The organism is Hahella sp. HN01 (assembly GCF_018986435.1).
GTDB lineage: Bacteria > Pseudomonadota > Gammaproteobacteria > Pseudomonadales > Oleiphilaceae > Hahella.
Genome location: NZ_JAHMIN010000011.1, coordinates 115,343 through 173,013, shown reverse-complemented (window position 1 = coordinate 173,013; position 57,671 = coordinate 115,343). Strand labels below are relative to the sequence as shown.

48 protein-coding genes (2 of these 48 running past the window's edge) are annotated in these 57,671 nt (G+C 51.7%); 16 read left to right on the top strand and 32 right to left on the bottom strand.

Translation table 11 applies throughout. The features are described 5' to 3' along the window. On the bottom strand, positions 1-154 hold the start of the coding sequence (locus KP814_RS13035) for a transposase (protein WP_216737180.1). Its footprint begins 302 nt before the window's first position; only the first 154 of its 456 coding nucleotides appear in the window; its start codon is at positions 152-154; its stop codon lies off the left edge, out of view. Between the two features lie 122 nt (positions 155-276). On the opposite strand from KP814_RS13035, the gene KP814_RS13030 reads away from it, so the two are divergent. Both KP814_RS13030 and KP814_RS13025 read left to right on the top strand, forming a co-directional pair. Further along, positions 277-987: an ABC transporter substrate-binding protein gene (locus KP814_RS13030; RefSeq protein ID WP_216737179.1), complete on the top strand. Its 711-nt coding sequence runs from the start codon at positions 277-279 to the stop codon at positions 985-987. 271 nt (positions 988-1,258) lie between these two features. Then, a complete protein-coding gene (locus KP814_RS13025) occupies positions 1,259-6,433 on the top strand; it encodes a hypothetical protein (RefSeq protein ID WP_216737186.1) in 5,175 nt (1,724 codons plus the stop codon). Between the two features lie 443 nt (positions 6,434-6,876). Here KP814_RS13025 and KP814_RS13020 read toward each other — a convergent pair whose 3' ends face one another. The 6 genes from KP814_RS13020 to KP814_RS12995 form a co-directional block, all read right to left on the bottom strand. Then, positions 6,877-8,124 (bottom strand): HEAT repeat domain-containing protein, encoded by a 1,248-nt coding sequence (locus tag KP814_RS13020; protein WP_216737178.1) that lies wholly within the window; start codon positions 8,122-8,124, stop codon positions 6,877-6,879. 12 nt (positions 8,125-8,136) lie between these two features. Beyond that, entirely contained in the window at positions 8,137-8,913 is a 777-nt protein-coding gene (locus KP814_RS13015) for a hypothetical protein (protein ID WP_216737177.1), read from the bottom strand. Beyond that, on the bottom strand, positions 8,891-9,892 hold the full coding sequence (locus KP814_RS13010; protein ID WP_216737176.1) for a DUF4123 domain-containing protein: 1,002 nt from the start codon (positions 9,890-9,892) through the stop codon (positions 8,891-8,893). The genes KP814_RS13015 and KP814_RS13010 overlap by 23 nt, the downstream gene beginning before the upstream one ends. Before the next feature lie 13 nt (positions 9,893-9,905). Then, positions 9,906-10,349, bottom strand: a complete 444-nt coding sequence (locus KP814_RS13005) for a hypothetical protein (RefSeq protein WP_216737175.1) — start codon at positions 10,347-10,349, stop codon at positions 9,906-9,908. 48 nt (positions 10,350-10,397) lie between these two features. Next, positions 10,398-11,699, bottom strand: a complete 1,302-nt coding sequence (locus tag KP814_RS13000; protein ID WP_216737174.1) for a hypothetical protein — start codon at positions 11,697-11,699, stop codon at positions 10,398-10,400. A gap of 176 nt (positions 11,700-11,875) precedes the next feature. Then, on the bottom strand, positions 11,876-12,052 hold the full coding sequence (locus tag KP814_RS12995) for a hypothetical protein (protein WP_216737173.1): 177 nt from the start codon (positions 12,050-12,052) through the stop codon (positions 11,876-11,878). Positions 12,053-12,321: 269 nt separating this feature from the next. On the opposite strand from KP814_RS12995, the gene KP814_RS12990 reads away from it, so the two are divergent. Further along, positions 12,322-13,014 carry a hypothetical protein gene (locus KP814_RS12990; protein WP_216737172.1) on the top strand — a complete coding sequence of 231 codons (693 nt, stop codon included), beginning with the start codon at positions 12,322-12,324 and terminating at the stop codon, positions 13,012-13,014. Between the two features lie 317 nt (positions 13,015-13,331). Next, a complete protein-coding gene (locus tag KP814_RS12985) occupies positions 13,332-13,682 on the top strand; it encodes a hypothetical protein (RefSeq protein ID WP_216737171.1) in 351 nt (116 codons plus the stop codon). A gap of 55 nt (positions 13,683-13,737) precedes the next feature. On the opposite strand, the gene KP814_RS12980 is transcribed toward KP814_RS12985, so the two are convergent. The 5 genes from KP814_RS12980 to KP814_RS12960 all read right to left on the bottom strand — a co-directional run bounded on the left by KP814_RS12980 (position 13,738) and on the right by KP814_RS12960 (position 17,706). Continuing rightward, a complete protein-coding gene (locus tag KP814_RS12980) occupies positions 13,738-14,487 on the bottom strand; it encodes a protein-tyrosine phosphatase family protein (RefSeq protein WP_216737170.1) in 750 nt (249 codons plus the stop codon). A 270-nt stretch (positions 14,488-14,757) separates the two neighbouring features. Then, positions 14,758-15,639 carry a suppressor of fused domain protein gene (locus KP814_RS12975; protein WP_216737169.1) on the bottom strand — a complete coding sequence of 294 codons (882 nt, stop codon included), beginning with the start codon at positions 15,637-15,639 and terminating at the stop codon, positions 14,758-14,760. Between the two features lie 88 nt (positions 15,640-15,727). Then, positions 15,728-15,952, bottom strand: coding sequence for an Imm5 family immunity protein (locus KP814_RS12970; protein ID WP_371824058.1), 225 nt, complete (start codon positions 15,950-15,952; stop codon positions 15,728-15,730). 57 nt (positions 15,953-16,009) lie between these two features. Then, complete coding sequence (locus tag KP814_RS12965) at positions 16,010-16,441, bottom strand: hypothetical protein (protein WP_216737167.1); 432 nt, start codon at positions 16,439-16,441, stop codon at positions 16,010-16,012. A 281-nt stretch (positions 16,442-16,722) separates the two neighbouring features. After that, positions 16,723-17,706, bottom strand: a complete 984-nt coding sequence (locus tag KP814_RS12960; protein ID WP_216737166.1) for a YeiH family protein — start codon at positions 17,704-17,706, stop codon at positions 16,723-16,725. A 96-nt stretch (positions 17,707-17,802) separates the two neighbouring features. Between KP814_RS12960 and KP814_RS12955 the strand changes: the two genes are divergently transcribed. The 7 genes from KP814_RS12955 (at position 17,803) to dbpA (ending at position 23,792) form a co-directional block, all read left to right on the top strand. Next, positions 17,803-18,720 (top strand): LysR family transcriptional regulator, encoded by a 918-nt coding sequence (locus KP814_RS12955; RefSeq protein WP_216737165.1) that lies wholly within the window; start codon positions 17,803-17,805, stop codon positions 18,718-18,720. Beyond that, positions 18,717-19,640, top strand: coding sequence for a metallophosphoesterase (locus tag KP814_RS12950; protein WP_216737164.1), 924 nt, complete (start codon positions 18,717-18,719; stop codon positions 19,638-19,640). Before KP814_RS12955 ends, KP814_RS12950 begins: the two co-directional genes overlap by 4 nt. 112 nt (positions 19,641-19,752) lie before the next feature. Further along, the gene (locus tag KP814_RS12945) at positions 19,753-20,253 is read left to right on the top strand and encodes a tetratricopeptide repeat protein (RefSeq protein WP_216737163.1); all 501 of its coding nucleotides are present in this window, start codon (positions 19,753-19,755) and stop codon (positions 20,251-20,253) included. A gap of 37 nt (positions 20,254-20,290) precedes the next feature. After that, entirely contained in the window at positions 20,291-21,019 is a 729-nt protein-coding gene (locus KP814_RS12940) for a DUF5818 domain-containing protein (protein ID WP_216737162.1), read from the top strand. Between the two features lie 17 nt (positions 21,020-21,036). Beyond that, entirely contained in the window at positions 21,037-21,504 is a 468-nt protein-coding gene (locus tag KP814_RS12935; protein WP_216737161.1) for a hypothetical protein, read from the top strand. Positions 21,505-22,011: 507 nt separating this feature from the next. Beyond that, entirely contained in the window at positions 22,012-22,221 is a 210-nt protein-coding gene (locus KP814_RS12930) for a cold-shock protein (protein ID WP_011398470.1), read from the top strand. A gap of 182 nt (positions 22,222-22,403) precedes the next feature. Further along, on the top strand, positions 22,404-23,792 hold the full coding sequence (gene dbpA / locus KP814_RS12925; RefSeq protein WP_216737160.1) for an ATP-dependent RNA helicase DbpA: 1,389 nt from the start codon (positions 22,404-22,406) through the stop codon (positions 23,790-23,792). A gap of 58 nt (positions 23,793-23,850) precedes the next feature. Here the strand turns inward: dbpA and KP814_RS12920 are convergent, their stop codons facing one another. Beyond that, positions 23,851-25,215, bottom strand: coding sequence for a DEAD/DEAH box helicase (locus KP814_RS12920; protein WP_216737159.1), 1,365 nt, complete (start codon positions 25,213-25,215; stop codon positions 23,851-23,853). Positions 25,216-25,557: 342 nt separating this feature from the next. Here KP814_RS12920 and KP814_RS12915 point away from each other — a divergent pair, with 342 nt between their 5' ends. Continuing rightward, positions 25,558-26,124, top strand: coding sequence for an outer membrane beta-barrel protein (locus KP814_RS12915; RefSeq protein WP_216737158.1), 567 nt, complete (start codon positions 25,558-25,560; stop codon positions 26,122-26,124). A 307-nt stretch (positions 26,125-26,431) separates the two neighbouring features. On the opposite strand, the gene KP814_RS12910 is transcribed toward KP814_RS12915, so the two are convergent. The 6 genes from KP814_RS12910 to KP814_RS12885 all read right to left on the bottom strand — a co-directional run bounded on the left by KP814_RS12910 (position 26,432) and on the right by KP814_RS12885 (position 34,119). Continuing rightward, positions 26,432-26,824: a hypothetical protein gene (locus KP814_RS12910; RefSeq protein WP_216737157.1), complete on the bottom strand. Its 393-nt coding sequence runs from the start codon at positions 26,822-26,824 to the stop codon at positions 26,432-26,434. Between the two features lie 178 nt (positions 26,825-27,002). Continuing rightward, a complete protein-coding gene (locus KP814_RS12905; RefSeq protein WP_216737156.1) occupies positions 27,003-28,385 on the bottom strand; it encodes a cytochrome B6 in 1,383 nt (460 codons plus the stop codon). A 73-nt stretch (positions 28,386-28,458) separates the two neighbouring features. Beyond that, positions 28,459-28,728 carry a LysR family transcriptional regulator gene (locus KP814_RS12900; RefSeq protein ID WP_127969502.1) on the bottom strand — a complete coding sequence of 90 codons (270 nt, stop codon included), beginning with the start codon at positions 28,726-28,728 and terminating at the stop codon, positions 28,459-28,461. 353 nt (positions 28,729-29,081) lie between these two features. Continuing rightward, complete coding sequence (locus KP814_RS12895) at positions 29,082-30,104, bottom strand: hypothetical protein (protein WP_216737155.1); 1,023 nt, start codon at positions 30,102-30,104, stop codon at positions 29,082-29,084. 36 nt (positions 30,105-30,140) lie between these two features. Continuing rightward, the gene (locus tag KP814_RS12890) at positions 30,141-31,697 is read right to left on the bottom strand and encodes an MBOAT family protein (protein WP_216737154.1); all 1,557 of its coding nucleotides are present in this window, start codon (positions 31,695-31,697) and stop codon (positions 30,141-30,143) included. Positions 31,698-32,103: 406 nt separating this feature from the next. After that, positions 32,104-34,119, bottom strand: coding sequence for a hypothetical protein (locus tag KP814_RS12885; protein ID WP_216737153.1), 2,016 nt, complete (start codon positions 34,117-34,119; stop codon positions 32,104-32,106). A gap of 700 nt (positions 34,120-34,819) precedes the next feature. Here KP814_RS12885 and KP814_RS12880 point away from each other — a divergent pair. Then, complete coding sequence (locus KP814_RS12880) at positions 34,820-35,752, top strand: glycosyltransferase family 2 protein (RefSeq protein WP_216737152.1); 933 nt, start codon at positions 34,820-34,822, stop codon at positions 35,750-35,752. Positions 35,753-35,847: 95 nt separating this feature from the next. Here KP814_RS12880 and KP814_RS12875 read toward each other — a convergent pair whose 3' ends face one another. The 9 genes from KP814_RS12875 to KP814_RS12835 all read right to left on the bottom strand — a co-directional run bounded on the left by KP814_RS12875 (position 35,848) and on the right by KP814_RS12835 (position 46,970). Beyond that, positions 35,848-37,269, bottom strand: a complete 1,422-nt coding sequence (locus KP814_RS12875; RefSeq protein WP_216737151.1) for an oligosaccharide flippase family protein — start codon at positions 37,267-37,269, stop codon at positions 35,848-35,850. Between the two features lie 37 nt (positions 37,270-37,306). Beyond that, complete coding sequence (locus KP814_RS12870; RefSeq protein ID WP_216737150.1) at positions 37,307-38,251, bottom strand: polysaccharide pyruvyl transferase family protein; 945 nt, start codon at positions 38,249-38,251, stop codon at positions 37,307-37,309. Beyond that, positions 38,251-39,237 (bottom strand): glycosyltransferase family 2 protein, encoded by a 987-nt coding sequence (locus KP814_RS12865; protein WP_216737149.1) that lies wholly within the window; start codon positions 39,235-39,237, stop codon positions 38,251-38,253. Before KP814_RS12865 ends, KP814_RS12870 begins: the two co-directional genes overlap by 1 nt. 130 nt (positions 39,238-39,367) lie before the next feature. Beyond that, complete coding sequence (locus KP814_RS12860; RefSeq protein ID WP_216737148.1) at positions 39,368-40,399, bottom strand: glycosyltransferase family A protein; 1,032 nt, start codon at positions 40,397-40,399, stop codon at positions 39,368-39,370. A gap of 30 nt (positions 40,400-40,429) precedes the next feature. Beyond that, the gene (locus tag KP814_RS12855) at positions 40,430-41,104 is read right to left on the bottom strand and encodes a sulfotransferase family protein (RefSeq protein WP_216737147.1); all 675 of its coding nucleotides are present in this window, start codon (positions 41,102-41,104) and stop codon (positions 40,430-40,432) included. A gap of 70 nt (positions 41,105-41,174) precedes the next feature. After that, a complete protein-coding gene (locus KP814_RS33410) occupies positions 41,175-42,485 on the bottom strand; it encodes an O-antigen ligase (RefSeq protein ID WP_216737146.1) in 1,311 nt (436 codons plus the stop codon). Positions 42,486-42,526: 41 nt separating this feature from the next. After that, the gene (locus tag KP814_RS12845) at positions 42,527-43,651 is read right to left on the bottom strand and encodes a glycosyltransferase (protein ID WP_216737145.1); all 1,125 of its coding nucleotides are present in this window, start codon (positions 43,649-43,651) and stop codon (positions 42,527-42,529) included. After that, a complete protein-coding gene (locus KP814_RS12840; protein ID WP_216737144.1) occupies positions 43,648-45,510 on the bottom strand; it encodes a WecB/TagA/CpsF family glycosyltransferase in 1,863 nt (620 codons plus the stop codon). Before KP814_RS12840 ends, KP814_RS12845 begins: the two co-directional genes overlap by 4 nt. Positions 45,511-45,632: 122 nt before the next feature. Continuing rightward, positions 45,633-46,970, bottom strand: a complete 1,338-nt coding sequence (locus KP814_RS12835; protein ID WP_216737143.1) for a UDP-glucose/GDP-mannose dehydrogenase family protein — start codon at positions 46,968-46,970, stop codon at positions 45,633-45,635. Between the two features lie 866 nt (positions 46,971-47,836). On the opposite strand from KP814_RS12835, the gene KP814_RS12830 reads away from it, so the two are divergent. Genes KP814_RS12830 through KP814_RS12820 form a run of 3 tightly spaced genes read left to right on the top strand, consistent with a single transcriptional unit; the run spans position 47,837 to position 51,951 of the window. Continuing rightward, complete coding sequence (locus KP814_RS12830) at positions 47,837-49,027, top strand: outer membrane beta-barrel protein (RefSeq protein ID WP_216737142.1); 1,191 nt, start codon at positions 47,837-47,839, stop codon at positions 49,025-49,027. Between the two features lie 59 nt (positions 49,028-49,086). After that, complete coding sequence (locus KP814_RS12825; protein WP_216737141.1) at positions 49,087-49,662, top strand: polysaccharide biosynthesis/export family protein; 576 nt, start codon at positions 49,087-49,089, stop codon at positions 49,660-49,662. Further along, complete coding sequence (locus KP814_RS12820) at positions 49,663-51,951, top strand: polysaccharide biosynthesis tyrosine autokinase (RefSeq protein ID WP_216737140.1); 2,289 nt, start codon at positions 49,663-49,665, stop codon at positions 51,949-51,951. 601 nt (positions 51,952-52,552) lie between these two features. Here the strand turns inward: KP814_RS12820 and KP814_RS12815 are convergent. The 4 genes from KP814_RS12815 to KP814_RS12800 form a co-directional block, all read right to left on the bottom strand. Next, positions 52,553-54,007 (bottom strand): undecaprenyl-phosphate glucose phosphotransferase, encoded by a 1,455-nt coding sequence (locus KP814_RS12815; RefSeq protein ID WP_253938341.1) that lies wholly within the window; start codon positions 54,005-54,007, stop codon positions 52,553-52,555. 316 nt (positions 54,008-54,323) lie between these two features. Continuing rightward, entirely contained in the window at positions 54,324-55,358 is a 1,035-nt protein-coding gene (locus KP814_RS12810; RefSeq protein ID WP_216737139.1) for a hypothetical protein, read from the bottom strand. A gap of 150 nt (positions 55,359-55,508) precedes the next feature. Further along, the gene (locus KP814_RS12805; RefSeq protein WP_216737138.1) at positions 55,509-57,122 is read right to left on the bottom strand and encodes a D-arabinono-1,4-lactone oxidase; all 1,614 of its coding nucleotides are present in this window, start codon (positions 57,120-57,122) and stop codon (positions 55,509-55,511) included. 73 nt (positions 57,123-57,195) lie between these two features. Beyond that, positions 57,196-57,671, bottom strand: the final stretch of a protein-coding gene (locus tag KP814_RS12800; protein WP_216737137.1) for a carotenoid oxygenase family protein. The gene runs 1,369 nt beyond the window's last position; 476 of the gene's 1,845 nt are visible here — the last part of the coding sequence; the start codon falls outside the window, past its right edge — the gene reads right to left on this strand; the stop codon is at positions 57,196-57,198.

Sequence of the window (57,671 nt, the reverse complement as noted above, 5' to 3'; positions counted from 1 at the left end):
TACTGCGCCAATTGTAAAGTTGTGACTCGTGCAGACCCAATTGCCTTGCGGCGGCGCTCACGCCGATACGTTGAGCTAACGCCAGGGCTTCCGCCTTGTACTCGTCGGAATAACGTTGGCGAGATTTGGAGTTTGATGTTTTCTGTTTGGTCATAGTTCACCTCTGTAGCGTAGTGTACTCGCTTAACAGGGTGTCTATCATTGGGGGGTAGGATCAAATATCTTAGACTTATAGGCATGTAGAAAGTCTCAGAAGCAAACACGGTAAAAAAACTGATGAGATTAACAATACTGTTGCTTGTTATAGGGTTAAGCGGGTATTCGCATTCACAAGAGGTGACTTTTTCTACCTTCCAGGGCAATGATCCTATAACAAAAATATCTGTCGACATTATGGCAAATGCCTACCAACGCTTGGGATTAACTCTGAAGGTCCTTCCCCAGCCGGGACAGCGCTCTCTTCTTACCGCAGATAGCGGCCTGATAGATGGTGAGCTATTCAGAATCAAGGGTATGGACGAAATTTATAAAAACCTGATCAGAGTGCCCATTGCCATAGTTGAGATAGATATCGTCGCTTTTTCAAGGAAGGAAAACAGTATTGTCATTACTGGTTGGGAGAGCCTGACGCCTTATAAAGTTGGGTATAATCGTGGCGTTAAGGTCATTGAGGAAAATTTATTACCTCCGACTCGTGTAGAGCCCTCCAATACAGTCGAAAACGCCTTGAAAATGTTGGATGCCGGCAGAACGGATATCGCAATTGATGGGCTATTAAATGGTTTGATGATCATTAACGATTTAGGCTTGGACAATATCGTTTCTATAGAACCGCCGTTGGAAGTTATCCATGGCTACCATTACCTCCACAAAAAGAACCTTCACTTGCTTAAACCACTCACAGAAGTATTAAGGGAGATGGAAGAAGCGGGAGTAATTAGAAGCTATCGAGACAAGATATTAAGTGAGATCAGAAAGAAGCAGTGATTCTAAAGGTCATCGGAGCTTTCAGACATGGCAAATGTGATGCCTGATCTGCAAACTTCTCCTGATCTACGCGGAGAGTAAAGATCCGCTTAAGAATGCCGTCGTGCTCCTGGACAACGCGCCCATGCACCGTTTTCTTGTGGGCTAGAAATCAGTAGCGCTACTGAAATTTTCTCTTCAATCATTCTTATCCCCCCTTGTGCTCTGCCCTGAGCACTTGTTGGATATCTATTGAATCCCACCCCAATTTTTACCCTAGGCATCTAACCCAATGAGAGTGAGCAATAGCGAATTCGTCTCCGCCTGGAGCGGCGAGAGCGTGTCGCCCGTCTATGCCGTTGAGCTGTCGTTCGACCGCGCCAACGAGGACGTGGTGTATCTGACCAGCGGTCCCGTATCCGGTCTGTCTGGCGTAGTGTATGACGGCGTGTTGAACGCCCGCACTTTGTCCGGTACATCGCAAAAAATCCAACCCGACAAAGGCTTGGCGTCCATCGGTAGCCTGGAATTTGAGGCGCTGGACCACAACCTGACCGCGCTGCAAAAATCCAAGCTGGGCGACCGCAAGGGTCTACGCGGCAAACGCGTGCGCGTCTGGGTCGGCGAGCGTGGTTTGCAGTGGCAAGACTTTGTCCTGGTGGCCACGCAGATCATCGAGGACGCCGAGATCCTGAACGGGGTTTATTCGTTTAGTTGCGCCGATGTGCAACGTACGCTGCGGAAGGATATTTTCGACGTTAAAAAAGTCGGCTTGGCGGCGTCCGCCGTGGGCAATAACGATGTGATTCAAGTGTATTCCACGGAAGGGTTTGCGCCTGTCTATCAACCGCGAGGCAGCGGCATTACCGATGCGCCCAACCGGACCGTCGGTTATCTCAAGATGCCCAACGGTTGCATCGTGCGTTACAAATACACCACCGCCACCGCCTTTTGGGGCTGCGAGTGGGGCGCGCTGGGAACCAAGCATCTGGTCGCAACCGTCAACAAGTCCGAGGGCACCAACGCCGACAACGCGCCGCAGGTGGAGGAATACGTCTACATCGAGCAGCCCGCGCCCATGCTGCTGTATGGTTTGTTGACCGGCTTTGTCTACGGCTATCCCGGTAAGCGTTACCCAGACCACTGGCACCTGGGAGTTGATCCGCAATATGTGCGCACGTCCGACTTTATCCATATCGGCGCAGACCTCTGGGATGTGACCGACGCGGATAAGGGCTTGCCGGCGGTGGTGCGCGGACAAACCAAGATTGACGGCAAGAAGTTCATCGAGGAGCAGCTGCTGTTGATGATGGGCGCGTTTTCGCCCATCTACGCCAATGGGGAAATGGGCCTGCGTCGCCGCACGGCGATTATGTCCAGCGGGGCTTACGTGCGCGAGCTGAACGCCAGCAACCTGCTGAAGGTGGGGGCGCTACGTCACGACATGGGCGCGATCATCAATCAGATCGCCATTCACTGGCATTATGACCCGGACAAAAAAGAGTATCGCCGCGCCAACGTGCTGGTGGACCCGGACTCCATCGCCACCCATGGCGCGTCGGATTTGAAGGAGCTGAAGTTTAAAACCCTGCATAGCTCACGCCACGCTTATTCCGCCATCAAGCATCAGTTCGATGCACTCCGCGACGCCTACGCCGGGCCGCCTTTGCTCCTGGATGTCGTGGCCGATATGGACAATCACGACCTGGAAGTGGGCGACATTGTCCGCGTTAACCTGGAGCATGTGCAGGATTACACCGGCTCAATGGCGGACGGACGCCTGGACCGTAACTTCGAAATCCAGCAGATCACCACGGATTGGGTGACGGGGCGAGTTAAGCTGGCCTTGCTGGGTTCATCGCAACCGGCGGGCGCTTTGCCGCCGGATCAGAATGGCGCGGCGCTGCCGGATGCGTGGTACAACTCCGCCGGCGTCGCGATCAATGCGACTAATTATCCTGGCAAAGTGCTGGTTACCGATACGCAGGTGCGCATCGTGGGCGACATTCATCTGACTGGCGGGGCCGACCTGACTCAGTCCGTTTACTACTGTGACCGCGATTTAACCGTGGACGCGGGTGTGACAGTGCTTCTGTCCGGCAACGTGCAACTGCGGGTCAAAGGCTTTCTGCAGATCAACGGAACGGTGGACGGCAAGGGGAGAGGGATAGCAGGAGCCGCCGGCGGACAGTCTGTGGCGCTCACCGGTATCGGCTCCACCGTGGCGGGGGACGGGATTGTCTTCGGCCTGGGGACGGGAGACCGTCGCCGCTTCGAGTCGGCCAACAACCGAGGCGGGATCAACGCCCGCGCCGCACGGGATAACGTCGCCTACCTCAATTTAAACGTGAATGCGCAAGGCCAACTGCAGGGCTTGCCGTTTGATATTCGCGGCAACGGCGGACATGGCGGCGGCGCAGCCATCAACAGCTACGGCGGCAATACCGGCGAAACATCCGGCGGACGCGGTGGCGCAGGCGGCGCCGGATTGCTGGTGGTGGCGCGAGGGATCGACCTGGGCGCCAATGGACGGGTGGACACCAGCGGCGTGGATGGCGAACTGGGCAGCCCGCGCCAGATCGGCGGCGCTTTCGATCCGCAAGCTTATCTCAAATCCGGCAGCGGGGCCGGCGGCGCGCCCGGTGCGGTGTATTACCTCGTTGACGGCAAGTACAACCCGCCCAACGTCACGGTGGGCAACAGCGCGGCGCGCTATGGCGTCAGCCCGGTGCAGGACGGCGTCTACTTTATCCAGGGCCGCAAGCATCAAAATGATACGGTCGGCGCAAGTTGGGACCCCTCTTTCGAAGGGATCACTAAAGCGGTCGCCTCCGCCTACGTGGGGAATTACTTAGGGCCTGAACGGGAGAACGCCGTGCGCGGGTTTCTGACCAAGGCGACCGGGCAAGCGCCCAACATGGCGGAGTCCTGGCATCGCGTGCAGATCCTGTCCGGCTATCAACCGCCCGTTGTCATGGAAGAGGTGGCCAATAAGCCGCTGCGTATCACTGTCACGGAGTCGGTGAACACGCCACGCACGCCGGACGGCAATATCTCCACCCTGGAATTGAGCGCGGTTCCTCCCGACGACCCCAACTATAGCCACGCCTTCTTTCAATACCGACCGGCGGACGGCGCAGGCTGGACGGACCTGGGATCGGCGGCGCCGGAGCTGACCTTGCAACTGGTGAGCGATGGCAAGACGTATTACTTCCGCGCCTTTGGCGTGAGCAAGTCGGGCAAACGCTCCGCCACCTACGCCGCCACGTCAGCCGCAGTGTCGCGCATTGAGATCGGCTCGCCCGACGTACGCGAGGCTTTGCCCCTGGTGACGCCCAAAGTGATGCTGGTGGACCGTGGACAGGAAGCCAATCACTATCTGGGAAGAGATGCGCACTTTTATATCTACTATGGCTCCGGCTACCAAGAGCCGCCGCACTTCGCTTTCTACGAGATAACCGTCTACCACAAAGGCCTGAAGGTGCGCCGGGAGTACATTACCGGCAGAAGCTACACCTACACCGGCAATATGAACCTGGAGGACGGCAATAGCCGAGATATTGGCCTGAGCGTGCGCCCTTGGGGGAAACAGAACCAGACAGGACAGACGGTGTTTATCAGCGTGTCCAACCCGGCGCCCAAGGTCACCGTCAACAATACGGTCGCCGGGATCGGCACGGCGCGCACCTATCTGACGGAGATCACCGACCCGGATTTCAGAGCGGTGAAGGTGTACCGCTCCACCGAGCAGGGATTTACCCCAGGACCGGATAACCTGGTCTTTGACGGTTACGCCAACCCCGTTATCCACGAAGGGCTCCAGCAGGACACGAACTACTATTTCCGCCTATTGGGTCGGGATGAGTTCGGCGACGGCGAACTGACGCCGGAGTTCAGCTTCAAGACGCAGCCGTTTAATCTGGCGGGCGAGCTGAGCGCGGGGGACAACCTGATCGTGCGCGGCAACGTGGTCAGCGACTACGCCGGAACGCAGGTGGTCATGGGACCGCGTAAGCGCGCCGGGTATTACAACGTGCTGGAGGCGAGCGCCGCCAATGCGCCGATGTTCGAAGTCCGCGAAAACGGCGACGTGTTGCTGGGCGATCAGAGCAGCGGCTCATACGCCATTTGGGATCAGTCGGCGGCGGCGTTCAAAGTCTACGGTCAGATTCACGTCGCGCCAGGGAGCAAGGGTTATGCGTCCCTACAGGATCGCCCCAGCTCGTTGTCAGCGATCAACACAGCGGAAGCCGGCAAGCTGCAAGGCATTCAGGACGGCGCCACCAAGGGCGCGGACTGGTCGCAGGTAACTGGCGTGCCGCAGCGCTTTACGGACACGGCAACCAAAGGCCTGAACCTGACGGCGGACTACCTGGGCTATTACAACGGCAGCCAATTCACCTCCTACCTGGACAGCGCCGGGCGCTTCTATCTCAATGCCGGCGGCGACCACTCCCTGACCTGGAATGGCTCGGTCCTGACAATCAAAGGAAACATTCACGCCAACAGCGTGGCGGCGAGCCTGACGATCAGTTCGCCAGTGATCAATGGCGGAACCATCAACGCGGCGACCTTCCAAACGGGAGCGAGCGGCAAACGGATGGTGATGAACTCCGCCACCAATGAGATGGAATTTTACGGAGATCGCGGCAACGGTCAGATCGACAAGCTGGCGACCATCGGGATCACCCAGTCTGGCGGTGACTATTACATTGGAAGTTTCGGCAACGCCCTGGAAGGCAACAGCCGGATCGCACTGCGCGCCACGTCCAACACCGGCTTGGCGATGCAGGGCGTTTCAAACCGCACCAGCATCGCGGGGACGACCTTCGGCCCTAATCCGTACTACGGCGTAGGCGGCAATGCGACGGGAACGGGGAAGGGCGCTCAGGGCACCAGCGCCGGCGGGATCGGCGTCTATGGCGCGGGTGCAACCTATGACTTCTACGCCAATGGCCGGGGGGCGAACTATGGACCCTTTACTGCTGGGCATGATTGCCTGATTAGAAAGCAGGAGAACGTCAGACCGGGACAGATTCTTGTTTATGACCAACTGGTCCACCGCAAGAACCTGTCGAACGTGATCCACTCGGTGACGCTCTCCAGCCAGCCAATGCAGCGAGGCAAAGCCGGCGTCTTTCTGTGGGCGAAGCCTTTTGACGAATCGGAGTTTCCGGCGGCGTTCGACCTGGAGGATCTCACGGTGGCCCAGATTTACACGCTGTCGGAAGTCTACAACCTGGGCTGTATGAACGCCCTGGGCGAAGGTCAGATGCTGGTCTGCGCTGAAAGCGGCGACATTGAGATAGGCGACTACATTGTCACCTCAAGCCGCCCCGGCGTTGGCATGCGCCAGGAGGATGATGTGCTGCGTAGCTACACCATCGCGGAGGCCCGCGAGGCGGTTAACTGGACGGGGGAGGGAAGCGACGAGAGGTTGATCTCGTGTAAGTATCTTTGTGGCTGAAGGGGGCTTCCCCCCTTTAGTTACTAAACCCATCGGCCACAAGATCGCCGATCGCATGGCTAAGCGCGGCCAAATCGTCAGGGTGAGTAAATAGGTAGGCAAGAACAAAAATGACAAATGCAGCAATCAGTAGGCGAATCATACTAAGGAATCCCTGGATAAGGTAGTTTGAACAAATGAGTGAAGTGTTTTCTTTGAGCTTACGGAAAGATGTTTTCCAGCTCTTTGCTTAGGAGGGAGCTTCTATTGTCTTCAATGGAGTCTATCTGCTGATTTCGGCCAGCTACCTGACCCTCAATACTAGCCTGCCTGATCGTGCGTAGCAACCTAAAAAATAGTAGCGGATTTGCTCTTGGGGCTAAACGTTTCTGCCTGCGCAAGGAAGGCGAAATGCCCCAAGGGTTCGGGGCATTATTATGCGCTGTGACCAAAGGAGGTCACTATCAAACTGGGTGGCCTGATCGTATCCAGGTGGCCTCAAGTGGGCCTGCTAGTGGTTCTATCTCAGTTGCCCAAAGCGATGCTTGATTGTATTGGTTTGCATAATAGCTCCGCTCGTCAAATGGCAAATGAAGCCCTGAAAATATCATTAACGTTTCGTGGCGTACTTCTCTTGATTCTTGATCAGTATCCAGTAGGCGGGATGCTCGAGTAACGAGAGAGAAAGGTTTGCCTCTTTCATATCGGACGCCCTTTTCAAATTGGCCAATGTTTTCACTGAGCCAGTCGTTCCAAAAACTTGCTAGCTCTTCAGCTTCGCCAAATTGATCAGCTCCCCATTCACCTGTAATTTCGGAAATACCATCACTAGCAGCAGCGCGAACTTCTAGTTCCGCATGTGATATGTATGGTATCAAGTGATCAATAACGTCAATGTCACCCGTAAAGCCGATGCTCCGTAAGGTGTGAGCTAGAGAGTCTACAGCCGTGATTTCGGGCAATTGCTCAACAAGGAATTTTGTCTCTGACTGTCCAGCGAATCGGCCAATGGTAAATGCGAGAGTGGCGTCGTCTAGCCTCTTATCAAAGGCTGTTCGGTAAAACTCTAGTCCTCGATCATCACCACACATAAGTAAGCTCTTAGCGCTTAGCCTTCTTATGAGAATGTCTTCAGCCTCATCTTGCACAATATGCATTAATGGGATCACAAACTCGGGATTACCCAAATACCCCATCATTGTAACTATACGCGATGTTGGATTAATCACCCTGTCGTTGCTGACGTAATAAGGGGATAACTCCGTAAGCATATTTTTGCCTATAACTTCTGAAAATTCATTTGTCACCCATGGCAAGTTGAGTGCGCAAGCTTTGTGACAGAAACTTAAAATGAGCTGCTTCTCACAGACCCTAAGTACCGCTGCGATATTTTGATGGAGAAAGCTTTCCTTGGCTTTGAGTTTTTCTAATAAGACAGTAACAAGCTGTTCGCTTTGTGACTTTAATATGATGTGTATCGATACTTGGGCGCTTTTATTTCCTTTTGATAGCTCCGATATAAGGTGATCTGTCAAATCAGGCGTGGTTGTATTGGCAGCTAACACGCTTGTTATTTGTTCATACTCAACCTCGAGCTGTACAAGTTGAGCTATTTCATCGCGGTCTCTTGAGGAATAGATTGAGCTGGCAATTTTTTCTCTTTCAGTCCATAAGAGCACGGCTTTCCCAAACTCTTCTTTCCAGTCATTCATAATCTATCTACCTTAAATCGGGCATGCTTCAGGGCAGGCCATTTCAATCATTAATTTTTTTGGGGGGCTTTTCTTGCTTAGGCGCTCTGCGATTTTCCCAATATTGTTTTCGCTGACTTGCTTCACTTTTGGCTCTTCATCACCACCAAGTATTTCTGCAAGCTGCTGAGGGGTTGGAGAATTAGCTAGCTTTGCGTTCCACCACCTGTGGACCCCTGCAGTTTGATGGCCGGGACGAACAGGGAATACATTATTATCGTTCTTCCCGCCAGCCCAAGTGGGCTTTAGGTGGTGATAGCTGACTTTATATGAAGGTGGATGGCTTTTAAACTCGTCCTCATTTAGTCCGTTTAGCATTGTTACCATCTCCTTGCCAGTCATGCCATTACTTGTAAACGCTGGTCCATGTTTCGGACGTAACATATTGTCCACGACTTCTATCTCTGAGGCAGGTAGCCCCCCCTTTTGGTTTGCTTCATCAACGTATTTCTCAAAGGCTTTTTTGAGCTTTTCTGTATCAGAGGTTTCAGGGTCTCGGGTAGAAGTACCATTGTCATCAGTTGGCCTGACTTTCCAGCGTTCTACAGGGTTGCTCATCTTGAAGAACGGAGCTTCATCAAATGGATAACCGCCACAATCCATTTCTAGCACAAGCTCTTCGACTTTGTCTATTGAGTTGCCAGGAAAGGATGCTAAATTGGGGCACTTCTCTGAAACATCGGTGATTTTCGACGACTTAACACCCTTAGCTTTTTCGTCTACTACATCATTTGAAAAGCTCTTGCTCATAAAGCGAAGTTATCCTTGAAGTATTGTTACACCAATATTTATAAAATTCTCTGAATCTTGTGCTTGGGGGGCCTAGTGCGCCATTGTTTAAGAAGTTCATCTTAATCCAATAAAAGCAGGGTTTGTCTAAAAAATCCCATCCAAAAAAAATGCAGCTTTTAACGAAGTAGTAAGCATCCTCTTTTTCATCGAGGCCTAATTCTTCAAATTTTATAAGAGAGTTTTCAATGGCACTAAAAAGCTCAATATCGTTATAGTGACAGAGTCTTTTGGGATACGCGCTTCTGAAGTCCTTGGTTAATTGTTTAATAAACTCATTTTTAACTACATGCGTTAAAAGATCATCGCATTGGTCCTTTCGTATTCTAAGGTTAGACCTTGTAGTCTTTGAGCTTGGCCGCTGATCAGGAAAGAAGTTTTGTATTAGAAATCTTTCGCCTTGTTCTCCAGCGGGCTGCTCAAGATAAAACTTTCTCCGACATATTTCTGTATTTGTCGATATAAACTTAAGTGCAATTTGTGGATCGCTGTCTTCTAACCAAAACGCCCCAATTCTTCCAAATACCCTATTCTTTTGCTGTGAATCTAAAGTAGGTAAGATAACTCGTAAAACCCGTGGGTCGTAATATCTGAAAAACCAGTTCTCGCCCTTTGGGCCTCTCACCTTTGATATCTTTCTAAAATGATGCGCCACCTCTGCAAAAGGCTGATCCGATGCAATATAAATTGCCCAATTATTTCCCCAGCCATATTCGAAAAGAAAAGAGGAGAGTCCGCAGTCGCTTAAGGCAACCAGATGAGGCGAGTTACTGATAAGCTCCTGGTCACTATTTTCCCAGAATAAACTTGAGTTTCTGCATCCACTTTTTTTTATTTCCTTGTATAGCCTGCCATCTGCAGCGCAATCTACAATAGAATACAGGTTTGAAAACCCCTGGCACTGATCTTTTAGTAAACTAAAGGTTGGATGAGCTGACACAGATAACTCCGGTCTAGTTGTTCTTAAATATATTTATGACAACTTTTTCTGGATAATCTTCATCATCATTGATTTTGAAATTCACCTTGCTTCCAGAAATTGTAAATTTGATGGTCGATGCAAAAGTGTGCGAATTAATTGAAACGTCTTCTATTGGGTATTTTTCCGTATCTACAATTTCTTTAACTAGTAGGTTTAAGTCCTTTCTCAAGTGGAGTATGACAATGCCCCACTCGTGCTTATCGTGCATGTACTCGGTTACATTGGCTTTACATACAGGATGGCTTGAGGACTCAGAAGACCCTACATAGTCATCTGCCGCATCATTAAGACTTAATACTCCACTATCTATATCTTTATGCAATGAAAAATTTAATGCATTTTCTATGTCGTGTATTTTTAGATTCTTGTTTGAAACAATATCTGAAATAATTTTGAAAAGCTGGGTGGGCTCCATGATGCTATCCTTTCTACTTGATCTAAAAGAATCTAAATTTCAGCGTGGCTATGCGATACCCTTAACTCTATCATATTGTCTGGAACACGCCGCGCCATAATGCTGCGCATATGTTACATTAGGGTTCGAGCTTGGGCGTTCTTTATGTGCAAACACCTTGGCAATTTTAACTCTGGCGTCTTGCCTCGAAATTTTACCTGTTTGATATTCATCAAAGATACCTAAGTATTCTTTTTCATTAGCGCCGGCAACCCCTATATCTGGCCCTCCGGCCTCAAGAATCTCGGCTCTAATTTGCATGTTGACCATTGTCGCTTCACCCTCGTCAATAAGCATATTGGTGAGCTTATGTCGTACAAACTCCTCTTTGCTCACCTGATTTGGACTAGGTGGTGCTGGCGGAATGTACATGGCGTGTCCACTCTCGTGGGCCATGGTTTGAGCGAAATACTTTTGATTATCAAGGTGCTTTGAGTCGTAATAGATTACTTTTTCGTCCCGGTCACAACATGATCCCTTACCATAGGTGCTTACAGCGTCGACCTTCCATCGCGATGCCGATAGCATTTCCAAATTATAGTCCAGAGTGGGGGACAGCTCTCTAAGGTAATCAAGCAAATCAGTGAGTTTTTCAGGAACCTTTTCCTTGCTTTTAAAGAGTTCGGGTGTTGGTACAGGGGCGCTAACTGCATCAAGATTTTCGTCGCTAGATGCTTTGGCTGCATTACACGTTTCGCAAAATGGAGTTCCTTTCTCTGAAGCTGTCTGCAGTGTTTTGGCTTGGCTTTTTGCGGCAGGCGACGAATTGTCTTTTTGAGTTGTTGGCTTTTCTGCTTCTGTAGGTCGAGCACCAGTGGAAGGAAGCTTGTAACTGTCAGCTGCTTTAGGGGTGCTTGACCAGCCAACATTCCCAATTAGTTGGGTTACTTCAGAAACTTTTCCTGTTACCGCTGGCGGCGGCGGTGGAGCGGGATTGGCGCGAGCAATAAGCCTGTTTGCTAGAGCGAAGCTATCGCCTTCTGGAGTGAGGCCTTCTTCTGTTTCCTTAACAACTGAGCAGAATGGCTTTTGCTTGTCCTTGTAGACCAGCAGTACTTCCCCTAAGCCAGCTTTTTTGGTGAAGGCTTCTTGCCATTGCTTGTAGCCACGTGCGCCTTTTCTAGGGATATCGCTTTTTGTCGATCTGAAGTAGTACCCAGACAGGCTGCTGATAATGTCACTTGCCTTGAAGTCGTCGCGTAGGCTTCTTTCAATGAAGCTAGAAGCGAAAAAGGGCGACTCAACATAAGGCAGATCTGCGACCGTGATGTCTGTCCAGTGCTTAATTTCAAACCAGCGATTGGCGCGCATTCAGGATCATCCCTAGAAACAGCTAATTCAGTGCGTAGGCTCAGCGGGCTGAGCTTGGCGGTTACACTTTGAAACAAAGGGTGGGATTTTATCGGCTCAGGACTATCGATCAATTGGCAGTGGTGGCTAGTCCGAACGGTATAGGTTTGCTCTGGGGCGCTACTACTGGGGTTGTGCTAGGCGGCCTTATCATTCTCGTGTGATGGTTTAACAATGTTTTTCAGTTCGTGCTTAAAGAACTGCTTGTCGCAATGTTCCATAAGCCATTCGTAGGCGTATTCAGTGATCTGATTTTCAGCGCGAAGGATTTCGGTGATTTCTCGTAGGCTGAGATTAGCATCTGTTGCAGGCATTAGAGATAACTCCCTGTAGTTCAATTTTTGGCCGAGTAGTCTATCCGTCAGGCTTTTGCTGCGTAATGGCTCAATTCTTAAGCGTTTGTGAGATATCTCGTACAGCCTTCAATTCAAGAGGACGCACGCATTCTTAGATAGCATTTGTCTCACAAGATAATCCGAGATTGGCTATAAATAGCCGCTCAAATAAAAAGTTAGAATTTTTCGCTTTTCGCGTCAGTGAGTACCCACGTGTGCATACAGTCAAAAACCTTTGAGGAGTTATGATGGAGCAGTTAGAACTCAACAGATTATTCGATGTTATTGGTGCGCTAAAAGCAGGAGAGTCCAATGATCCTGAAAGCTTAGCCATAAAAAGAAAAAGCAGGAAACTGAGCTTTTTTTTCTGGGGAACTGGTGTAATTCCATATCTTTTAGCTGTTGCCTTGGCGATATTTGGGAGTTTTTTCGGCTTGTCAGAAACCCTGGGGGGGGTGGGGCTTGCTCTTATTGCTGTTTCTATTCTTACGTTGATCGCGCATCCTTTTATCGAAATCTACATACACAGAAAAGTAGCTCTCAAAGCGCTTTCCAATCCATATAACGTGTTGGCAATGAATGCAAAAAATACAGCATTGGTTGATCGCTCTGTAGTAGAGCAGCTTAGTGGCTTTCCAGTAGAAATGTTAAAGTATGCTCTTCTTCACATACGGTTTGAAAAAGAGGCGGCAATTGGAAGAGTTGGTCTTGTGTCTGGAAAGGTTGAGTCGACAGGTATATTTGTAGCTATTTTTCTATTGTTCACTGCTAAGTCTAAGCTAGGCGCTGAACATGAATGGATAGAGATGCTAGTTTATGGAGCTCTTGGGCTTGTTTTTCTTGCCGTTTATATAAAATTTGCCACCAACAGGTTGGCAAGAGCAGAGAGCCTCTTGGAGTATGTGATAGAGGCAAAAGAGAATGAGAGAAAGGATTGGTAAACACAAGCCTTGTGGTGTTTTAGGCTGGGCTAAAGTTGGGCTAATTCGGGGTGCTACCATGTCCCTGAGTGGCTAAATCGACTTAAAAACATTCGAATAAAAAAGGCCATACAGTGCTATGGCCTTTGTCCCGCAAGGGTTCGAATCCCTCCCTCACCGCCATTGAATTCCCTTCTGAATAAATTTTCCCCCAATCTCAACAACTGTAATTATTTATCTTCGCCTGCTTTAAGTTTTATCACTTTCAGCCTTTGCTGTTGTTTATCGGTTGTCGTGTCGCAGGCAAGGCGGATTTTGACTGTTTGATTTAAGGAATAATGAAAGTACACGAAAGTTTTGACGCTTACCGCCAAACCCTCAATGTTATTGACCATTTGGACCGGTGGAAGCAAGAGCTATCCAAAAATATCGCTCTTAACCCTAAAGACGCCATTTCGCATGGCTTAATCAGTGAAATTGAGCTGGCGACGCTAAGGTTAAAATTGCTGTCCAAGACTGAAATATTCAGTGAAAGGGCGACCATTCAAAGAATTCAGCCTTCGCGAGACAAGCTTAATTATCGCCTGATGTGCGAGTGTGGCTACAAAAATCGTGAAAAGTGGCGTGACGCCAAAGATGGTGGAAAATTGATCGGCGTCGAGGAAGGGACTTACGTCATTAATCGGTAAGTCCCTCCATATTTCCGGACTAGGAGGGGGCAAGCCAATAGTGCGTCAGGAAAACTTAAAAGCCGTCGCTATTGCCTGAACTAAAGTTGGCGTAAAAGAACCCTGGCATGCTCGCATCGTCTGGCATGCCTAATCCTGAGGGGCCGGAAAATCCAACGCCTGATCCATTTGGGCCCGTGAAGCTTGGGGCAGACCCCATTAGTGCGCCAAAGCTGGCGCCTGAACCTAACCCCAGAGTAAGAGGTGTTGTCGCAGAATTACTCGGTAGCTTTGCCGCTGCTCGAATCGATTCGACCTGGTCTGCCGTTTCGACGCCAAAGTTCCCCTTTAAGCTCAACGAGTTACACATTGCGTTGATGTCCGCGCCTGTCTGGGTCTTCATGTGTTTGGTCATCGCCCAGCCGGCGACGATGGTTCCTGTCCGGCCTTCTCCGTAGCCGCAATGCACGAGAGTGGCTCCTCTTTTTCTGTTTGCTTCAATGATTTCTGCTGCCTTTAGAAGTTGTGCAGGAGTGGCCGCTTTAAAGTCTGCGATTTTGAAGTGGTAGTAAGAGATTCCGTAAGTCTTCAAAAGCGTCTTTGAGTGCTCCTCTAACGCGTATTCGTTAGAGCTGATAATGCAAGTAATCCCTTTCTTCTTTAAGAAGTCGACTTGAACAAAGCTAAGCGTATGGGGTTGGTCATGCCCTGCATAATTTGGCTGAGATGAGCGCACCAGAACACCAGGCAGAACCCATTGAAAATTGCGGAATCCAAACTGCGCTGTGTGGCCGATACTTTGATAATTGTTTAAACCGTAAATCATGATCGTCTCCTAAATGGGCTTTCGTGCATCAATCTTTGTTACTTTCAAAGACGACAACGAAGGCGCATTTGGATGCGAGCTTCCTGATTTTTTTGATTACCGGGATTCAGATGACGTTCAATAATCCCGATGGAATAGGGTGTCTGAAATTGCGCGTGGCTTGATTATGTCAAACGAAAGGTGGCGAAAAGTCTGGCGCATGAACACAAAACGGTCTTGATGTTTTTGGTCATGGCGTTACTGAATTGATGCGCTTATACAGTTACTGCGTTATGCAACAGGCTCGCGACAATCTGGAGTTGTGTCATAGTAGCCTGCCTCAAAGATTTTTTGTGCTATGTGAAGTGGTCCTTCAGTTTTTGCTATGGCAAGTTCGCTGGGTGTGGCGCCCAAAAGCACGCGCCAATTACTCATATGATTTCCAACCGGAAACTCTTCGTTAATGGATACGGGAGGAAGGACCAAAAAGCCGCCGTAGATGGTGTCTGGAATTCGCTCCTCATTGGTTTGAAGAAAGTCTCCGACCTCAAGGGTATCAAACTGATGTTCAAAATTAATTGCCCAGCCAACAAACTGCCTGATAAGTGGCGCAGAATCAGGGTCAGTGATCATCAAAAGCTCAAAGCAATTTTCGGAGTTTTGATCGCTGAAGCCAGATGTGACCAGGATGTCTAGCTCGTTTTCCTCGTCACAATAGCGAAGGACCCTGAGCGGCGAGTGCTCTGATTGCCAAATCACCTGTGGATCGTCATAGCCAAAAAGAGACCCATAAACAAAGTCTTCTCTGTCAGAGAGAGGGTAAGGGCCCAGTTCCGCCAAGCATTTCATCACAAGGCTGTCCACTCTTGGATGAATATCATTTACCCCTTCTGAGCGAATGAGTTTGAGTTCACTCAGCCCAGTCCCACTTTCAAGCGAACTGAATAAGTCATCCAACTGCAAATAAGCCCAATAATCGACAGCATCAGTATCGCGATAATCGAGATAGTGCTTGATCTCTGGCTCATCCTCGTCCCCAAAACCCAGCACATATGCGTCCTTGTTATCGAATCGGAACCCAATAGTTACGTCTTCGCTTGATACAAAGCTCATGAAAGGGGAGCGTTTAACCAAGTGAATAAGGGCTTCGGCAGTTTTGTAGTGTGCTGTCATTAGCTTACCTCCTGCTTGTTACTTTTGACTTGGGGCGATCGAAGCATGGCTTGCTCATTACCGACATGCATAGGGAAGATAACCTGTGCTACTTTTGGCATACACTTTTGTAAGCTTCCTCAGCAGCTTGGTTTAAATACCATTCCCAGAACTCGCGACGCTTATTGTTGTTTGCGCCGGGATTTCCTGAGAAGCCTCCTGCGTAGGCTAGACTTGCGGAGAAGTCCGCACTCCAACCGTAAATTTCATCATCAATATCTTCTATCGCATCAGCATTTTCATTTTCCCAGATATCAGTGTCCAATTGGCAAATTTGGAAAGCATTAATAATAGACCAGCCAGAAAGGGTCGCCAGACCAATGTCAGGATTCTATCGACGTCTACTCTCATAACTGCCTCTCACCAGCATGATGACTAATCTGGCGGTAATTGGATTGACTGCTATCGCTAGGCTAAACAGGCCATTGAGGCAATAGAGCAAAGTAAAGGAAGAATAAGAAATGCCAATGATGGAGTAGGATACGACTCCCAGGCGTGTGTAAAGTGGATGCGGTGTGTTTTTCCTGAAGGCAATGTTCTCCAGGATTGAAAAAATCAGTATTTCTATCGTCATTGCAGCTAAAAGGATAGCGAGCAGAAGAATGGGGAGGACCATCAGTAACAAGCCATCTGACCAAGTGGAGGGGTCGCCAGGCGTCTCGCTGGAGGTCAGGTTGTCTAAAGTGGCCCAAGCGGTTAATGGAATAAGAAAGACGCCATAAAAGAGCCCTCGCATGCATTGTGAGAAGCTTGAGCTCTTCATAACACTTTCTTCTGCGCTCTTAACCCCTTGGAATATTTTGCGAATCTGTTGTGTGATCCTAGCTGAATGAGTCATGTGGTTAGTGGGTGGATGAACTTATGCAAGTTTGTCAGATTGTCGTTTTACGCTAGCTCGACTGCCTGTAAGTCCCAGTGAAATAGCAGACATAACAGGCGAAGTTTGGACTCGGAGTATAATCGCAGACGAGCTCCGCCCTGCATGCAAATCGGCTTTAAATAATTATTTGTAATGACTGGTGCGCATGAGGGCGATAGCAACCTCTAAATCGTCGCTTCAAGCATCCATGCGTTCAATCCAAATCCGCCTGCCAGTAATACGATGAACAGAATCAACGATAATGCGATGGGCTTTGCGCCAGCTTTGCGTATGTCGCTCCAGCGGGTTTTGACGCCAAGAGCGGTCATGGCCAGGGTGAGGGCGAGCTGGGAGCTCCATTTCAATGCTTCCAATACAAACTCAGGTAAGGTGATCAGGCTATTGATGGCTGCTGCGGCGATAAAACCCAAGACAAACCAGGGGATGGCTATCCTTGTTTGAGTGCTGGCGCCGGCGGGAGTGCGGAATAGCAGTGCGCTGAGGGCGATGATGACCGGGGCCAACAGCATCACTCTGATGAGTTTGGCGACTACCGCGAATTGCATGGCTTCTCCGCTGATGGATTGTCCCGCTGCGACAGCCTGGGCGACCTCATGCACGGTGCTGCCGATATATATCCCGAATAGCGATGGTTCCATTGCAGTAAAGCGATATATGACGGGGTAGATAAACATGGCGAGGGTGCCGAAAACGACTACTGTTCCCACTGCGACCGCGACATCCTGCTCTTTTGCGCGAACAACAGGTTCGGCGGCCATGATGGCAGCGGCTCCGCAAACTGCGCTGCCTATGGCGGTAAGCGTTGCTATCTCCTTGGGCAGGCGCAGAAGCTTGACCCCCAGATAAATACCGACAGAAAGCACGAAAATGATAACTATGGCGTCCAGCAATACGGTGCGCCAGCCAATAGCGGCTATTTGCTGAAAACTGAGGTTGAAGCCGAACAGGATGATGCCCAAGCGCAGCAGTTTCTGCTGGCAGAAGTTAAGGGTAGTGGCGGCGCTTTGGGTGTTGTGGGTAGTCGCTGCGCCATAAAGCAGACCCAGCAGTGAGGCCAGGGGAAGGGCGCTGAGTCCCAAGGCGGCGATAAAGGGAATTTGAGCGAGTAGGATAGCGCAAACAGCAAGCGCGATCAGGCGGACTAGCATGGCGTGAGCCCCTTTGAATTTTCGTTAAGGGGACTTTAAGAAAACATCTATGATAAGTATATTGGATGTTTTTTAAGTGATAGTTTAGAAAAATCGATGAATGTGAGCCTGCGGCAATTGCGAGTGTTTGAGGCTACCGCCAGATTGGGGCGATTAACTCTGGCGGCTGAGGAGCAATGTCTTAGTCAGTCGGCGGCAAGCCAGTCCATTCGGGAAATGGAAAAGGCGCTGGGTTACGCTGTGCTCAATAAAGTGGGGCGTGAGCTGGAGTTGAGTGACGCTGGCAGGCGTGTACTGCCGCGCGTAAGACGAATTCTTGGTTTGGTGGATGGATTGGCGCTGCCTGACATTGAAAAAGTGGCTGGTCCTCTACGTGTGGCGGCCAGCGTTACAATTGCTTCCTATCTGCTTCCCTCACTGTTGGCGGAGTTCGTCAAACGCTATCCTGAAGTAGAGCCCGATTTGCAGATACAGAATACAGAGACGGTGCTTGCTTTACTTGAAAAAGGGCGTGCGCACATTGGCATGATTGAGGGGCCAGCCCTGCACCCCACATTGCACATCGCACCCTGGCAGTCTGATAGGTTGGCGATTTTCTGCGCGACGGGACATCCTTTGACGCAGGTTGATAACATTGGAGTGGAAGCGCTGGAGCAGTTTCCGTGGATCGTGCGCGAGACTGGGTCTGGCACGCGGGCGGTGTTTGATGCGGCGATGCAAGCCATGGGCGTGCGGCCGCGCATTGCTCTGGCGTTGTCCCGACAGGAGGCGATCAAGCAATCTGTGCGTGCGGGGCTGGGCGTAGGCTGTCTGTCAGGGCTTTCAATTGTGGACGAAGTGCGCGAGGGTCTGCTGGTTGAGCTGAGCACACCCCTTAATCTGACGCGCCAGTTCTCGTGGATAATTTCGCCGGACAACAGAGAGTCGACCGTGGTTAAGGCGTTTATTGCGTTATTGCAGGAGAGGGAGCGAGAGGCGAACCGTCACCCTACTGGAGAGGGAGAACGAATATGAAAAGGCAGTATTACGACATTATTGGCGATATTCATGGCCATGCGGATGAACTGATCAAATTGCTGCGACTGCTTGGCTATGTGGATACTGGCGATGGTTATGCGCATCCAGAGCGCAAAGTCATTTTTCTCGGAGATTTTATTGACCGCGGAGAACACTTGCGGCAACACCGTGAACTGTTGGCGCTGGTCATGAAAATGGTGAGTAATGGTCATGCGTTGGCGGTGATGGGGAATCATGAATTTAATGCGCTGGCGTTCCACACCTTACACCAGGGAGAGTATCTGCGCCGTCGTACGGAAAAGAATATCCGCCAGCATCAGGCTTTTCTGAACGAGTTTGAATCTGAGCCTGAATTGAAAAAAGACGTGCTGGCGTTTTTCCATAGCTTGCCGCTCTGGCTGGAGTTGGACGGCCTGCGAGTTATTCACGCCTGTTGGCATGATGACTACATCGACATCGTTCGTACGCGCTCGCCCTCCGGGTTGCTGGATCTGGACATGCTGATTGACGCCTCCACTGAAGGACACCAGATGTTCACTGCCGTTGAAACCCTGATTAAGGGGGTAGAGGTAGAGTTGCCTGATGGAATCGTGTTTCATGACAAAGATGGAACCGAAAGGGGCGCTATTCGCGTGCAGTGGTGGCGGCGCGATGCGAAGACTTTAGGAGAGGTGGCGTTGCCTATTGGTTTGGAGATTGGCGACGCCGCACAACTTCCGGCTCCGGCAACGATGCCCAGATACGGAGAAGAACGGCCGCCTTGTTTTGTTGGTCATTATTGGCTGGCGGGCGAACCGGAGCCGTTGGCTTCCAATGTGGCCTGCCTTGATTATTCAGTGGCCAAGCAGGGGAAATTGGTGGCGTACCGCTGGAGTGGCGAGTCGGTATTACGGAAAGAAAACTTTATTCATGCTTAAGCGTGAATTGTTCCCAGTCAGTTTTGGGGAAAATGAAATACAGCAGAATGCGGCGTGAAGCCGGGTGATCGTAATCTCCTTCCGGGATGTTGAAGGGGAGTTTTCAGACGGAGTGACAGTAAAAAGTATGATGAATGCAGAGTCCATTAGATATCTACGGGAGCAAGGGCGTCATGAAGATGCGCGTAACCTTGCCGTGCAATTGACGGAAGATTTTCCTACCGACGCTGAGCTACAGTACGAGGCCGCCTGCGTTCATGACTATTTGGGATTGGAGGCGAAAGCTGTTCCGTACTATCTCAACGCAATTTCCGGAGAGTTATCGGAGACGCTGCTGCGAGGCGCATATTTGGGGTTGGGCAGCACTTATCGCGCACTGGGAGAATATGAGCTGGCGCTGAATACCTTTGATGAAGGGCTGGCGCAGTTTCCTGAAGCGCATGAGTTGCACGTGTTCAAAGCCATGGCTTTGTTCAATGTAGGGGAACCCAGGCAGTCTGTTGAAACGTTGCTGAAAGTGATCGCCGCTACCTCCCAGGACCCCTATGTGCAGGAATACAGAAGAGCCATCGCTCTTTATTCTGAAGATCTGACGAGAACCTGGCGGGAATGAAAGAGTATTTTCATACTGACTCAAAAAGGACGAAAAAATGAATGGAATAAATAAAGGCGTCAGTCTTTTCACTGGGGCGCGAGTAAATCTGAGACATATGGCCGTCTGTTTGCCGCTGCTTTTGGCGGCGCCGGCGGAGGTTTGGGCGGATGGGGACGCCGCAGACCAAAGACAATCCGCTGCGAAATCCATGGTATACCGGGTTGATAACGTACAGGTGAACATACTGGAAAGTTATCCGCCAATGCTGGAGATTCGGGCGGAAGGGATGATACCTACCGCAGGCTGGAGCAATGCTGAGCTGGTTGCTTTCCAATACATACAGGCGCCTCCAGACGGAATCTACGACTTTGGGTTTGTCGCCATGCCCCCTGATCAGCCGGCCGCGGAAGTCATCTCCTCCATGAGCGTGACATATCGCATGGCGGTGATACCGGATGGGTTGAAAGGTGTTCGCGTTCATGCGGAGAGTAACTCGAAGGCGGCCATGCTGGGGGAATCTGACGTGTCGCAATCCAAGAAAGTCTGTCTGAAGGGGCGGCTTACAGAGGAGGGTGTTGAGTGTCCTGCATTCAGGGACACACAAGGGCGTCTTTACACTCTGGGCGGTGACTTGAGTGGATACCGTCCGGGAGATGATGTGTATGTCACGGGCGAGGCGGCGGAGTATTCATTCTGCATGCAAGGCGTCACTATCTCCGTCGATTATATCGGCGCTTCCGCTCCGAACTGCTATGACGTCACTCAGCAGCAGAACACCGATTAATTGGCAAAGTTGGGTAAATGATCGCCGAAGCGCATTTCAGCAAGTCAAAACGCTATTACGAAGAAGAATATAGTCAGTGGCTCAAACACATTGACCGTTGGAGGAAGTTCGCCCCCTTATGGGCGGGCTTCCTGCTTGCGGCAGGCGCTGTGTCATGCGTGATTGGCGGCGTTTACCCTTTATCTTTTGGCGTGGTTGCGCTGATTTATGGCGCGGGCGCTTTCATTGCAATTCCCGCTCGGAAAAAGCGATGGATTACCCATCGAATGAAGAGCGGGAAGCGCGTTGCTGAAATCAAGGTTCGTTTTTACCAAGACGGTATTGGTTTCGGAGCGGGTGATGAGAAAAAGTGGCCTGAGTCGGTGTTTAAAACCGAAACAGGTATGTTTGTTCGCATGGAAAGCTATGGTCCGTTTATCTATATCCCCGCTGATGCAATTCAGCCCGCTCAGGCTGCAGGAATGCTTGGCGAAATCTATACGTAACAAAAAACGTTGACGCTGTTTCTATTTATATCTGTCCATTCGGTCAGAAAATAGAAATGCTTGCTTATTTGAACAACGATCAATTATTTGGAGAGTAGAATTGTTTCTTGACGACTAAATACTTTCTTGCCTCTGAAGCCTCTATGCATGAATGTCAGACAATCTAGATTGTATTTAGTTTGATCATGAGTCAGCCGTTGCGTTTATCTGTCTGGCAAGGGCGCCGCCGGGGTAAAAGTGGGGAGGAATTCCGTCTCGTTTGCTATAAATAGATCAAAAATTAGAAAACTTGGCCACGAAGACGAAAGGATATGTCTGTTCCATCTTGACACCGAAATCGCCCTGCATATACTTTGAGCAGTCTGTAAGTAAATCTGATATTTATGCAATACCATTTCGAAGTCCTGTCTATAGTCCTCGTCCTGTTTTCATAAGTAATAGAAAAACTTCCAGCAAAGCGGCCTTATGCAAGGCATTGATTTACTCAAGATTATTTAGGATATGACTATGTCCAATACTGTTACCGGCACTGTAAAGTGGTTCAATGAATCCAAAGGTTTTGGTTTTATCGAGCAAGAATCCGGTCCTGACGTTTTTGCTCACTTCAGCGCCATCACTGGTTCTGGTTTCAAAACTCTGACCGAAGGCCAGAAAGTCGAGTTCACAATTACTCAGGGGCAGAAAGGACCTCAGGCAGAGAACATCGTTCCGCTGTAAGCGGCGTATTTTTTGCGAACCTGAGCAAATACTGCAAAGGGATCGCCGTCTGATCGACAGATGAGACACAAAGGGCAGGGCTTGTAGCCTTGCCCTTTTTTGTTGTTTGATACATCACATCGCGCGGCGACTAATCGACGCCAGCGACGCACCGCAGTTATACCATCCAAAGGAACTTCACCTTGAGCGCCACCGCTTTCTCCTCTCTTTCATTGCATCCAGGACTGTTGCAGAACCTGTCCACGCTTGGGTATCACTCTATGACGCCTATTCAAGCGCAAAGCCTGCCTTCGATACTGGCGGGAAAGGATGTTATCGCTCAGGGKAAAACCGGGTCTGGCAAGACGGCGGCCTTTGGCTTGGGATTACTGAACAAACTCGATGTAAAACGCTTTTGCGTCCAGGCGCTGGTTTTATGCCCCACGCGGGAATTAGCGGATCAGGTCGCCAAAGAAATTCGCCGTTTGGCGAGAGCGATTCATAACATCAAAGTATTAACACTATGCGGTGGTATGCCGTTTGGGCCACAAATTGGTTCATTGGAACATGGCGCGCACATCATTGTAGGGACGCCGGGACGTGTTGAAGAGCATTTGCGTAAAGGAACATTGGTTCTAAACGAATTGCATACCCTGGTGCTCGACGAAGCGGACCGCATGCTGGACATGGGGTTTCAGGCGGCGCTGGACGCTATCGTGGAAAAGATGCCGGCGCAGCGGCAAACGCTGCTGTTCAGCGCTACCTATCCGAGCCAGATTCAGTCCATTGCGGAGCGAGTCATGCTCAGCCCCGTGATGGTCAAGGTGGAGTCTTCACATGACGACACCAGTATTCAGCAGTATTTCTACAAGGTGGAAGGCGATGCGCATCGTTTGGAAGTATTGCGACTGTTACTGCTGCAGTATAAGCCAGAATCCACCGTCGTATTTTGCAACACCAAGCGCGAGACGCAGGAAGTGGCGGATATGCTGGTGAGCCATGGTTTCAGCGCTGTCGCCTTGCATGGCGATCTGGAGCAGAGAGATCGCGATCAGACTCTGGTGTGCTTTGCTAACAAAAGCGCATCTATTCTGGTTGCTACCGATGTCGCCGCCCGCGGGCTGGACATCGACGCTCTGGATGCCGTCATCAACTTCCATATCGCCCGTGACCCAGAGGTTCATGTGCATCGTATCGGGCGCACCGGCCGCGCTGGCGCGAGCGGTGTTGCCTGTACTCTCTATAGTGAGTCCGAGATGTACAAAATCGCCCGCCTGGAAGAGTATCAGGAGATTATTGTCAGCGCAGAACCTGCGCCTGCAACCAGCCTGCTGAAGAACCCAGCGTATAAACCGCCAATGGAAACCCTGCAGATCGATGGCGGTAAGAAGCAGAAAGTGCGCCCAGGAGATATTCTCGGTGCATTGACGGGTGAAAGCGGGGTCGACGGCAAACTGGTTGGCAAAATTCACATTTTTGACAACTGCGCATATGTCGCCGTCGCGGGCAGCGTCGTCAAACTTGCTATGGATAAACTGGGCAAAGGAAAAATGAAAGGGCGATCATTTCGGGTTAGAAAGATCAGGAGTTGATGAGAAGTCGGGGCTTACTGTTACAAGTCAGCCCCGAAGTCTGAGATCTAAGAAGCGACTAGTTACCCTTGGCCTCTTTGCGTGGCGCAGGTTTTCCAGCGCCACTAGCGCCTCTTCTGCGTTGTCTGCGAGGCGCGTTTGTATTGTTTCTCGCTGCGCCGTCTTGTCGAGGGCCTTTTTTCTCGCCCTTTCTATCTTGACCGCGCTGGTCCCCATTCTTGGCTGCTTTAGGTTTCTTCGGCTTGCGCGCCTTCACGGGCTGAGTCGGCAGGCGCGACTCCGGCAGCCGTTGTTCAGGCTCAAATCCGTCGATTTCTTCACGGGGCAGGCGCTTTTGAATCAGTCTTTCGATATCGGCGAGTAATTTGAACTCGTCCGCACTGACCAGTGATACGGCTTGTCCTTCCGCGCCGGCGCGGCCTGTGCGTCCGATACGGTGTACATAATCTTCCGCTACTTGGGGAAGATCAAAGTTCACGACCTGCGGCAGTTGATCAATGTCGATGCCGCGCGCTGCGATGTCCGTCGCCACCAGAATCTGTACGCTTCCCGCTTTGAAATCCGCCAGCGCCTTGGTTCTGGCGTTCTGACTTTTGTCGCCATGGATGGCGGCGGCATTGATGCCTTTGGCGCTGAGTTGCCGCGTCAGGCGGTTGGCGCCGTGTTTGGTGCGGCTGAATACCAGAGCCTGATCCCAGTTATTGTCGCGGATGAGTTGCGCCAATAGTGCGGATTTCTGCTTTTTATCTACCGGGTGAATCCACTGCTTGACCGTTTTGGCCGTGGTGTTGGGCGGGCTCACGGAAACCTCCACCGGATTGTTAACCAGATCCTTCGCTAACTTACGAATATCGTTAGAGAAGGTGGCGGAGAACATCAGGTTTTGCCGGCGCTTTGGCAAAATATCCAGAATTTTGCGAATATCGTGGATAAAGCCCATGTCCAGCATACGGTCGGCCTCATCCAGCACCAGCACTTCCAGATCCTGAAAGCGTACGGCGTTTTGATTGTACAGGTCGAGCAGGCGTCCAGGCGTTGCCACCAGCACGTCTACGCCGCGACGCAAGCGCATCATCTGCGGATTGATTTTTACCCCGCCAAAAACCACGGTGGAGCGCAGTGGCAATTTGCTGCTGTAGAGGGACACGCAGTCGCCGACTTGAGCTGCCAGCTCCCGCGTCGGTGTGAGGATCAAGGCGCGAGCCTGGTTGGAGCGCGCCCGCTCGCCTTTAGACAGGCGTTCCAAAATGGGCAGCGTGAAGGCGGCGGTTTTGCCGGTTCCCGTCTGCGCGGCCGCCATGACGTCTTTGCCTTCCAGTACGACCGGTATCGCCTTCAGCTGGATAGGGGAGGGCGATGTGTAGCCCTGTTCAGAAATAGCGTCGAGAATGGGGGCGGACAAGCCGAGGGAGGCAAAGCTCATATAGGATAACTTCTTCTTGCTGATACAGTGTTGGGGCCAGCCTCGCTGGCGGATGTGCAGCTTACAGTAAGCGTTCGCTCAGGACCATCATTTGAGCAGAGGACATGCCCCGATTGACAAAGGTCTCGATAAGTTATTTTAACGTTGTTTCCTGGGCTCTAACCCAGGAATAGCCGGGTGTGCTTCGCTCTCATCTCGCCGGGGCGTACGTAATTTACGCAGGGGAGCGTAGGTAAAATACAGTAACGGTGGCGCCTGTAGCGTTAGGGTAAAATGCTGTGCTTAATGGAGCGTAGACCGCCAGGTCTTTGTATTGATTGTATTTTTATGTTGAGGATGTTTATGTCTAGATCCACAAGCGTGGTTTTCGCCGTGGTTATGTCATTAAGTTCAGCTTGTGCGAACGCATACGAGCACCAATTAGGCGCTTCTCTGGGTTTTGGCGATACCCGTGGTGACAACTCTGATGTCGGCTTTCACGTACAGCTGAACTATAGCTATTATTTCCATCCGTCTCTGGCGGTGGAAGCCACTTGGTTCGCCCAGCAAAATATCACTTCCGGCTTTACTTCTTATATTGGCAGCCTTGGTGAGTATACCGAATCTACCGAATATGATGGCTTTGCTCTGAGTATCAAAGGCGAGGCGGCGCTTTCAGAGAGATTTAATGCATTTGCCAAAGTCGGCGGCGCTTACACTGATTATGGCGTGAGTATCGATTATAAGGATCGCGATAAGCAGGATGAAGACAGGACATACACTGGCGTGCGTCCGTATGGTGGTTTGGGTCTCAACTGGAAGAGAAAAGAAGGCGGTTTCGGGGTGACGATTCTGGAATATCAATATATAGGCTTGCCTAAAGGCTCGCATTCTAACGTCTTTCTTACCGGCATTACGTACTCCTTCTAGCACTTTTCTTTTCCGTAGTCGCTTTAACTCATGCCCCAATGAGCGAGTCCGTTGACTTGCGTCTGCGGGGAGCCGACTGCGTCCTGTCAAAGGTAGAGTCTGGCGGCCGTTTAGAGCAGTATGCTGAGCGTGCAAATACGCTCATGCCTTAACGGCCGCGATTTATTTTTAATGTAAGTCATACCGGATACAAACCGGCATTGTGTGACGGTGGGCGACTGATTTATCCCGGAATTTCGTAGGGCGCGCGCCCTGTGGGCGAAAAGCGCTAAAAAGAAAGGGATCGAACAGAAGTGCTGTTAACCGCTTAGCGACGGAATGTCGCCTGGCTTTCGGCGTCGTGGTTGCTCTCGTCTTTCGATTTCAGACAGAACTCGCCGCCGCCTTCGAATCTGATTTTGATTCTGGCGTTTTCACAACAGATATCTTTGATAGTCTTGGATTTGATGTTGAAAAGCGACGCATAGTCGACTTCTCTTTCGCCATCGCCTGGCTTATCGTCAAAATCTTCCCACTCTTCCCAAAAACCTTTGCCTTCATCCAGGAAAAAGCGGAACCAAAGCTTGTGGTCTGTTTTCAGGTTGAGTAGAACCGGCGTATCGTCGGCGCTGTTGGCTTCCAATAAAGCCTTAAATTCTCGTACTTTATAACCATTCAGTTTTTTTACGCGGAAGTGGGTGTCTTGGAATTCTCTTGCCATATAGGTGTGGTGTCCACGGTGGGTTAATGAGAGGGAGGGGGGTACTGTACCCCTCATCGCAGGCCAGAGTCCAGTTATAACCGCCTCCGCGCTGAGATTACCCACCGTAAACACTCTTATATGGCGGAGGCGTCAGCCCTATAAACCATTGATCGGTTAAGCGAAAACCGCAAGGTTCTTACAGGGTGTATAAAAATGCCGTCAAATCCTGTTTTTCCTGCTTGTTCAATTTAACGCCGAGCACCAGGTTGAAAAACTCTACTGTGTCTTCCAATGTCAGCAGGCGGCCGTCATGCAGGTAGGTTGGCGAATCTTTTATGCCCCGAAGCGGAAAGGTCTTGATGGGGCCATCAGCGCCAGCGAGCATGCCATTGATCATCTCTTCGTTGTAAAAGCGCTCTACTTTAAGATTGTGCATCAGATTGTCGGTGTAGTAAGGCGGAACATGGCATGCCGCGCACTGGCCTTTACCGAAGAAAATTTCCTGTCCTCGCAGTTCGGACTCCGTGGCCTTGTCAGGATTGAGCTTGCCAAACAGGTCCAGTTTGGGCGCAGGAGGAAAATCCAGTAACGCCTGAAACTCGCCCATGAAATGAACCTGGCTGCCTCGTTCCAGAATATTGACGCCTTTCTTGGTGGCGATGACCGGATCGCCATCAAAATAGGCGGCGCGTTGTTCGAACTCGGTAAAATCCTCGACCGTCTTCAGCGCGCGTTGCGATCCAAACAGGCGTTGTACATTGACGCCGCGCAGGCTGGGCGTGTTGATGCGGTGGCGACGCTCCTGCGGGCGTATATCTCCGACCAAGTGAGTGGCGTCGTTGGTATGCCCGTTGGTATGGCAGTCAAAACAGGCGACGCCCATGCTGGGTTTGGCCGACCGTCGATCCGTTGTGGCGTTGAACTGTTGTTGTGGAAAAGGCGTGACTAATAAACGCAAGCCTTCCAGCTGCTTGGGGTTGAGGACGCCGGAAAACATTTCGTAGTAATTCTGCAGGGTCACCTCTTCGCCATGAGAGACATCTCCAAGGTCCGGGCGGGTGGTGAGATAAATGGGCGCAGGAAACTCCGGTAGAAAATGAGCCGGCATGACGAAGTCCAGATCGAAACGCGTCAGATCTCGACCCTCCTGCTTTTTAATTTCATCAATATGAAACTGCGGAAACAGCATGCCACCTTCACTGTGATTCGGATGCGGTAGCGGTAGGAATCCTTTTGGAAACACGCCTTTCTGTTTGATCTGCGCCGGCGTCATCGTGGTGAGCTGCTCCCAGGTCACGCCATTGGCCAGCTTCACCCGCACGCCCGTTTGCACTGGCTTGCCTCTGGACATGGTTATCTCTGATGACGGTTTGTCCGCCAGATCGTAGCGTTCTTCCAGCAATGTTTTATGACGTGCGACGACTTCATCCTTGGCGCCTTCCATGCGTTGTTTGACGCTGTCGAAGGACTCTGAGTCTACGACTGGCGCATACGAGTTTCCTACCGCGGCGTTTAACGGTGAGGCCAAAGCTAAGGTTAAAAGGCTCGCGGCAAAGGCGAATCCATTGTGTTCTTTCATGACTTATCCCCTATCCAAACCAGTGAAAGCCAGTCTACACATTGCCCCCAAATCGCGTGATTGATTGTCTAAATTACCGTATTGCTCGCAGGTCTCTGGACAGGCTGCGTATCTGTTCCGCCGCTGCTAACGCCTTCTGCGCAAGGCGCACAATCTCTTTGCCTTCCGGTGTGATTTCCACTAAATGCCGGTTACGTCGGAATATCTGGACCCCGAGGTAATCCTCACATTTTTTCAACTGAATACTGAGAGTGGATTGCGTGACGTGGCAGCGCTCTGCTGCGCGATGAAAGTGTAATTCCTCTGCGACCGCTACGATGTAGGCCAGTTCCTTCAGCGTCATCAGGAGCTCCTTTTTTTGTTATGGGGTGTGGCGACTTCCGCGCCGCTGGTGTGACTGCGGCAGAATAAAAACAAACGGTGGCGTATCAGACACAAGATTAAAATCGATAAAAAAGAGGCTCCAATTGATTGCGCATAGCCTGAGAATAGGTTTTTTAAATGGAACTAATCTGCGCTGGTCTAATATCGGGTGGAGTGACACGGCTCTGATAGCCATGTCGCTATGCATTCATATTTTTGATGGCTTAGTAGGCGGGTAAGGCGGAGGGCTGTGACAGTAAGTGATCAAGCTTCTCTCAGGCTGCATGAAGCAATCACGTAGCCAGAGAGAACGGGAGAGAAGAATAGGGGAACTCAACCGCCCTGTGCGGCGGAGAAATTGATGTGCTCTTGCTTGAGTGCGGTGATGAAATCCTGGGTACGCTTTTTGATTGACGCGTAATCCAGATGATATTGCGTGTCATAGAAGGCAGTGGTGGGATACAGGCCCAACTGCGGCTCGCCAATCATCTGTACGCCCAAGTTGGCGTAAAACTCTTTAATCTGTTGAAAGCCGGATGTCTTGCGATACTCGGGAAAATCAATGGTGTTTGGCCAGGTGGCGTAAACCTTGATGTTGTTGGCTTTGGCGTATTCAACGAATGCTTTGATAGCCTGTGCGCCCCGGGATTCCGTATCAATACCAATATTCACCGGCTGATACAGGGACAACCGGCGTTTCACTTTGTCTGAAACGGCGGGAAAACTTTYCGGCAGTCTGTCGCCATGCTCGTTGGAGTCGAAGGTATTAAGCGATTTGTTCTCTTTAGAGGCAAAGCGCCAAACATCAACAATCCGGGTGAGGTCTGTGGCCATCAGTCCTTCGACAATCTCCGGCAGCGGCTTCTGTTTGAACCAGGTCGCTGCGCAACCCAAGCCGTAGTTCAGCTCAATAGGATTCCAGCTATCGTGCTTATACTGGGGATACTCAAACGCCAGTAATGCGGTGTCTCCGGGCTTCAGCGCGCGCTTGGCTTCACTCAGCGTGAGGTCTGGACCCATGGAGGCTTGCAGGCCGAAGTTCAGCGCATTGAGATTGAGTTCGTCGCTTAGCATTTGCGCGGAAAATCCGGCGCGTACGCCGGAGCCTCCGATAAGCAACAGATTGGGTCCTTGCATGCGCTCAGCCAAGTCTATGCGGGCGTTCACTTGATCGCACAGTGTCTGTGACGATGCGGTCGGACGGCCGATAGTGCTGGCTGTAATCGCGGTGTTTATCGCCATCAGGGCGGCCGCGGTCGCCAGCGCGCCGATAATAAACTTAAGCGGATTGCCGCGCTCCTGTTGCGAATCAGTTTGTACGTGCGAGCCTGGTGTCTCGTTACTCATCTTGGTCATGATTTACGTCGTTTCCGTGTTACGAGTCCTGATGCTTTAAAACTGGAAGTAAAGGAATTCTGTTTCCGCTGCCGCGTTGATGGCGCGCAGGGAAATATACAGCAGCACGCCTACCGCGATAGAGCTCCACGCCCGCATGCTGACCAGCGATGGCAGATAGCTGCGCGGCGCCGGTAAGGATCTTTCGATCTCGTCGAAATCCGCTGTGGGACGCTCCGAGCGCAGCAGCTCCAAAGTGCTGGGCGCAAAGAACGCGATGACGGCGGCGCCAAACGTCCAGATCAGTCCCATGTAGAAATCCGTGCGGTAGTTTTCGGCGAACAGGAAAACGGAGTTCTGCAGTCCCAATGCTTCAACCAGCGGGCGGAATTCTTCCGGCGCGGAGAGGCCGTGGAAACCGAACATGGCGTTATAGAACGCCATGGCGGCGTCAAAGCTTTCTGCGCGAAACACTACCCAGGCGATAACCACGGCGAAGAACGTGATTGGCAGAGACAGGTTGCTGATCAGGCCTTTCAGCGGCTTCAGCATCGGTTTGTCAGCAATGGCGCGCCAGCCGTGGTTGATCATCAGGTAGGAGCCATGCAGGCCGCCCCAGATGACGAAAGTCCAGGAAGCGCCATGCCAGAGTCCGCCCACCAGCATGACAATCATCAGGTTGATGTAGCGGCGCCAGCGCGATACGCGTCCTCCGCCCAGTGGGAAATAGAGATAGTCTCGTAGAAACCTTGATAAGGTCATATGCCAGCGACGCCAGAAATCGATAATGGAGCGCGACTTATATGGGGAATTGAAGTTGGCGGGCAGTTTCACCCCGAACAGCATCGCCAGGCCGATCGCCATTTCTGAGTAGCCGCAGAAATCGAAGTAGATCTGGAATGTGTAGGCGAGGGCGGCGGCCCATGCGATGAAGAAGTGAATATCTCCCCCCTCGGTAGCCCGGGCGAAGAATGGCGTTGCGAATGCGCCCAGGGGGTCGGCGATCATGGTTTTCTTCGCCAGACCAATAGCGAATATCGCCAGACCGACGGCGGCGAGGCGCATTAACTTGTCATTGGACGGCGGCGCTTCGAACTGGTTCATCATTTCCTTGTGATGAACAATGGGGCCGGCGATCAACTGCGGGAAGAAACTCACAAACAGGCCATAGCGGGCGGGGTCGGTGGCTTCATCGCTGTCGCTGCGTGCGACGTCAACCAGAAAGGCGATCTGCTGGAAGGTATAGAAGGAAATACCAATGGGCAGCGCCAGTTTCGGCCAGTCCAGCTCAATGCCGAACAGGGCTTCGATATTGCCTTCGATGAATCCGAGGTATTTGAAAACGGCCAGCAACCCCAGGTTAAAGCACAGGCCGACCACCAGGTCGCTGCGTTGCTTGCGGGTGCGTATGCGTTCGGCGATCCACAAATTGACCGCCAGCGAGCCGATCAGCAACGGCAGATAACGCCACTCCCACCAGCCATAGAAGCCGAGGGAGAGAATAAACAGAACTATAAACGCCGGGCGTTTCCCCAGCGCTCTACGCGCCAGATAAAACAGCAACAACGACAGGGGCAGGAATACAAATAAAAATTCGTTTGAATTAAATAGCATACTTAAATAACGTCCCTGCATTATTTAATTGGGCGCAGGCAGAAACAATAGCAAATTCAATCCATAAGAAGCCGCCGTCAAAACAAGGTTTGATGGTTGCGGAAGTTGGATTAAATCCTGGTGTTGTTCTGATTGAGCAGAGCGCCGCCTGTTGCTCCGCGCCTTATGAAATTAATAACAAAGTGTCCGCTTTTCCCCTTGTGCGGCGGCGTGAGGAATGCGTCACGGGCGTTAGTTTACGAGTAGATTGCTGCAATAAAAAGACCATTAGAGACAAAAGTCCTCTCACTTATCAAAGAGTGAGAAGACTTTCATAATTAAGCGTGCAATCAGGGCGCATTTTATATATTTAACGCCCTGTTTTGGTTCGCAAAATTTATATATTAAAAGTTGTTAACTTGTCATGTTAATCCGCATATACAGAGACAGGAATTGAATAGCCGTCATCAAACTTGATAATGATGGCGCCGGCTCTGGAATCGGAGCCCCCCATCTTTTGCGAATCAATGCTGATTTCCAGCTCTTTGGTTCCATCCCCGGATATCGTTCCATTCGACGGCGATACTTTTATCCAGTCCGCGTGCTGATTGATCAATACTTTGAAGTCAGTATCCGAACCGCCGTTGCTGAGTTTGATGGTTTGGGCTCCGGGAGACTGGGCGTCCAGATCCACGCGATAGGCATCCGACGTGATTTTGATCGGGCGCACCGGGATCATTTTCGCCACGCCGTACTCGAAGGCCCCGATATCCGGGGCGGTCCCGACCACTTCGTTGGAGTAGTTGGCGATATATGTTCCTTTGTCGATGGCTGCGCTTTCTTCCAACAAATTGAACTTGCCTGCAGGCGCGTCACGGAAGTGCGGCGTTTCATTGGTTACGCCGTTCTCCTCCGCGCCGCCGTAGGCTTGTACTACGGCCGTCGCCGCCTGCGTGCTGTAAAGCAGGTCGAAATCGAAGTCGGAACCGGGCTCCTGCGCAATATCGCGAATGCTGTACTGACGCTCTGACCACCCGGCGCTGCTGACCAGCAGATTGTTGCGAGTGACAGCGTTGAAGGCGCGATCGCCGGAGTAACCGGTGCCGTGCAGGCTATTGGCCTTGGCGTAGACGGTATTGTGGAACAGGTAGGTTGTGCCTTCCGGTTTGACCGTCAACCCGCCCGCTTTGAAGGCGGTCCAGGCCATGCCGCGTTCGTCCCCCAGGTCGTGGATCAGGTTGCCGGCGATAAAGCTGGGTCCGCGCATGTTGGGAGCGATACTGACACCGTTGTAACCAGCTTCTAAACGATTGCCGTAAAAGCGCACATTGTGCTGCCCGCCATCCAGCTCAACCAGGTCGTCGTTACTGAAAGCGAAATAGTTGCCGTAAATATCGCTGTCGCGAATAAAGCCTCCGTCCCGGGAGCCGTTGGAGCGGCTTTCCACTACATCATTGAAGCGGTGTTTGTCGCCGCCGACAAAGTCGTTGTAACGCAACACAACTTGTCCGCGGTAAGCCGGTTCGGAATGCTTAGTGGAGATCAGGTAGGCATTGGGACCGGATGGATGTCCGAACTCCCAGGTGTTGGCGCCGGTTCTTGGGTCATGCACATAGCTGCGCTCGACGACGACAACGCCAGTTGATTCCAGCCAGAACGCGGAATCGTAATTGATGGGATCGTCGTCGCTGGGCTTCTCATAGGAAATGCCGTCGTTAACCGCCCCGGAAGTGCGGCCCCAAGCAGAAACGTCCAAATTGCGGAAGCGCAGGTGATGAGCTTTCAGGCTGTGGATGGCATGCAGTCTACCGCCTTTGACTTTCAGGTTTTCAAACATCACGTAGCTGGCGCCGCCGATTTTAATGGCGGTGTAATTGTCGTAACCGCCATCAATCACGGTTTTTCCGTCGCCGACAATTTTGGCCCATCCCTCCGCTGTCCCAGAGATATTGAGCGCTTCCAGATCCAGCATGCCCCCATCGTAGATGTCCGCAATGGAATACACCTTCTCCGGATTGATGGGCGGGTCCGTTGGCCAGGTTTTAAACTCCGCTTGGAAGGATTGAATAACCGAGCCGTTTTCCAGCAAAGATACCTTTACCTCATACTCGGTATTCTCCTCCAGTCCGATAATGCCGCCGGCAAGCGCATCATCGGTAGGGTCCGCAACGAGAGAGTAGGCGTCATGCCAGTTCCCGTTCCCTTTCTTGCGGTAGTACACCTTGTTATTCATGTGCTGCAGATCGGTGCTGCCGTCCAGAACCAGACTGACGGATTCCAGCAAAGGGGTTGCGGTAATCGTCGCATCCAGTCCGGCGGAAGGCGGCTCAAGGTCGTCGATGACGACAGGAGGGACGGTTTCCTTGTCCGTCGATTCATCCTGGAGTGGTGGCGATGCGCAGCTAGTGCAAATGGCTGCGATGTAAAACAGTTTCAACAACATACTTATACCGCGAAAACGATGTGAATTTATCGTTTGACGGAAGGAGCTGTTTACTTGATGTCTCATGATCAAATATCCCTTTATGCCGAAGCTGGCGGTCGGAAAGACGGCCGGCTCCCTGGTGAATGTAGAAAGCCGGGGTTGAGCCCGGCTTTCATTGGCGGAACGATCAAACAGGAACCGGCTGGTTCCCGACTTACCTGCAAAAACAGAACCTTCAGTCAATATAGGACGCCAAAACCTGATTTTCCACGAGACAACATTAACAAGGAGCTTAATGCGCGACCTATCACGCCAGCCGTGTGGCGGGCGTCAACCGACAGGGGCGACGAGTACAACGAAAAAAATCTCCGGCGCGGTATCATGCATGGCGTTTTTATTGCTTCGGTAATTACTATAAGCCATTGATAAAAATGCTTAAATTTCCCGCTTGGCATAGTCCTGGCCAGTAAGCCTAGGGTATAAGGCTTGTTGAAACTTAAATTTATGTAAGAGAACCTATGCGCATTTTGCTTAAGAGCCCCAAGCCCGCCGCGCCAATGCTGGATTTTCTAATGTTTCACTTGTTAATAGACACCATGTCGTCACTTTTTTACGCGAAATGAAACATTAGAAAATTATCGTTAATGCACTTAAAGTGTGCCCCATTCGACAAAACTGCATTCCGGTAAAGCATGAATTACGGAAACGAGAGAGCTGCATGAGTAAGGAAATATCCGCCGCTGATATCAGCGTTATTATTCCCATCTACAACAGAGCCGATAAGCTGAGAGAAGCTCTTAACTGCATTTACAAGCAAACCGTCCTGCCCGGAGAAATTGTGGTGGTGGATGACGGTTCGAAAGATGACCCGGAAGCGGTCGTAAAAGAATTCAATGATCCGCGCATCAAGTTCAAGCGTCAGGAGAACGGCGGTCCCGGCGCAGCGAGAAATACCGCGATGGCGATGGCGACCGGCCGTATTCTGGCGTTTCTGGACTCCGACGACGATTGGCTGCCGGCCAAGCTGGAGATGCAGATCGCCAAGTGGAACGAATTGGTGCGGGAAGGCAAAGACTGCGTGATGCTGGATACCTTTACGTCGTCGTCATGTAACGGTGTGGTGAAGTGGCATAGAAAGCTCGTGAAGACGGGTCCCAGCTTTGAGGGCCTGATTCTGGAGAACACTATTAACGGCACCTCCAGCGTGATTTGTGAGAAAGATCCTGTGCTGCAGGTTGGCGGATTTCCCGAGACTTATCGTTTCGCTGAAGATCGGTTTGTCTGGCTGGCGTTAGCGCGTGCGGGCGGCTGTTATACCGTCCCGGAAATTCTGGTGATCAAAAACCACGAAGGCGACAATCTCACTGACGATATGGAGAAAAACCTGCAGCACAAGCTGGAGTTTATTCGTCATGTAGAGCGTGAATTCCAGCTGCCCAAGAAAGAAGTCGCCAAGATGAAGCTATGGATGTTCGCTGACTTTTTAATGGCGTATCGCCGTCGCGGCAACTATGTGAAGTCGGCGGAAATGGGCGGCAAGATGTGGGCATGTGGAGATCTGCACCTTCTAGCTTCGCACCCTAAGGCACTGGCGGCCATGGCTCTGGTGATGGGGCGTCAGAAACTGCTGGCGATCACAGGCAAAAGTTAAGCGCCGACTCGCTACTCAGGGCTGCTCAAGACCCAAATAAAAAGCCGTTCCGGATTGTCCCGGAACGGCTTTTTTGTATCCATTGAGCGTGATCGTTAAGACTTCATCAGGAAGGCTTTCAGATCGGAGACCCAGGTTTTGTGCAGCAGCGTATACATGGTCAGATAGGTCATCATGCCGATGGCGATAATGGTAGCTGACAATAACGCTGGATGCAGTGTGGAGTAATAGGTGACGAAAGCGTAGACGGCTCCGACCATACAGGTGGCGGCGACGATGCTTTTGTACACTGTCCGCAGCCACTCGCTGGGCTCGATATGCAGCGCCTTCTTCAATCCAATTACTTTGGCCGGCGAGGCGATCAGTGTATGCACGATAAAGGCGCAAGCACCCGCCAGGGCGCCCATTTCCGCACCCATAACCGCCGTAAAGACCAGGGCGGAACCGGCGGCGATCAACTCAGATGGTAGCGTCAGCTTGTTCTTGGCGACCGCCGTCAGTGCCGTGGGAACATAGATCAGCGTGTTGCCCACCGCCGCCACCAGCGCCAGAATCTGAATCAGCGGCGCAGCCGGACGCCACTCTTCACCGAACAATGTGGGAATCAGGTACGGCGCCACCAGGGCCAGTCCTACGAACATCGGCAATACGATGAAGCAGGTGGTGAGAGTGGTGAAGCAGAACATTTTCTGTAAATTGGGCAGATCATGCTGATTTCTGGAGAACGCCGGGAGTGCATAGCTGAGCAAGCCGCCATAAATGGCGCTGCGAGGCATGTCTATCATTCTGCGGGCGAGACCGTATACGCCTACTGCCGCAGAACCGGCGGTGAGGCCCAGAATAATCGCGATGCCGCGGTTCATGGCGTCCCAGCTGGCGCCTCGCAACGCCAGAGGCCAGCCGACGGACAACAGCTCTCCAAACACGGACATGCGGAACTGGGAGCCAATATGCAGCTCACTTGTGCGCATCATGATCACCAGGCTTACGAGGGCCATAATTACACTCTGGACGATAATGGCGAAGCTGCCGTATCCGGTCCAGGCGAGAGTCAGGCCCACTGCCGCGCCAATGAGCTTTCCGCCCATGGTGCGTTTCGCCAGAGACTTGAACTTGCCCTTGCGGCGCAGATCCGCGACATAGATATGGCCGGTGGTCAGCAGGGGGATATGCAGCACAGAGATGAACATCAGCCATTGAAAGCGTACATCGTCGCTGGCGAACAGGCTCCCTATCATGACGGCCGCGGCGGTGACCAGACTCACCACTAATCCGCCCCAGAAGGCGGAGTCAAAGTGAGCGGCCTGAACATCGTTTTGCCGCACCAACGGGTCTTCCAGAAAAGCCACATAAATAACGCCGATGCCCTGTCCGATGGAAAGGGCGAACAGCGCCAACCCGAGCTCGCCGGGTCCCAGCAGCTTGGCGTAGATGAAGAAAGTGAAAACGGAAATGAGTACGATGCTGAATTTTTCAACGAAAACCCACATCAACTTCCATGCCCGATGGTTTAACACACTATTGACTCCGTATTACAAACTGACGAAAACGCCATTACACCAGCCAACAACGCACGTAGCGGTCGATTTTGTTGTAACAGTTATCCGATAAAAGCACAGGTCTGCCTAACAGAAGGGCCAGTATTGCGCCATGCAGACGATCCGTATCGACCTGTCCATAACTCTGATAAAAATTCACGGCCTTATTGATCAAGGCATCGCTGAAGCGCACCCACAGCGGCGACGTGAACAGATTGACGTCGTGCTTACGCTCCAGTCCTGAAACGCGATTGAACAGACGAAACTTCTTCATATCCATAGAGGTGTACAAGGAGTTCCAGTCGAAAGCGTCCGCCGCGGCTGCGCTGGATACGGACTCGCAGTCCTTGCGGCGGAACATCAGCGTGCGTTCCGGCATTTGCTGCGGCCAGGTCCATTCGTCGATCAGCATGGTGGCCAGATCCGGAGCCATGAACAGCTGCTCCGGCGCCAATGCCTGCGCCATGAAGTTAAAGGACTCCTGATCGCGCACATACATTTTGAGGTTCTTATGCTCGCGATACAGCGCGCAGTTTTGCAGGAACTTCTCAGGCTCATTGAAGTGCACGGACTGCGGCATGATCAGGATAGGGTTGTTGGGAAACTGTTTAATTACTTTTTCCCGCAACGCCTGGTGAATACTGTAAATGTCGCCAAAGTTGCCGCCGCCATGTAACAACAGCACTCGATCCTCTGGAATGCGTGTGCGGAAAAAGCGGTCGGCGTTGCTGGTGGAGAAGCTCATTTCCACCTGCGCGCCCAGTTCCTCCAGCAGCGTCAGCGTACCTTTGTAAATCAATAGGTCGCCCAGATTCAGGTGCAACGGATAATCCAGATAGACAACTTTCTTGCCGCGCAGCTCCGAGCCGAAGGTTTCAAGTAACTGCGCTTTCAGTTCGCGCCAGCGCGCCCGGTTAGGTTGCAGTGAATTGATTCCGGTTGGCTCCATCATTTGTCCCATTATTTGCTCTCCGCTGCTTGCTGGCCCGGCGCCACGCCGGCCTTCTTGAACCGATGTCGAATACGACGCCATCTGGATACGCCCTGGTTCTGGGAACAGGAGGCGATATAGGCTTTGGACGCGGGCGTTGACGCGACGCCGGGAAGTTTCCAGGAGGCAATGGCCTGCGGCAGCATGCCTAACCCCTGCATGAAGCCGACGGTGGAGTCGAGGATCAGTCCGGCGCGTAAGCCTTTGTATAACGTAAGCAGTGTGCCCAGGCACAAAGAGGCGAAAGGCGTTCTGAATTTAACGTCCATATAGAAACGGTTGCGCACATGGAAACGCCAGCGGGGTCCGTTCCAGTTGACCCGACGCTCCGCGGCGACCTTGTGACCGATCACCACTTCTGGCGAATAGCGGATTTTGTAGCCGCAGTTGATCAGCTTACGCGACAACTCCGCTTCTTCCTGCAGGAAAAACAGCGAGTCGTCGTAGCCGTTTACCTGATCGAACACGCTACGACGAATCATGTGTCCCGCGCCAACGAAATGCGTGGTATAGAATGGTTTGTCGCCCCATTCGTGGGCGTTTTGGGTATAGCTCCAGCTGCTCAGGTCCTCGCAGCGGGTGCCAAAACGCAGAATGCGAAAGCCAATGGCGGCGAGATCTTTTTGTCGCTCCATGATTTCAACCGCGTTGGCGATTTGGTGTTCGTCGGTGAACTCCGCGTCGTTGTCCAATGCGACGATATAGTCGCCGTTGCCCTGAAAGGCGGCCTGATTGCGTCCGCCTGGAACACCCAGATTGTTAACGTTGCAAACGAGGTCCACGTTCGGATATTGGCGGCAGAATGCGCGCAATTGATTCAGGCTCTCTGTTTTTGAGCCCTGATCCACAACGATTACGCGTAGCTCCACGCCGGTTTGCGTCAGTGCGCTGGCGATCGCGGCTTTGGTGTCTTCCAGCCGGTCCCAGGATAGTATGGTTATGTCCACTGTCGTCATAAGTCGCCCAGCTCCATGGTGTGAGGTTGTCTAAAATGTTCAAGCGGAACCGCCTTTTTGCAGGCATTCCGTATACCAGGTTTCTCTACGCTGATTTGCTTTTGTTGGCTTCGATGCGTCATGTCTACGCTCAACTCAGCTGCGCCGAACGTCGCGCGCGTTTCGTCGTTAGGCTCTGCAATGCAGTGATTCCGATACGCGCAGTCATTTTCCAGTTGCGTTTACTGGTCAGCCCGGGCAGGCCGCTGTAAAAGGCCGAAGCGGCTTCCTTCCAGCGTTGCTCCCGCAATCTGTTGCGGCACAGAGATAAGTAGTAGTTGGCGTATCTTTCTTTCAGGGGCTCCATTGGCACCCCTAACTTTCTGGCGGTGGCCAGATGTTTAAACAACACGTTGATGGTGTCGGTATAGAATCGGTCAGATTTAACGCTGGTGATGTTGTCGCCGTGATGCACGTAGGTATAGGCGATGCCTTTGGAGCAGCCAACCCGGCCTTGCTCAGAGATGGTCATCCACAGGTCATTGTCTTCAGCGAACACCAGTTCACTGTCGAAGCCGCCGACTCGCTCCAGTAGCGATCTGCGCACCAGCACCGCTTGCGTGGCGGCGAAGCCCAGACCGTACAAAGCTTGCAGGAAGGGGCGCTGACGATAAGTCCAGCCGTCTGGAAAGGTTTGCTCGACAGCTCCCGCGAGACGCTGGTTAACGCTATAGGCTTTGAAGAAAGACGAATGTTTCACGACTTCGTTCTCCATGACCTCGTAGTCGCTGATCACCAGATCCAGACTGACGCCCTGGGCTGCGCACTGTTCCAGCAGTGCGATCTGACGCTCCAATTTGGTGGGCGTCCAGCGATCATCGGAGTCGAGAAACGCCACCCATTGCCCCCGCGCCAGTTTCAGGCCGCTGTTGCGAGCAAGGGAAGGGCGCCCGGAGTTTTCCTGCAGGTGGTAACGCACGCGCGTATCCTGCGAAAAGCCGTTGACGACTTCCGCTGAGCGGTCCGTAGAGCCGTCGTCGACCACAATTAACTCAAAGTCGGCGAAGGTTTGCGTCAGCACGCTCTCTATCGCCTGAGCAACCGTTTTTTCCCGGTTGTAGACGGGCATGATGACGGAGATCAGTGGCGCTTCTGCGGTCATGTCGGAGTTTGCTGTTGTCACGATAGTATTCCTGATTGCTGCCGTCGGCTCTTAAAACGTGTAGCCAAAGTACTCGATCTCGTCCTTGTATATCCGACTTACCAGCTGCCTGGTTTCCTCGTCGTAATACTGCCGATAATCTTCGCCGTCGCCCTTGATTTTATGGGGCAGTTCAATGTGTTGAGCGCCCATGCGCTGGCAGACCTCTTTGAAATCCGCCTCCAGGTTTTCAAAGCGGCCGACGTAGTCGAGGGAGATGTCGCCGTTTTCGTCCTTGAGCCAATAGGTTTGAGGGCGCAGCATGCCTTTGCCGGCGAAAGCGTGCATGAAGTCTTTGAAAGACATGTCGCCTTCGATGCCGAAAGTGCGTTTGTGGGCTTCGTCGCGAATCACGTTTTTGTACATGGAGTACGCACGCGCCCAAGGATTTCGAACGAACGTAAACTTGAAGTAGTTTTTGTACTGCTCGTCGGAAACGGTGATTTTGTTCTTCGGGTTCATGTCGCTGCGGCGCTGATGTCTTACGCTGCGCGCCATATCCAGCAGGCGCGCTTTGGATATCAGCGTACGCAGACTAAGTCGCGGTTTCGCCATCAGCCTGATTGATCTGTGATCCTGGCCATTGCGTCCCTGGTATCCGTCAAGGTGTCCCAAAGCGCTTTCAATGCTGGTGCCGGCGCATTTGGGGATATGGATAAAAATGCATTTGAATTCATGTGAGACCATGACTAACTCCATTCTGGCGTCAAATCAAAAACGCGACTGCGCAAGCCTGCGCAGCTATGGATGACGCGACTCATGCGCGCGCCTCCGCTGGGTCCGGCTGCACTTCGTACAGCGGAGTGGGCGAGAGTTCTCGCGAAAGCCCGTACTTGCCCGCCACGATCACAATGATCGAGAACATGAACATGTCGAAGCTCACGTGGTTCGGGATGATGAAACCGATATAGTTGACCGCCGCCTGAATCAGCAGCATGCTCGCCATTAATGCGAATACGGATGACTCAGGGTGGAAGGTGAAGGCGCGGGCGATGCGCCAGAAAGACATCATGAAGGTGGCGATCAAAATGATCAGTCCGACGTAACCGCCGTTGAGGCGCGTTTCCACGTAACCGCTGTGGGCGTTGCCGATGAAGCCCCAGACTTTGACGAACGACTCGACATAGACGCTGGCCCAGAATGCGCCGTATCCGTAGCCGAAAGTAGGGCGATCATCCAGACTTGGCCCCAATAGCTCCCAGATGATGGTGCGGTTGGTCAGCGACGGGTCGCGTCCCAGGGACAGCAGAATCAGTTCATAGAAATAGTTTGCCAGTACGGCGCCGATCAACAGACCCACCGTCACCACGATGAGGCGATTGAAAGTCTTTTGAGAGTTGCCGATCACCCGGCTGCCGTTGAAGATAGTGGTCAGGCCCATGCCGCCAAACACCATGGCCAGCGCGGTGGCGGAATTACTCAGAATAATCGCCACCACCAGGCCGCCGATGAGGACTCTATCCTGCCGGCTTTCATACATACGCAAGCCATAGAACGTCATGAGCGCATACACGTAACAGCGGGCGCCTGCGTTTTTGTCACCAAAGATGCCCAGCAGCGCGCCTTCCCGCAGACCGCCCTGAATAAAGCCGTTCTGGGGAGATATCACGGCGTATATCAACCCGGCGATGGCGGCGCACCCCAGAATTCTCGCAATGAGGCTGAGCAGGTATTCCGGCGTGTATTCTTGCAACAGCGCCAGCGCTGCGACAAAGACGATCATAAGACTGATGATGCGCCGCACCGACACGCTGGGCTCGACCGACCATAGAATGGACAGCACGATATAACCGAGCAATATCAGCCAGTAAATATGGCGCGACACAAAGGTGCCCAGGGAGCGGTCACGCAGATGCAGCACGAAATAACCGCCTATGCCCAGTATGCTGAGCCCCACTAACTGGCGCACCATGTTGCCGCTGGCGGACTCCGCGATCATTTCCGCGCCGCCGTGGCCGCTTCTGCCGCCTCCGGACACTAATCCGGTCAGGAACGACATAAAGCCCGAGTAATAGAACATGACCAAGCCGAGAAAAAAATCTCTTAACTGATTGCGCGTAATCGTCACAAGATACGCCCGTTTTCGCAGTTAACCGATGACATCCGAATTCAACGCCCCCAGACAGTGACAGAACCGTTTAATACCGCACTGTAGGCTTGAGCGGATAGGGCGTCGCGATAGCGATCGGCCCGGTTTTTCAATTCAGCGTTGTCGCTGGGGTGCTCCATGCACTTGCGCAACGCTTGCGCCATGGCGTTGACGTCGTCAACCGGCACCAGCGGGGCCAAACGACCCTGGTCCAGAATTTCATCCGGTCCGGAGGGGCAGTTGGTCGCCAATACGGGAACGCCTGTGGCCATGGCTTCCACCAGGACGTTGGGGCTTCCTTCAAACCTCGAAGACAGCACGAACAGGTCCGCCGCTTTCATTTCCGCTAAAGGATTGGCGGCGTAACCGGGCAGATCGACTTTTTCCGTCAGTTGCAGTTGGCCGACGAGCGCGCTCAACTCTTCATGTAGCTCGCCTTCGCCAAAGATGACCAGTTTCAGGTTGGCGATATCTGCGACTTGCGCAAAGGCGCGTATGAGCGTGTCGAACCCTTTTTGATGGCTGAGCCTACCCACTGCGACGACGACGCGCATGGCGGGATCTTGTAACCACGGGTGGCTGGCGGGCTCGTCCATCATGGTAAGAACTTTGGCGGTTAATACCGGATTGGGCGCCACGACAATGTCTTTGGGACGCAGCGACTCTGTCTCAATCAGATCTCGTGCGACGCCGCCGGATACCGCAATGATCGGGTTTGGCAGGCGACGATAAATTTTAGGGGCCAGCCAGTAGGTGAATTTCATCACCGCGCCAGTGTTGACCTTCTTGTCCAGGGAGTAGGTGTTGCGCTCGCTCACCACCAGACGACGCAGCATGCCGGTCATGGCGCAGGCCAGGGCGGCGGCCACGTTCACATGGGTCAGCGCGGATAGAATTCTATCTGGTCGCGCTTCACGCAAATAAGCCGCCAGTCTGGGTACGGAACTCAAGGTGCGCGGGGAGCCAAGCTCCACCAGCTTTACGGCTGAGGATAGCTCCGCTTTGTTTACACCGCCCTCTGTCAGCAGGACCATGCTCACCGCTGTATTCTGTTCCGCCAACGCATTGGCGAGACGCACCATCATTTTTTCGGCGCCGCCGCCCCGCAGGTCATGCAGGACGATGGCTACGCTTTGGGTTTTCATGCCATCCGCTCTCCGAACAGCTTGATGTAAGCGTCGGCGGCGTCAGCGTAACGGTATTTGCTCACCGCTTCCGCTTCGGGCGCTATGGGCGTCGTTAAGTTATCAACGATGGCTTGCGCCAATGCAGTCGGGTTCTGGTTGGGCGCCAGACCGCCGTATCGACCATTGTCCAGCAATTCTCGGGGGCCGGTTTCACAGTCGCTGGAAACCACTGGCACGCCCAAGGCGATAGCTTCCACCAATGCGGTAGGCAGGCCTTCATGGCGAGACGACATGACAAACAGTTTGGCGTGCTTGATGATCGCGTATGGATTGGGAGTGAAACCGTAGAAAATCACTTTGTCGGTCAGTCCGAGAACCGCCGCCTGTTTTTCCAGGGCTGCGCGGTCATCGCCTTCGCCCACAATAACCAACCTGGGTAATGCAGGCTGTATAGTCAGCGCTTGTTTGTAAGCGTCCAGAAGCAAATCGAAGCCTTTCTGTTCACACAATCTGCCCACTGCGCAGAGATAGTCGCCCTGTATCGGTGCGGACTCTTCCGCCAAGGTAAATATACGCTCATCAATAATCGGGTTGGCCCGCGCTACGACCTTGTTGCGGTTATAGGGCAGGAACGCCTTGATTTGGTGCGCAAGGTCTTCTGAGACAGTAACGATGCGACTGCGGGTCAGCGCGTACATGCAATACAGTGCTTTGATGCTGCGCGGCGCCAGCTTTTGGTCTGAAACGTCAAAGGCGCAATGGCGGGTGAACAGCTTCATGACTCGCGGCAAAAACATGAGCGCAATCAGACTGATCAGGTTGGCGGTCTCTTTTGATGAGATAACCACGCCAATACGATTATTCTTCACATGACGGCGAAATCTCAAAAATTCGCCGATAAGTTTAAGCGGGCTCTTGCGACTTGGCTCCACCAAGGTGACGGGCCAATCCTGGCGTAATTGACTGATGTCTTCTTCTTTGGAAAAGAACACATAAAACTCGGGGTCGTATCCCTGGGCTTTTAAACTGGTGGCCAGATTTGCGGATACGCGTTCCACGCCACCACCTTTGGAGAACGTCTTCAGCAGAAACAGCACTTTCTTGCTTTCCGTATCTCTGTCGCCGCGATAGCGGTTTTTATACGCTAAATAAATCGTATGAGGATTGGTAATCAAGTAACGCCAGAACAGTTTGCGTGGATTGAGGACCATGCGGTGCACCCACTCCAGACCGTTGTTCTGCACCCATTCCGGCGCTCTTTTATAGTGTCCGGTTAAAAAGTTGTAGCAACCGCCGCAGCTGATCACCACCGGTACTTTCAATCTGTCTTTGTGGCGAATACAGAACTCTTGCTCTTTGGGTTTGCCCAGACCAACCCAAAGCACGTCTGCGCCGGACTGGTTGATTTCCTCCACGATGTTCAATTCGTCCGCTGCTGAAAAATAACCGTCGCGTACGCCTACGATTTCTGCGTTGGCGTAGGTGTCGCTGTAGATTTTCGCCGCCTGTTCCACAACGTCCTTGAGGCCGCCCAAAAAGAAGTGCTTGAGAGTAGGGGCGTAGTGAACCGGGATGTCGTGAATCATGTCCGTAGTGGCCGAACGTTCTGCGATAGGGCGCTCAGAGAACCAACGGGATAAGGTTACGACGCTTTGTCCATCCGCATGCACCAGATCGACATTGTTCATCAGTTCAAGGTAAGCGGGGTCGGAGCCCGCCAATGAAATCGCTTGCCCATTCGAGGAGAAAATCAAAAACGCCGACTGGTCTGGAGTGTAGTTTTGGCAGATTTCCCCCACCAGCAACGCGAGTTGTTTGCGGTCGAGACAACTGGTCCTGATTCCGCCGACGTTGGTGGTTGTGGCTTCGTTAAGCATTCTGACAGTCCCTTAAAACTTTGAGATCAATATCTGGTGTTTGAGTTAGTAACAAGCCGGTGTCGCCGCCCTGAGGCGAACCGCGCCCACGTCGCCGTTACAGGCGGCGTGGGCGTATACGACTAGCGAGCGATGCTGAGACCGCGGCCGATGCCGTAGTAATCCAGTCCGTACTTTTTCACGGTTTCAGGATCGTATAAGTTTCTACCGTCGAAAATGACCGGGCTCTGCAATGTTTGTTTGATCATTGCAAAGTCCGCCGCTCGGAAAGACTTCCATTCGGTGCAGATCACCAGCGCGTCGGCGCCTTGCAGCGCGGACTCTTTGGTGCCCACCAGAGACAGATCGTCGCGGGCGCCGTAAATACGCTGGGTTTCTTCCATGGCTTCCGGGTCATATGCGCGGACTTTCGCGCCAGCGCGCCACAGTGCTTCCATCAGCACGCGGCTGGAGGCTTCGCGCATGTCGTCGGTGTTGGGCTTGAAAGACAGTCCCCATAACGCGATGGTTTTGCCTTCCAGCTTATGATCAAAATAGGCGCTGACTTTTTTGAACAACGTTTCTTTCTGACGGTAGTTGACCGACTCCACCGCCTTCAACAACTGCGCGTCGAAATCGATGCTGTCTGCGGCGCGAACCATGGCTTGCACGTCTTTAGGGAAGCAGGAGCCGCCGTAGCCGCAGCCTGGATAGATAAAGTGGTAACCGATACGTGGGTCAGATCCGATGCCTTTACGTACGTTCTCTATATCCGCACCGAGCTTTTCCGCCAGATTGGCGATTTCATTCATGAAGCTGATTTTCGTCGCCAGCATGCAGTTGGCGGCGTATTTTGTCAGTTCAGCCGAGCGTACGTCCATAACAATCATACGATCATGGTTACGGTTGAAGGGCGCATAGAGTTCGCGCAGCTTTTCGACGGACCCTGGATTCTCAGAGCCTACAACGATGCGGTCGGGCTTCATGCAGTCGGTGACCGCCGCGCCTTCCTTCAGGAACTCAGGGTTGGAGGCGACGTCGAAGTCAATGTTTTCGCCACGCTCGCTCAATTTCGCAGCAATAGCGGCGCTTACTTTGTCCGCGGTGCCGACTGGAACGGTGCTTTTGTTGATCACCAGCTTTGGCGAGGTCATGTAGCTGGCGATGGTGGCGGCGACGCCCAGAACATATTTGAGGTCCGCGGAGCCATCTTCATCCGGCGGCGTGCCGACAGCGATGAACTGAATTTCAGCATGCTCGACGCCCAACTTGGCGTCTGTCGTAAATTTTAGCCGGCCCGCTTCAAAGTTAGCCTCTACGATAGGCGTCAGACCGGGTTCGTAAATTGGAATGATCCCCTTCTTCAGGTTCTCAACTTTCGCCTCGTCGACATCGACGCACATTACATCGTGTCCGACATCGGCAAGCACGGCCGCCTGAACAAGGCCTACATAACCGATTCCAAATACTGTTACTTTCAATTCTCTTCTCCTTGAAGATTAATTCAGCAATTGGCTGTTTTTTGTATTCGGCGGCGCGCAAATAATATTCGACATTCCGCTTAAATGAAGACTTACAAAAAATACGCCAGATTTATTACAGGTTTTACTTACAGCATGAAATTGTTCATTAATCGCACCCCGGAATAGTAGGGTCGGGGTTGTATCAGGTTGAGGCCGCCATAAAATTGCTTAAAGAATTTGAGATGTAAACTCTTTTTGCATCAAAATGGAGCCCCAGAGAATACATTCTGTCGCGACCGCTCCTCTTTGGGGCGGCGCGGGGCCTGTAGCCGCCGTAACCAAGCTGTAATACGCGAAGATACATTAAATTCCTTTCATGAAATGAAATTGTCTTTCCGAAACATTATTGTGTTAAAAGCTGCTTCACGGACGAATACAGACCCCTATTACAATACCAGAAGTAATGCCATGTTATTTATAGAACTTTTTGGCTAGTACAAAGGAAATATATGTGTGTGTTTCCGGCATTTTATACGTATAGGAGTACATTCTTGCTGAATTTTATAAGGTTTCATCCGTATTAAACGATATAATGCGACCCACTCACAGAAGTGGAACCTTATAAAATTTTTCATAATGAACTTAAGAGTGGACATGTTTTAATGCGCGCGGCGTTTTTTTGCCGCAGGCATGCTTCCTGCTTAGTCATCTGATGATCAAGACGAAACGAATTATCATGTTTTTCTTAAGTGCTAACAATCTCAAGTAATGCTAAAGGACTATGAAGAATGACAGTTGGCGGTAGTACCAAATCTAAACTTCTTTTTAACTTTAACAAGCATATAAAAAAATCCGTCCGCGATCGTCGCGGCGAGCTTCGTATTTTGGCTGCCTGCATCGCCGCACTGAGCGGCTCTTCGGCGTGGGCGGCTGCGGAGCCGTTTTCTTTCTCCGCCGGGCCAGTCAATGTTTACCCACAGGTGAAGGTGGAAGAAAAGTATAACGATAACATCTATCTGCAGAAGGACGACAAGAAAGAGTCCTTCGTCACTATCGTCTCCACCGGCGTAACGCTGGAGGCGCTGAAAGGCGATGATAGCTACTATCTCGGTTATAAAATGAGTTCTGGCAGTTACGCCAGCGCCCACACCGACGACTACATCGACCATTTCGTCAACGGCAAGGCGTTCTGGACCCTGAACCATCGCAACACGCTGGAGTTGCTGGGTCGTTTTGAAGCAGGGCATGAAGATCGGGGCACCGGTATTAAGCAGGGCCCTGACGTGGCGCCACTGGAAGACCTGATTGAGTATGATCGCTCCGCCGCTGCGTTGACCTATACTTTCGGCTCCAAGACCTCTGATGGCCGCCTGACGCTGAAGCTGGCTGGCGCACAGACTGAATACACCAATCAGCGGGACGAAACCCGTCTGCGTGATCGCCGCACTCTCGAAACCGGAGCTGGCTTTTTCTGGCGGGTGGGGAACAAGACCGGTCTGGTGCTGGATGTGTCGCGGACACACACGGATTACATGAATGACCCGTCTCCTGCAGATGGCGCGGGCGGCAGCAAAGACAGCGATTACTACAAGTTTTTAGCCGGGGTTTCCTGGGCCGCTACAGATATCACCAAGGCCACGTTTAAAGTCGGCCGCGCGGAAAAGCGTTTTGAAGATGAAAGTCGCGAAGACTTTTCCGGCGCCAGTTGGGAGACCATTGTCGATTGGGCGTTGAAGCCGTATTCAAAGCTGCGTTTCACTCTAGAGCGTAGCGCTGAAGAGTCATATGGAAGAGGCGACTTTATTGACGAGAAGCGCGTTGGCGCATCCTGGACCCACAACTGGAACGATCGGATTACGAGCAAGGTCGCATACAACTGGACCCGCGATGTGTACGAAAATGACCCAGAGTCCCGTAAGGACGATACCTCCGAAGCGACGCTGGCGTTGGATTACGCATTCAGGGAATGGTTGAACGTCGGCGCGTCATGGAACTTTAAAGACAGAGATTCAACATTGGACAGCTATTCGCATACACGCAATCTGGCGACCATATATGTTAATGCAGGGTTTTAAAGTTAAATGCGGATAAAGTATCTTGTTCGTGTCGAAATTTATACAGGTGTGGTGTTTGGATGAATCATTACAGGAAGCATTGGGTAGCCATGGTCAGCGGTGTGTTTCTATCCGCTTTGATGCTGCTGGCTTCAATATTGATTCCGGCGCAACGGAGTTTTGCGGAAGAGGGGTTGTCTGAGTATACGCTTGGCTCAGGAGATTATGTGCGTGTTCAAGTGTATGGCGAAAGCGATTTGACGCTGGAGGCGCGGCTCAGCGATGCAGGTACGGTCTCTTATCCCTTTTTGGGCGAGATTAAGGTGCTTGGTTTGACGGTGAGTCGATTGCAGGAGCTTATCGCAAATGGTTTGAGGGACGGGTATTTGGTCGATCCCAAGGTCAGCGTCACCATATTGGAGTACAGGAAGTTTTTTATTAACGGCGAAGTAAAGAATCCGGGCGGGTTTTCCTATCAGCCCGGGCTGACCGTGCGTAAGGCTGCGTCATTGGCCGGCGGTTTCACCAACCGCGCAAACAAGAACAAGATTTTTATCATTACCGAAAACGATCCGAATCAAACCCAGCGTCCTGCGGACCAGAGCACGCGCGTGCATCCAGGGGACATTATTATTGTGGAAGAGAGTTTCTTTTAAATGGATAACTTAAGATCAACGCCGCCGCGACATCTGGCGGACACGCCCGGCGACAAAGAGATCATCGATCTTCGACGTTATTGGAACGCTATTCTTGAATACAAGTGGGGCATCGTGTTTCTGGTCTTGCTGGCGGGCGGCGCCGGCTATGTGGCGCTCAAGTACATCAAGCCGATGTATCAGGCGACCACCACTGTACTGATCGAAAACAACCAGCCTAAAGTTATTAACATTCAGGATGTATATGGCCTGAACAGCAATAACCAGGAATACCTGCAAACCCAATACGAGATTCTGCGTTCCCGCAGTCTGGCCGAAGAAGTGGTGAAGCGGCTGGAGTTGGTCAATATGCCGGAGTTTGATCCGTTCCGCCAAAAGGCTTTCAACTGGAAAGAGTGGGTGCCGCTGGAGCAGATTGAGTCTGTGTGGCCATTTGAACCAGAGACGCTCGACTTCCTGCGCATCAATAAGAAACCGCTGTCTGAAAAGGCCAAGTTTGAAGCCGTTGTCGGCATATTTATGTCGCGGTTAACGATTGATCCTGTGCGCAATACTCAGTTGGTGAAAGTTCGGTTTGACGCCAGAGATCCCAAGGTGGCGGCGTTGATCTCCAATGCTACGGCGACGCAGTTTATTGAAAGTCATCTGGCGGCGAAAATGGCGCTGACGGAGAAGGCGACCATGTGGCTGGGCGAGAGTTTGGAAGGGTTGCGTGAGAAGCTGCGTGAGTCGGAGAAGCGTTTGCAGGAGTTCCGTGAGGCGGAGAAACTGGTGGACGTAAGAGGGGTTAAAACCCTGAACGCGGAAGAGCTGTCCAAACTGACCGAACGTAATGTTGAAGCGCGTCGGGTGCGTATGGAAGCCGCCAACGTGTATCAGCAGATGACTATTTTTGGCGAAACGCCGCCTCCTGAATATCTGTTGGAGTTGCCGGCGATTCTGGAGAACCCGTTGGTGCGTTCTCTGAAGGAAAGGCAGGACGATGCTCAGCGTAAAGTAGATGAGCTGAGTAAGCGTTACGGCGAGAAGCACCCGAAAATGATTTCCGCGATGGCGGAGCTAAAGTCCATCAAATCAGAGTTGGAAACTCAGTTACAGCGTGCTGCGCGGGGCATTGAGTCCGCCTATAAGATTTCGGTGGAAAACGAGCGCTCTATCGCCAGACAGCTTGATCAGGCTAAGAACAGTTTGCAGGGCGTAAACCGGAAGGAGTTCCAGTTGCGTGAACTGGAAAGAGAGGTGGAGACCAACCGCAAGCTATACGATCTGTTCATGTCGCGCGCTAAGGAAACTCACGAGGCGACAGGCTTGCAGGCGGCGCATGCGCGCATCATCGATTCCGCCATTCCGCCTGGCTCACCTTACAAGCCCAACAAGAAAATGATCTTCCTTATGCTGATCATGGCCGGTTTTGGTTTGGGTATTGTGCGCGCTTTCATTCGTGACGCTCTGGATAACACTATTCGCAGTACTGCTGATATCGAAGAGAAGTTCCGTCTGCCGGTATTGGGGCTGCTGCCATTGGTGAAAAGTAAGAAGTCGAAGGCGGCGTTTGAGGGCTTCCTGTCCTCCATGCATAGTCACTTTGCGGAATCCATTCGCAGCTTGCGCACGAGCTTGATTCTATCCCGTGTGGATCAGCCGTATAAGGTGATTCTGGTGACGTCTACGGTTCCGGGCGAGGGTAAGACTACCGTGGCGTTGAATCTGGCGGAAGCTCTGGGGCAGACCGAAAAAGTACTGTTGATAGATGGCGATATGCGCCGTTCTATGCTGGCCAAGTCGATTGGTTTGTCGCCAGACACGCCTGGGCTGTCTGACCTGGTGGCTGGAACTGCGGAAGTGGAGCACTGTCTGCACCGCCTCAATGGCACCAAGGCAAGTGTCTTGACGGCGGGGACGCAGCCCACTAATCCGTTGGAGATGATTTCCAGTAACCGTTTCCATTTGGTTCTGGCTGTTCTCAAGAAGCGTTATGATCGCATTATCATCGACTCTGGGCCTACTCAGGCGGTGAGCGACTCGTTGGTATTGTCTTCTTATTCTGACGCGGTGGTTTATATCATCAGGTCTGAAGATACGCCGGCGCCACTCATTCAGAAAGGCATCAAGCGCTTGCGTGAAGTTAACGCCAACCTTGTCGGCGCGGTATTGAATCAGATTGATGTAGCGAAGCGTAAGAATCAGCATGAGTACATTCATTATTCTTCCTACAACACATATCCGCTTAAGGAAACGAGTGTGACAGCGGCGAAAACCAAACGTCGGGTTGAGCCAACCGGAGTGTAGTTGCTCCAGTAATCTGAATCACGCGAAGCCCGCTTATATGCGGGCTTTTTTGTGCGTGAGATTAAAGCCTTGTCGAATACTTGCGCTTAGCATCCTATCGTTAGCGTTTATGCATGGGGTGGAGTTGCGAGGAGCTCCGCTCTTTGCTGCTTCGTCATATATCAATCCATATACGCCTTATGAGACTTATATAGAGGAAGGCGCTTCTTTTATTGTTTGTCCCGTTATCGTCGACAGGGCCTGAAAGCCAGCGTCGTAAACTATGTCTTAGCTGTAGTTATAGTTTTGTTTGTTCCGCAGGAGGCGGCAGTGTTGTTGGGGTAGAGAAGGATTAAGAAGTAAGAGAAACGTTGCTAAGGGCCGGCAGGCTTGAATGGGGATGTTGAGATATGACTGGGCTGGCGCGGAGATTGAGGTGCGTGAGCTTAAGCTGGCGGGTAATGCCTGTCCTTCCAATCCATCATTGGACCACCAGTTTTGCGTTGTGTTTCTTGATGCTTATTTGTTGAAATTACAAAGCTTTTGCAGGAATGAAAATAACGTTGGGGGGGAGAGGGCGGCCTTTCCCGTGTAGTGGGAAAGGCCTGAATTCGTAGCGGTCTTAGTAAGCTTTTTTGCCCACGAAACCTTTAAAGACGGTCATGAATATAATCTTGAAGTCCATGCCCAGAGACCAGTGGCGAATGTACTCCAAGTCATACCAAATGCGGCCGGACATATCTTTCATTTCCGCTGTTTCGCCGCGGAAGCCGTTGACCTGGGCCAGACCGGTAATGCCGGGTTTGACCTTGTGGCGCAGCATATAGCCTTTAATATGTTGGCGATAATACTCATTGTGCGCAACGGCATGAGGGCGAGGGCCGACAATAGACATGCTGCCGCCAAGAACATTGAAAAACTGCGGCAATTCGTCCAGGGAAGTGCGACGTAAGAAGCCGCCGATTTTGGTCAACCTGGAGTCATTCTTGGTGGCCTGTTGAATATTGTCGCCGTCCTGACAGACTGTCATTGAACGGAATTTCCAAACCTTGATCGGGCCGCCGCCAATACCGTAACGAGTTTGCTTGAAGAGCACTGGGCCTGGCGAAGTCAGCTTCACCGCCGCAGCGATAATCAGCATTGGAATGGCCGTCACCAGTATAAAAAACAGACCCATAGCAATATCCGTCATACGCTTGGCGAAGCCGTGATCCACCAGCGGAGAGTCGTAAACGCTGATAGCGGGAATGCCGCGAATGGTGGTCAGCCGCGAGTACAGCAGGTTAAAGCTGAAGAAATCAGGGATGACGTAAGCGGTGACGGTAGTGTCCGCGAGTCTGTCCATCATGTCTTTGATTCTACGCTCCGCGCACATGGGCAGAGTGATGTAAATCGTGTCCACCTTGCCGCTATGGACATCCTCATAGAGCTTGTCGAAGCCGCCGCACAGGGCTTTTTCCTCAATAGTGACGCGACGGGTCAAATCCGTCATATCTATGCGGTCGTCGTAAAAGCCGGCGATCTTATAGCCGAGCCAGGGCATGTTGCTCAAGGAGTCGTAAAGTCTGACGCCCAGAGTTGTGGCGCCGACGATGCCTACCCGTTTGGAGCTGACGTTGCGTCTGCGGATGCTGAACAGCGCTACGCGCCGCAACAAGTGCAGACTTACCAGGCCTGTCGGTACCGCGATCGCCCAATACGCCAGCGCTTCCAAATTAATATTCGGCAGCAGGCCCAGGATGGCGAAAGGCGAGATCAGCACCAATGCGAACATCCAGGATCTAACGACGTACCAGGCAAGCTTGCCGGTGGTCAGTCCGCGCATAAGATAATAAATCTGGCTAATTTCCGCACAAAAGCCGAACGTAATAACGAACATGATGCTCAGCCAGGAATAAGATTCATTCCAGGCCACGTCAAAAAGCGCTAACGTTCCCAGCAAGCAAAAATGGATAGCTATGCTATCTATTGCGCGAAATAGAGCGAGAATTTTTGAATATTGCGGCCGAATAAGTGGCGACATGCCAGAGCTTAGCTCCGGTTCAGTCTTCGAACCGCTAAATTGAAAGATTCCCATGATCAGTAACTCCTCCTGGACGCCGGCGAAACAGGATTCCGGCCTGCTAGACTCTCTTTATAAAGGCATTTTCCGGGCCACAACATAAACTGCGCTTATTTATATATATGCGTACATTCCACAGTGCTATAAATGCACTGATTTGGTGACTGCTTATTACGTTGTGACCCAACTCCGTACATGTTCGGCTAACTATACAGTGATCAGATTACATATTTTTTATTAAATAAAACTAAGAACGAGGATCGGCGACTAAACTAACGATTATTTTGTATTCCGTAAATCGGACATTTAGCCATATTTTCAATTAGATTGTTTATTTGCGACCGCAATACCAATCTCCGCCAAACTCTAAAATTCCCTGCGGCAAATGCGTTTGCTCTACCAGTTTATTAAAGTGGTATAAGTCGATCGTTAGCTTTGCATTCATCGTTTTCATGACAGGTCTATCCGCCTTAAAAACGATAATTGACGGCATTTCCGAGTCGTAAAAGTCTTGCCGGTCGGCTTTGGCGTGGAGCACAAGTTTATGCGTAAGTTTACTAAATTCAACTGTTATTTCACCTGAGCAGGCATCAAGGGTCTTATGTACGCTCAAACCTTCTATTGATGGATAAAATGTCACGTTTTCTGTCGGCGACTTGTACTTACCCGCCCAGAGTTCAATGGGGATTCCACCGTCTTCTCCCCCTGAAAACATCAGTCTGACCTTATCTGAAGTCGCCATGATATAAGCGAAGCCTTTTCCTTGATTCCGGGTCCATAGTTTATCGATGTAAGCGATAGCCTGGCCTTCATGAGAGACATACTGATCGCTATATGAATAACGAGTCAGGGTGCCGAGGCTAAATACGAACCAGCGATTTTCTATAAATGGCAGCTCGCCGATTAATCCGAATGGAGTGGCGCCCGGGTTTGGCCAGCCCCAGTAATGATCATGGGCTCCAAGCCTTTCTGATGTGAAATAGAGGTCCGGAAGGGTCAGCTCAATGCGGTTCTGATTCGCTTCCACCACACCTGGAATGCTATAGCTGAATGAGTAGGGGTCCTCTGGGTCCCCGTCAGATAGTTGCACATCGTCAAAAAAATAGTCATAGACCCTGGTCGCCCCCACCCGAGGTGTAAACACCACGTGAATATAGCCTTTTTCCTGCAGGCTGGGTGCGTCGCCCATGATGTAAGTCTGCAGGCTCACCTTTATATAGCCCACGGCTGGATCGTTTATGTAATAAAACCACTGTTCGTTCCAAGGGGTTTTCGTGGGCGAATGAGGTTTTATATCGTCCAAAGTGGTGGCGGTAGCATAATTAATGAACAAAGTCATTAATACGGTTAAGGCGCGTAATATCATTTTCAATCTCCGGATAAATTGCTATCCATAAAAAGATTTATATCTTTTGGTCTAGTTCCAGGTGGGTTGAAAAACCGCCGGCGTACATATATTGAACTGACGTAGCTGGCGGTCTTTTTGCCGAATTAATACATCGTTATATATATTTCTTTATCGACATATATTGGCGTCGCCGTAATAGGCTCCGGAGGTGCAGGAGGTTCCTGTTGCGCAATGTTCATCCGCCTGGCAATAACATTCGCCTCTTGCATTGCAGCCTGGAGTTAAATAATTGTTGAGCGGATCTTCACCGCTGACTCTGCGCCAGAATGGATTTGTGAAAATATTGTAAGGATCTACTTCCGCTTTAAACGCGAGGAAGTCATTCCATTTAGGATAGCGAGTCGGCATATCCTCAAATATCGCCACGGAGTTTTTCCCCCAATGCGGTCGCGCGTGATATTTACGTAAGGACATTTGTTCTATTTCAAGGTTTACGAAATAGTTTTTGGGAACCGCCGCGCCTTCCTGTCTCAGCGTATATTCGATGCCGAGATAGGCGGAGTCGCGCCCTGCGTTCATACCGAGATAACTTGGAGAGGCTTTGCCGAAACGAAAGTAAATGCCGTTTAGAGGAAAGCAGGTGCGTGGATGCGCAGCGAGTATTTTTCTAACGTCAGCGATCCATGAAGGTAAATCGTCAATAGGGATTGCGACTTCCTGCAGGGCGATTGGCAAGCGATCCCAGATGCATTTATTGGGGTCTCTGCATTTGAAATATTGCATGCGATCAGAGTGGCCAATGGGGGACTCCAGCACTTTCCCTGTGTCCACATCGCGATAATAAGAGGTGGAGCGACTGCTGAATCTCACCGCCGCCGCCAGGCATTGCAAGCCGGACCCTGGCACTTCGTGCAGTGCGTCAAATAGCAATCCGAAGAAGAATTCCTGGGCGTCGGAGACATCGGCCTGAGCGTTATAGGCGTTTCCGGGAGTATCGAGCGGCACAGGGTTGTAGGTGGTGACAGTGTATCTGCCGAGGCCGGGGAACCAGGCGATATTAGCGGAATAGTTGCTGCGGGCGATATTGAGGATAACGTCTTCCAGCTTGTCGTCGAAGCGAAAGCCTTGCACGCTGGCGGCGACTTTAAAGGCGTCTTCCAGTTGGATGGTCACTTCCACCACCACGCCCAGAACGCCAAGATTCACCCGGGCGGCGTTAAGTTGTTCGCCTGTGAGCGTGCGCACATCGCCAAGTCCGTCGACGATTTTCAGCTCCGTGACATAATCGGCGATCATATTGCTGGGCTTGGCCAGGGTGGACCCATGGGTGCCGCTGCCGAGCATGCCGCCGATAGTGAACGTGCCGAGTTCCGTCACCATATTCACCGCCAACTCCTGGCTGCGCAGAAATTCGTTCAAGTCATTGAAGCGCATGCCCGCCTGTACGGTGACGGTTTTGGAACTGGCGTCGAAGGAGACGACCTTGTCCATGTTTTTCAAGGTGATCTGGACCTCGCCGTCCTGCGTGCAGGCGGCGTCAATTTGACTGGCGAACTTGCGGTTGCCGGTCATTACAGTGTGGCCTTCGGCCAGCGCGTTGCGGACGATGTCCTGTACTTCTTCTATAGATGCGGGGTCATAAATGGCCCCAGGCGAGCACTCATAGGTGCCTTGGTAGTTCTGTAGTTTTTCGGACTCCTGATTGCGGGAGTACAAGGATACGGAAAAGCCGGAAACAAGAATTAGGATCAGCAATAAAAGACTGGTTTTTATACGCGTCATGTTCGTTCTCCAAAAACTTATGCTTATTTTTTGTGGGCCGAACCAGCGCATTCATGAACTGCCTGATATGCGTCTAGCTGAATCTCGGAAGAATGTAGGTTTCTAAGACCTCCCTGACTTGTTGTGAGTGACATGGCATTTTTTCGCGGAAAAAGTCGGCGTAATCGGCTTTGTAGGCGTCAGCCGGGCGCTGCCCGATTTCCGGCCGCCATAGGGCGTGGTTGGTCGTGGCGAAGTTCAGATTCTGGTGTCCGAGTATGCACACCGGTCCCTGCGCCAAATTGCGCGCGTCGAACAGCCAGAACTCTTTGCCGTTGGACTGAGGGCCGCTGGGGTGTTTGCGAACGACGGCGGTGAAGATATAGCCGTCATCCTGAGCCAGAGAGCCTGGCCGCGACATAAACTGCGGCGTGCGCATAACGCAGTCTTCGGGGAACTGATAGGCGTCCGCAATGAGCATGTTGCGGCAATCCATATGCACCAGCGCCGAAGGAATGGCGGTTTGCGGCAGGTTGTCGTTATTGAAGAGACGGTTGGGATATTTGCGAT

Coding starts and splice junctions, on each gene's coding strand:
- KP814_RS12910 (WP_216737157.1), bottom strand. CDS start 26,824: ATGGCAAGAGAATTCCAAGACACCCACTTCCGCGTAAAAAAACTGAAT.
- KP814_RS13025 (WP_216737186.1), top strand. CDS start 1,259: ATGAGAGTGAGCAATAGCGAATTCGTCTCCGCCTGGAGCGGCGAGAGC.
- KP814_RS12885 (WP_216737153.1), bottom strand. CDS start 34,119: ATGTTGTTGAAACTGTTTTACATCGCAGCCATTTGCACTAGCTGCGCA.
- KP814_RS12880 (WP_216737152.1), top strand. CDS start 34,820: ATGAGTAAGGAAATATCCGCCGCTGATATCAGCGTTATTATTCCCATC.
- KP814_RS12935 (WP_216737161.1), top strand. CDS start 21,037: ATGATCGCCGAAGCGCATTTCAGCAAGTCAAAACGCTATTACGAAGAA.
- KP814_RS13015 (WP_216737177.1), bottom strand. CDS start 8,913: ATGAGCAAGAGCTTTTCAAATGATGTAGTAGACGAAAAAGCTAAGGGT.
- KP814_RS12865 (WP_216737149.1), bottom strand. CDS start 39,237: ATGACGACAGTGGACATAACCATACTATCCTGGGACCGGCTGGAAGAC.
- KP814_RS12855 (WP_216737147.1), bottom strand. CDS start 41,104: ATGGTCTCACATGAATTCAAATGCATTTTTATCCATATCCCCAAATGC.
- KP814_RS12960 (WP_216737166.1), bottom strand. CDS start 17,706: ATGCTAGTCCGCCTGATCGCGCTTGCTGTTTGCGCTATCCTACTCGCT.
- KP814_RS12900 (WP_127969502.1), bottom strand. CDS start 28,728: ATGACGCTGAAGGAACTGGCCTACATCGTAGCGGTCGCAGAGGAATTA.
- KP814_RS12990 (WP_216737172.1), top strand. CDS start 12,322: ATGGAGCAGTTAGAACTCAACAGATTATTCGATGTTATTGGTGCGCTA.
- KP814_RS12845 (WP_216737145.1), bottom strand. CDS start 43,651: ATGAAAACCCAAAGCGTAGCCATCGTCCTGCATGACCTGCGGGGCGGC.
- KP814_RS12955 (WP_216737165.1), top strand. CDS start 17,803: ATGAATGTGAGCCTGCGGCAATTGCGAGTGTTTGAGGCTACCGCCAGA.
- KP814_RS12820 (WP_216737140.1), top strand. CDS start 49,663: ATGGATAACTTAAGATCAACGCCGCCGCGACATCTGGCGGACACGCCC.
- KP814_RS12840 (WP_216737144.1), bottom strand. CDS start 45,510: ATGCTTAACGAAGCCACAACCACCAACGTCGGCGGAATCAGGACCAGT.
- KP814_RS12940 (WP_216737162.1), top strand. CDS start 20,291: ATGAATGGAATAAATAAAGGCGTCAGTCTTTTCACTGGGGCGCGAGTA.
- KP814_RS12810 (WP_216737139.1), bottom strand. CDS start 55,358: ATGATATTACGCGCCTTAACCGTATTAATGACTTTGTTCATTAATTAT.
- KP814_RS12950 (WP_216737164.1), top strand. CDS start 18,717: ATGAAAAGGCAGTATTACGACATTATTGGCGATATTCATGGCCATGCG.
- KP814_RS12890 (WP_216737154.1), bottom strand. CDS start 31,697: ATGCTATTTAATTCAAACGAATTTTTATTTGTATTCCTGCCCCTGTCG.
- KP814_RS12915 (WP_216737158.1), top strand. CDS start 25,558: ATGTCTAGATCCACAAGCGTGGTTTTCGCCGTGGTTATGTCATTAAGT.
- KP814_RS12825 (WP_216737141.1), top strand. CDS start 49,087: ATGAATCATTACAGGAAGCATTGGGTAGCCATGGTCAGCGGTGTGTTT.
- KP814_RS13020 (WP_216737178.1), bottom strand. CDS start 8,124: ATGAATGACTGGAAAGAAGAGTTTGGGAAAGCCGTGCTCTTATGGACT.
- KP814_RS12920 (WP_216737159.1), bottom strand. CDS start 25,215: ATGAGCTTTGCCTCCCTCGGCTTGTCCGCCCCCATTCTCGACGCTATT.
- KP814_RS12805 (WP_216737138.1), bottom strand. CDS start 57,122: ATGACGCGTATAAAAACCAGTCTTTTATTGCTGATCCTAATTCTTGTT.
- KP814_RS12815 (WP_253938341.1), bottom strand. CDS start 54,007: ATGGGAATCTTTCAATTTAGCGGTTCGAAGACTGAACCGGAGCTAAGC.
- KP814_RS12985 (WP_216737171.1), top strand. CDS start 13,332: ATGAAAGTACACGAAAGTTTTGACGCTTACCGCCAAACCCTCAATGTT.
- KP814_RS12965 (WP_216737167.1), bottom strand. CDS start 16,441: ATGAAGAGCTCAAGCTTCTCACAATGCATGCGAGGGCTCTTTTATGGC.
- KP814_RS12870 (WP_216737150.1), bottom strand. CDS start 38,251: ATGGGACAAATGATGGAGCCAACCGGAATCAATTCACTGCAACCTAAC.
- KP814_RS13030 (WP_216737179.1), top strand. CDS start 277: ATGAGATTAACAATACTGTTGCTTGTTATAGGGTTAAGCGGGTATTCG.
- KP814_RS12905 (WP_216737156.1), bottom strand. CDS start 28,385: ATGAAAGAACACAATGGATTCGCCTTTGCCGCGAGCCTTTTAACCTTA.
- KP814_RS12975 (WP_216737169.1), bottom strand. CDS start 15,639: ATGACAGCACACTACAAAACTGCCGAAGCCCTTATTCACTTGGTTAAA.
- KP814_RS13005 (WP_216737175.1), bottom strand. CDS start 10,349: ATGGAGCCCACCCAGCTTTTCAAAATTATTTCAGATATTGTTTCAAAC.
- KP814_RS13000 (WP_216737174.1), bottom strand. CDS start 11,699: ATGCGCGCCAATCGCTGGTTTGAAATTAAGCACTGGACAGACATCACG.
- KP814_RS12995 (WP_216737173.1), bottom strand. CDS start 12,052: ATGCCTGCAACAGATGCTAATCTCAGCCTACGAGAAATCACCGAAATC.
- KP814_RS12980 (WP_216737170.1), bottom strand. CDS start 14,487: ATGATTTACGGTTTAAACAATTATCAAAGTATCGGCCACACAGCGCAG.
- KP814_RS12930 (WP_011398470.1), top strand. CDS start 22,012: ATGTCCAATACTGTTACCGGCACTGTAAAGTGGTTCAATGAATCCAAA.